The sequence below is a fragment of the Mesorhizobium sp. P2_C4 genome (genome assembly GCF_056404575.1).
Genome location: NZ_JBFUDT010000002.1, coordinates 222,303 through 278,775, shown reverse-complemented (window position 1 = coordinate 278,775; position 56,473 = coordinate 222,303). Strand labels below are relative to the sequence as shown.

Genomic DNA, 56,473 nt, shown 5'->3' with positions numbered 1-56,473 from the left:
AGGGCCAGGCCGGCCTTCAGGCCGTTGTCGATAAGCGGCGTGCCGTCGGGATTGGTGACGCCCCACTGCGCCCACTGCGACAGCGGCAGCTTGTTGGTGCGGCCGGTCTGGCCCCACGGCATGTCTTCGGGGACGCGCACCTCCTCGATCCAGGGCTGGTCACGTTTCCAGCCGCGCGACAGAATCTTGCTGGCGGTGGTCATGATGACATCGGGCGCGCTGCCGCGCAGGTCGACGATCCCGTCGCCGTCGCCGTCGACGCCGCGGGCCAGATAGTCGGACGGCAGCATCTGCGTCTGGCCGATTTCGCCGGCCCAGGCGCCCTTGACGTCGGCCGGCACGACGCCGTGGTCGATCAGCGTCAGCAGCGGCACGATCTGCGGCCGGAACAGTTCGGGGCGGCGGCAGTCATGCGACAGCGTGACCAGCGCATCCAGCGTGTGGAAGTCACCTTGCACGGTGCCGAAGTCGGTTTCCAACGCCCAGAAGGCGGCGATGATCGGCGCCTGGACGCCGAACTGCTGGTCGGCGCGGGCAAAGACATCGGCGTATTTCTTCAGCTTGGCCGCGCCCTGCTTCAGCCGGTAGGGCGCAATCATGCGGTTGGAGAATTCGATGAAGGTCTGGGAAAAGACGCCTTGGGCACGGTCGCGCGCCAGCACCTTGTCATCGATAACAGCGGCTTCCAGGGCGTCGAGACCGGCAGCACCGACGCCGGCCGCCTTGGCTTCCACCGCCACGCCTTGCTTCCACGCCTCGAAATCGCCGCCGCATTGCTGCGCCTGCGACGGCAGGGCCGAGGCCGTCAGCAACAGCGCCGAGAGAATTTCAAAGCGCAGTCGCATCGCCATCCTTTCGAGACAAGATCACCAGCGGTTGTAGACGTGGGTTGTTGGCTGTCGAAAAGCAGGCGGGAGCGCCGGTGTCAACGGTTGTTCTGCCGCAGCCACTTGTTTCGGGCGGCTTCGCTGCCGTTGCACCGGTGTCAACGGTTCTTCTGCCGCAGCCCCTTTTTGAAGGTGGTGCTGCCGTTGAACCCGGTGTCAACGGGTGTTCTGCCGCAGCCACTTGTTCCAGGCGGCTTCCGAGCCGTTGAAAACGTTGATGTCGGTCTTGCCGGTCATGCCCGGAACGATGCCGGTTCCGGTGTATTGCCAGAAAGTGAAGGGGTGGCTGCCGTATTTTTGGCGCGGATGGCCGGCGACGGAGCGCAGCCAGTAGGGATAGCCGCGAAAGGTCGACAGGTCGTTGTCGTCGAAGAAGTCGACCGAAGTGTAGATGATCGGCTTCTTGCCATAGTGCCTTTCGACGATTTCGAGGAAGGTGGTCATCTCAGCGCGCACCGTGGCCGAGTCCGGGCGCAACCGGCAGGTCGGCGATTTCGGGTTCCATTCCATGTCGAGAACCGGCGGCATCGCCGAACGGTCAACGGGCACGTTCTCGATGAACCAGCGCGCCTGCGTGGCGGCGGGCGTGCAGAAATAGAAGAAATGATAGGCCGCGCGCGGAATCCCGTTGGCTTTCGTGCGCGCCCAATGCTCGTTGAAATACTCGTCGAAGCGGTCGCCGCCTTCGGTCGCCTTGATGAAGGCGAAGGAAATGCCGCTGGCCTTGGCCGCCGGCCAGTCGACCGAGGTCTGGTATTTGGAAACGTCGGTGCCGTGAACGGCATAGTTCCACGGCGCGCCGCTGTCCCATTCATGCGGCTTGGAATCGTCGAAGCGCGGGGCTCTCACCGCAACCGTCGGGCTGCTGGACGAGGACATGACCGGCACGAGGTCGCCGACGGTCGAGCATGCAGCCAGCAGCGTCAACGTGATGAGGGCCGCGAAACGGCGCATCGCATCTTCCGAGCCGGAATCAGCCGGTCGCTGTTGGGTTGTTGTTGCGGTGGCCCCACGGTGCCTTGGTCGACACGGACCAGCCCTCAGACGATCGCCCCACAGCATCGCCCGATTCTCCAGTGATCGCCGATCATGGTTGATAACAGGTTGACGGCGCTCGACAAGAACCCCGATTTTGCCGAAGCAATGGCGGCAAATCGATGACATAAATCGAGCCGGAAACCATTGGGCAGCCGAAAAGCGGGGACGGAAAAGATGCGGATGGTCGTAAAAGTCGTCAAATGGCTGCTCGGTCTGGTCGTGCTGGCGATCGCTGCGCTGTTTGCCTGGCTCTATCTGGCGCCGCCGGAACTGATCCGCGTCGGCTCGGGCTATTCGGCCAAGATCGTCTGCTCGAACGTCTTTATCGCCGGACGCGATGCCAACGATGTGTTGGCCGTCGATGTCCAGGCGCCTGGTCACCCGTTGCTCAGGCTGATGCGGGTGTCTGTGGACAAGAATAGGGGGACGGTCTCGGCGGGCCTGTTCGGCGTGCTCGGCAAGGGCATTGCGGTTTCCCGCGATGGTCTCGGCTGTGCCTCGGTTCCCGACGGAAACGTTACCAAGGCGCGGCGGACATCGATCCATGTCGAACCGGCCGCCAAAAAGCAGGACGTCTTGTGGCCGGAGGGCGAGCGGGTCGACAGCTCACAGGATCCCGAGGTGGCCAAAATTCTCGACGATCCGGGCGAGACGGGCACCGGGATGCGGGCCGTGGTGGTGGTGAAAAACGGTCATATCGTTGCCGAGCGCTATGGCGACGGTTTTTCGCAAAAGACGCCGCTGCTCGGCTGGTCGATGACCAAGACGGTGAATGCGGCGATCGTCGGCACGCTGGTCAAGGACGGCAAGATGACTGTCACCGACAAGGGGCTGTTCGCGCCCTGGAAGGCAGATGGCCGCGCCGCTATCAGCCTTGCCGACATGATGGCGATGTCGAGCGGGCTGGAGTTCAACGAGGACTATGGCGACGTCGCCGACGTCACACGCATGCTCTATCTCGAACCTGACATGTCGGGGTTCGCCGAATCCAAGCCGCTCGCCGGCGAGGTCGGCAAGGTGTTCTCCTATTCCAGCGGTACGGCGGTGATGCTGTCGCGGCTGTGGCAGGACGCGATCGGCGACAAGGACAAGGCGCTGGCCTGGCCAGGAAAGGCGCTGTTCGAGCCGCTCGGCATGCACAGCGCCGTGCTGGAAACCGACGAGCAGGGCACATTCGTCGGCTCATCCTACTTCTACGCCACGGCGCATGACTGGGCGCGCTTCGGTCAGTTCCTGCTGCAGGGCGGGGTCTGGAACGGCAACGAAATCCTGCCGGCCGGCTTCGTCGACTGGATGCGGGAGCCGGCGCTGGCCTCTAAAGTCTACGGCAAGGGCCAGCTTTGGATCGAGGGCCCGGGCGATGAGGAAAGCCCCGGCGCCGGAATTGCCTCAGGCCTGCCCAAGGATACCTACTGGATGGAGGGCCATGATGGGCAGACGGTTGCCATCATCCCGTCCGAGCAGCTGGTGGTGGTGCGGCTGGGGCTGACGCCGGCCAAGCTCGGCTACCGGCCGCAGACGATGGTGGCGGCGCTGGTCAAAGCGCTACACTAGCACGCGATTTAGTGGGTCATGATCCTAGCAGGCGTTGACCTGTCTGCAGGACCAGCCTCCGCCATCGGTATCGTGGCAATCTTCATAGCTGCCGTAGCACGTGTTTGTTGAATTGCGATACCAGGGATAACCGCCAGGACAGCAGACATCCTGCTGTGCAGTCTGAAGAAATTGGTTTGTCTGCCGGCTTTGTTGTTCGGTATTGCTAGGGTATGAAATATTCAACCTGGTTGGCACATCCAGGCTCGAGTTGCTCATTGCAGACGAGCTCAAGAAAATCATGCAAGCAGCTAACGAAAAGAGTCCCCGCGCACTCATGTTCTCCTCCTTGAGGGAAATAGAGACGGGGCCGATGTACCACTTTTCAGGCGTTGCGTCGATTGTCCTGGACAGCCGCCCAGGCCTCAACCGGCGCTGCCCTGGTTGCTTGCGCGCCCAATGACAGCGAGCCACGTATAGCCACGATAAAGCTTTTGGAATCGGAGGCTTGCACCGATTCTTGCAGAGTCCGATTCGAGAACCTCGCGCAACGTTTCGCGCGGCGCGACATGGAACTTCCGGAGCCAGCCGCGCAGCAGTGAGCGGAACCAGCGTGGCAAGCCTTCCTGCTGGCCGAAGTCGACGACATGCAGCTCGCCGCCGGGCGCGAGCGCGGCGAGCGCTGCGGACACCGTCTTCTCCCAGCCGGGAATCATCGACAGCGAATACGAGACGAAAATGCGGTCGAAGCGCTCGAGGCCGAACAGAGCCTTCGCATTGAAATCGGTGGCGTCGCCGCGTGCCAGCACAACAGCACCGGACAGGCCTTCGCGGGCAATGGCAGCGCCGGCTGTCTCCAGCATCTCGGCCGAAATATCGAGGCCGAAGAAGCGGGCGTCGGGGTAGCGGCGGGCGGCGAGGATGATGTTGCGGCCCGTGCCGCAGCCGAGTTCCAGCACCGTGCCACCGGCAGGCACCTCCAGCCCTGATATCATCTGGTCACGGCCGAGCAGATAGTATTTGCGGGTCAGGTCGTAGATGTGGCGCTGCCAGCGGTAGACGCCGTCCATCAGCTCGGCATGGCTGGCCGGCAACTCGGTGGTACTCATGCCGTCTGCTTCACATAGAGATGGAAGCCGCCATAGATAGCTGAGCGGTCGCGCGCCGAAAACTCGCGTGAGGCCTCGTCCTCATAGCGCCACTGATCAAGCAGCGAATTCGAGACGCGGCCGGGCAACAGGCTGGGTTCGGCGGCGGTGCGGAAGATGACACGCGCTCCGGTGGACGCGGTGCGGGTGATTTCTGCCCACAGCGCATTGAGCTGGTCGTCTGTCATCCAGTCCTGCGCGTCGAGCAGGACGAAGCGGTCGACGGAACCGGCGTCCTTGCCGGCCAGGAACTCGATCAGATTGGCGTGGTGGATGGCAACGCCATCGATGTTGTTGCGGATCGTCTTGTAGTTGCGCTCTTCGAGGTAGGCGGGCAGGGCGGCTTCACCGGGGTTCGGGTAGCGGCGGGCAAAAGCCTGCCAGGCGAAATAGTTCTTCTCCAGCGGAAAGTCGCAAGCCAGCTTTTCGAGCCGGGCTTTCAGCACGCTGGCCATGCTGCCGTCGCCCGAGGTGATCAGTGAATCATATTGCGCCGGCGGAATGCCGAGGCCGAACAGCGAGGCTTTGCGCGACGTCGCCCATTTCAGCAGCTTCTTTTCGAAGACCGGGGCCAGTTCCTCGTTGAAGAAGCGGCGCTGGTCGGCGATGCTTTTGGCTTCCATGATGCCGGCAGGGTTGACGCCGAAGAATTTGGCCGTGCGGTGGCCCATGGCGATGAACAGGCCGAGCAGGCCGGTCTGGTAGAAATTCCGGTCGAAGACGGCGATGCGGCGACGGCCGCGCCAGCTGCGGCGCTCCCAATAGTGACGGCTGACCGGGTCGAGATGCGGGGCGATGAAGCGGTCGTAGGCTTCCGAATTGTGACGGGTGTCAGCGGCGCCGAAGAAGCGGAACAGGTCGCCCTGTGAGGGCAGATGGCGCACCGCCTCGAGCTTCATGCGGTTCAACGCGATGTGGGCGGCGTTGAGATCGACGGCGTCGACCCGCTCCGGTGACCGCGTGAGATAGGCGAGGATGTTGCAGCCGCCGGAAGCGATGGTGACGACGCGGTGGCCCTTGCCAAGCTGCATCGCGTCCATGTCGACATCGGGGTCTTCCCAGATCTGCGGATAGACGAGGCCGGAGAACAGCAAGGCAAAAAGCCGTTCGGAGAGGCCGGCCTTCGACAGTGGGCGGTTCTGGTAGACGGCTTTTCCAACTTCCTTGCCGCGGCGAAAAACCAGTTCTCCGGAAACGTCCGTCATGCCGCTGATTCCCCATTTGCTTTGGCGCAAGCGGGTAGCGCCGGCTGATGACAGGTGCATGACAGTGGCAGCGGGCAATGCAAATGCCAGGGTTGGAGCTATCGCACCTGGAATCGCCGTTCGGCCGCGGCTACACCGATGACGAGCGCGGTGGCCATGGCCAGAAAGACCATTGGCGGCCATGCCGAGCCGATCAGGCCAAGCGCCAGCGCAAGCACCGCGGCGACAAGCTTGTTCAGCAAGGGACGAATGCCCAGCATTGCCCGAAAGAGCATCTCGCCAACCATGAACACCGAGATGCCGGCACTGAGCAGCCACGGCGCATGCGACGAGGCGTCATGGCCTGTATCGAGCAATTCCCGGATGCCGGCCGAAACCAGGATGATGCCGAACAGCAAGACGAGGTGGCCGCCCCAGTAGCCGAGAAGAGCCATGCGGGTGCGCATGTCGGGCGCGGCATTGACGAAATGGTCTTCGGCGCGCTGGTCTTCGCGGTCGAAATAGCTCCACCACAGTGCCGCGACCAGCGCCAGAGCCAGCGCCAAACCTGCAAGCCCGCCGATTTCGGTTAGGTGGGCGTTGCCGCCAGTACCCACCGCGACAGCTACGATCGACTCACCAAGCGCGATGATGACGATCAGCCGGTGCCGCTCGGCGAAGTGGCCGGCACTCAGAGCGAAACGCTGCTCGTGCGTGGTGATCATGCGGAAGATCTGGAAAACAAAGATGAGGGTCGTGGCGACAAGCAGCGGCCACTTCCATGGCTTGTCCACCAGGGCAACGCCGATCAACAGCGCGGATGCGCCGAGATTGATCGGCATGGTGGCCAGGATGGCGCGCGCCGCGCCATGGCGACCGCGCCAGGCAAAGCCGAACAGATGCAGGATGACGACAAAGAGATAGGAGAAGCCGAAGACGAGCGCGCCGTCGCCGAAGACATCGGGAATGGCGATTGCCATCACCAGAAACCCTGCCATCGCGGCGATCAGGATCAGACGCAGCAGCGTACTCTCACCGGCATTGTTGGTCAGCCAGCTGAAAGCTGCGTACATCCACCAGACCGGCACCAACACCAGCAAAACCAAAAGAATGTCGCCCAACGAGTGGGCTTCTTCGATAAGCTGCGTGAACTGGGTGATGACGAACACGAAGACAAGGTCAAAGAACAGTTCGATCGACGCGACATCCGTCGCCTCTTCGTGTTCGCTTTGGCTCATCTACCCGCCTCCTGACTTGCCGCACCATTGCCCGCCAAAAGGCGTCTAGCAAGCACCCGTCATCGCCGACCAAACCCGCCTGGCGTCGGTGTCGTCAGGATGACGGCGTCACCGGCGTCGAGCACGGTCTGGTCACAGGCCTTCAGCATGTCGACCTGGCCGTTCTTGCGGCGGACCTTGGTCGAGCCGACCTCGCCATCTCCGCCGCCGTCGAGGCCTTGCGGCGGGCGGTTGCGATGCGAGGACAGGATGGCGCATTCCATCTTTTCGAGGAAGCGGATGGTGCGTTTGGTGCCATCGCCGGCGCTCCATTTGCCCTTGCCGCCAGAACCCTCGCGGATGTGGAAATCCTCGAGCAGGACGGGAAAACGCAATTCCAGCACTTCCGGATCGGTGAGGCGCGAATTGGTCATGTGGGTGTGGACGCCGGAAGTGCCAGCAAAACCACGGCCGGAGTTCATCTGTCCGGCCGGCGAGCCCGAGCAGATCGTCTCGTAATACTGGTACTGCTCGTTGCCGAAGGTGAGGTTGTTCATCGTGCCTTGCGCGTTGGCCATCGCGCCCATGGCGCCGAACAGCGCGTTGGTGACATGCTGTGAGGTCTCGACATTGCCGGCGACGACGGCGGCCGGGTAGGCCGGCTTCAGCATGCAGCCGTCAGGGATGATGATGTTGATCGGCCTCAGGCACCCGGCATTCATCGGGATCATGTCCTCGACCATGACGCGGAAGACATAGAGCACGGCGGCGCGGGCGACCGGCTCCGGCGCGTTGAAATTGTTCTTCATCACCGGTGATGTGCCGGTGAAGTCGACCGTTGCCTCGCGCTTTTGCCGGTCGACCGATATCTTCACCTTGATGACCTGGCCGGTGTCGGTCGGGTACTCATATTGCGACGAGTCCGGCAGCCGCTCCAGCACGCGGCGCACGCTTTCGGCGGCATTGTCCTGGACATGGCCCATATAGGCCTCGACCACGCCGAGACCGAAATGCGCGACCATCTTGCGCAATTCGGCGACGCCCTTTTCGTTGGCGGCGATCTGCGCCTTGAGGTCGGCGATGTTCTGGTGCGGGTTGCGGGCCGGCCAGCGGTGGTCGGTGAGCAGCGTGTGCAGTTCCGTCTCGCGGAATTTTCCACGATCGACGATGCGGAAATTGTCGAACAGAACGCCTTCCTCGTCGACCGTGGTGGCCAGCGGCGTCATCGAGCCGGGTGCTGTGCCGCCGATATCGGCGTGGTGGCCGCGCGACGCCGCCCAGAAGAGGATTTCCTTTTGGACGTCATCGAAGACCGGCGTCACCACGGTAATGTCGGGCAGGTGCGTGCCGCCATTGTAGGGGGCGTTCAGGGCAAAGACGTCGCCGGGATGGATGTCGCCGGAGTTCAGACGGATGATGGTTTCCACCGAGCGGTCCATGGAGCCGAGATGGACCGGCATGTGCGGCGCATTGGCGACCAGCGCACCGGTGCGGTCGAAGACAGCGCAGGAGAAATCCAGCCGTTCCTTGATGTTCACCGAATAGGCGGTGTTCTGCAGCGTCACGCCCATCTGTTCGGCGATCGACATGAAGAGGTTGTTGAAGACTTCCAGCATCACCGGATCTGCCTTGGTGCCGAGCGCTGCCTGCCGCTGCTTCTCTTCGATGCGGCGCAGGAGCACATGGTTCCTGGCGGTGATCTCGGCCTGCCAGCCCGGCTCGACGACGATGGTCTGGTTCGGCTCGATGATCAGGGCAGGGCCGGCGACCTTGTGCCCGGGCTTGAGCACTTCGCGGGGGAAGATGCCGGCATCGTGCCAGATACCGTCGGCAAAGATTTTCCGAGTCTGGGAAGGACTTGCGACGATGTCCTCAACAACTGAATCGCTTTCGTCACGGCCGGTGCCGCCGGTGTCGGTACCTTCGACGCCGATGGTCTCGATGATCATCGGCTTGTCGTCATAGACGAAGCCGAACTGCGCCTTGTGGGCGGCTTCGAAATCGCGCTTGGCCTGGAAAATCGAGTCTCCCTCGAAATTCACCGGCAGTGTCGTGTCGGTGCCGTCATAGCGAATGTGCAGCACCGGTCTCGCGGCAACCGTGTTCTCGGCGATGCCTTGCGCGGCGAGCTCGGCGATGACCGCTTTCCTCAAGGCGGCAATGAGGCTGCCGATCTCGGTTCTGGACTCTTCGGCAAGTGGCTTCAGCAGCGCCTGCTGGCGCGAGGCGAACACCGAGGACAGGCCGATGCCATAGGCAGAGAGCAGGCCGGAGAAGGGGTGGATCAGCACCGCTTCCATGCCGAGCGCGTCGGCAACCAGGCAGGCATGCTGGCCACCGGCGCCGCCAAAGCAGTTGAGAAGATACTCGGTGACGTCATAGCCGCGCTGCACGGAAATCTTCTTGATGGCGTTGGCCATGTTTTCGACGGCGATGGTGACGAAGCCTTCGGCGACGGCCTCGGGCGTCCGGCCATCACCGATCTCGCCGGCGAGCGCCGTGAACTTTGTGCGCACCGTCTCGACGTCGAGAACTTCGTTCTGGCCGGGTCCGAAAATGGCCGGGAAGAAATCCGGCTGCAGCTTGCCGAGCATGACGTTGGCGTCGGTAACGGCCAGCGGGCCGCCGCGGCGGTAGGCGGCTGGACCAGGATTCGCCCCGGCGGAGTCCGGCCCTGCGCGAAAACGGCCGGCCTCGTAGTGCAGGATCGAACCGCCGCCGGCGGCGACAGTGTGGATGCGCATCATCGGCGCGCGGATGCGCACGCCGGCGACTTCGGTGTCGAAGGCGCGCTCATACTCGCCGTCATAGTGCGCGACATCGGTCGAGGTGCCGCCCATGTCGAAGCCGATGACTTTTTCGAAGCCGGCGAGTCTTGCCGTTTCGACCATGCCGACGACGCCACCGGCGGGTCCCGACAACAGCGCGTCCTTGCCCTGGAACATGTCGGCGGCGGTGAGGCCGCCCGACGACATCATGAACATCAGGTGAGGGGACGGACCAATTTCCCCCGCCACCCTTTGCACATACCTCGACAGGATCGGCGACAGATAGGCGTCGACCACCGTGGTGTCGCCACGGCCGACCAGCTTGATCAATGGCGAGACCTCATGGCTGACCGAGACCTGGCCGAACCCGAGCTTTCGGCAGACCTTTGCCACCGCCTTCTCGTGGTCGGGATATTTCCACGCATGCATGAAGACGATCGCTACCGCATCGATGCCGTCGGTCTTCGCCTGCTCGATCGCCGGGCGGCAGGCGGCGATGTCGAGCAGTCGTTCGACACTGCCGTCGGCCTGCACCCGCTCGTCGATCTCGATGACGCGCTCATAGAGCTGCTCGGGAAGGATGATTTCCTTGGCAAAGATATCGGGCCGCGCCTGATAGGCGATCTTCAGCGCGTCGCGAAATCCTTTGGTGATGAGCAGCAGCACGCGGTCGCCCTTGCGCTCCAGCAGCGCATTGGTGGCCACCGTGGTGCCCATCTTGACGTCGCCGATCAGGCCCGGGGGGATGGGAGCGCCGGATTGAAGGCCGAGCAGGTCACGAATGCCCTGGATGGCGGCGTCGGTATAGGCCTCGGGATTTTCCGACAAGAGTTTTCTGGGATGCAGGCCGCCTTGCGGATCGCGGCCGATGACATCGGTGAAGGTGCCGCCGCGATCAATCCAGAAATCCCATTGTGCGTTCATACGGCATGTCCCCGGCATTTTCATCGATGCCATCTGTTAGTTCGCAATGGCTTGGGCGGCAACGGTCAAGCGCTTGATGTTACATGCGGAAACGCAACGTTACGAAACTCATGGCCTGCTGGCGCATTTTCCCCTCGACCGCTCACGGCAATGTGAGCGTGTACTGAAGGAGAGATTTTATGAAAAAGCTCATTCTCGCGTCGATTTCCGCCCTGGCCCTGCTCGGCGTTGCCGCGTGCAGCGACAACGGCACGGACACCACCACCACCCAGAGCACCAACCCGCCGGCCGCAGACCAGCCGCTGCAGCCAGCTGCTCCGGATGCAACGAAGCCTGCTGAACCGGCTCCGGCAACACCGGCTCCTGCTGCCCCTGCGCAGTAGCAGTGTGACGAACTAAGTTCGTCTGACGAGTAGGGAGGAGGCCGGCTTATGCCGGCCTTTTCCTTGTGATACCTGGCGGTCCAGCGCGGTTGCGGTCGAGCTGGTGACCTCTTCGTGAGCCGGCTGGCGCGGCCTGCGGCACTGTCTTCGCTTGATAGCAGTGGCCGGCGGCCCTAATAAGCCATCATGTCGATTTGGGATCGCCTCGGCGAGTTCATCACCCGTGTTTCCTCTTCGGCCACTTCGGGCGTCGCCGAAGTGGTGGAGGCCGTGCGCACGGTTTTCTCCGGCGATGCGGATCTGCGCCGCCGCGTTGCCTTCTCGGTGGCGATGATCGCGCTGTCGGCCAAGATGGCCAAGGCCGATGGTATCGTCACCCAGGACGAGGTGCGCGCCTTCCAGGAAATATTCGAGGTGCCGAGGGAGCAGACGCGCAATGTGGCGCGGCTCTACGACCTGGCCAAGCGCGATGTCGCCGGATTCGAGACCTATGCCGAGCGCATGGCGCAGCTGTGCGGTTCGGGCCATGCGAACTGCATGATGCTGGAGGACATACTCGACGGGCTGTTCCACATCGCCAAGGCCGACGGCCTGATCCACGAGCACGAAGGCCTGTTCCTCCACCGGATCGCAGAGATCTTCAAGATCGACGAGACGCATTACGAAAGCATCCTGGCGCGGCACGTCAATCTTGGCGCCGCCGATCCCTATGTGGTGCTCGGCATCGAGCGGGGAAAGACGTTCGAGGAAGTCAGGAAGCGCTATCGCAAGCTGGTTTCGGACAATCATCCGGACCGGCTGATCGCGCGCGGCCTGCCACAGGAGTTCATCAAGATCGCAACGACGAGGCTTGCGGCCATCAATACGGCCTATGAGATGATCGAGCGGGGCCTCAGGCACGCATGAGCGGCTTCCTGCCCGACGAGCCAAGCGCCGAGGTAAGAGTATCGCCGAATTTCGGCCCGCGGCGCGAGACGCTCAGACCCGACATGATCGTGCTGCACTATACCGGCATGGCGACAGGCGCTGGTGCCGAAGCATGGCTATGCGATCCGGCCAGTGAGGTCTCCTCGCACTATCTCGTTCACGAGGATGGCCGCCTTGTACAGATGGTGCGCGAGAGCGATCGCGCATGGCACGCCGGCAAGGGTTCGTGGTTCGGACGCGCCGACATCAACTCGTGTTCGGTCGGCATCGAGATCGTCAATCCGGGACATACGCTCGGCTATCCCGGTTTTCCCCGACGCCAGATCGATGCGGTGATCGGCCTGTGCAAGGGGATCATCCGGCGCCATGCCATCCCGGCCCAGCGGATACTCGCCCATTCCGACGTGGCGCCGGGCCGCAAGGTCGATCCGGGCGAGAAATTCCCGTGGCAGGTCCTTTTTGCCGCCGGTGTCGGCCATATCGTCAAGGCGGCGCCGATCAGGCGTGGTGCTGTGCTGAAGGCCGGCGATGCGGGCGCCGAGGTCGAGGCGCTGCAATCTATGCTGGCGCTCTACGGTTATGGCGTGGACATATCAGGCGTTTTCGACCGGCAGACCGAAATCGTGGTCGAGGCTTTTCAACGCCATTTCCGGCCACGCATGGTCGATGGCGTGGCCGACGGCTCGACAATCCGCACGCTGCAAAAACTGCTGGCTTCGGCCAGGACCGTTTTGTTCAAGTAGGCTTTTTCCAGACCATTAAATTACAACCTGTCACTCAAAGTGACTTGCCCTGCCTTGTTTGACGCCAATTCGGCCGTCAAAGGCAGCTCGTGCAAGTTATCGGGCATCTATCCTCCCGGATGTTCCGATATTGATTAGGTGTTGCTGCGTGAAGATCTTCGCGCGGTTCAGACAGAACAGGACCACATGCAGAAATTGACCGTTGTAACGGCAGCTGTTGCTGCCGGCGTAATGACTTTTGCCATCGGTGCGGCCAATGGCGCGCCGTTGAGCCAGAGGGCAGACCAGGGTTTCATTGCAGCATCCGGCAAGACCGCCACGCCGAAAGCGAGCCATGCTGTAAAGCTGAAAAGAACCAACATCGCCAAGGTGGAAAAGGCGGCTGCAGTAAAAACCAAGAAGTCGGGCTCCAGGCGGCATACCAAGCACAACCGGAAGGCGGTCGATCGGATGACAACGGCGTCGATCGGCGTGAAGAACGCAGCGATGTCGATGTCGGTATCGCAGATGGCCGGCGGTGGGCAATACGCGGCGATCGTCGCGCGCTATGCCGCAAGCTACGGTGTGCCGGTGTCGCTCGCCAAGGCGGTCATCACCGTCGAAAGCAACTATCGGCCGAATCTGGTCGGCAGCGCCGGCGAGATCGGCCTGATGCAGATCAAGCCGGCAACGGCGCGGATGATGGGCTATAGCGGCTCGGTCAAGGGCCTGTTCGATCCGGACACAAACATCAAATACGGCATGAAATACCTCGCCATGGCGCAGGATCTTGGCGGCGGCACGACCTGCGGCACCATCCTGAAATACAATGCCGGCCACGCCGCCAAGCGGATGAACCCGGTGTCGGCCGCCTATTGCGGCAAGGTCAAGGTGCAGATGGCTGCGCTCTGATTGCGAGGGAAATGAGAGCCGGCGTTGATTGCCGGCTTTTTCGTTTGCGTTTTCGAGCCTGAACCTCTTTATACGCCTTGCCAGCTGGCCAGGCGGCCGCACCCGCAAAGTCGAAAGGCTGCGGGTGAGGAAAGTCCGGGCTCCATGGAGACACGGTGCCGGTTAATGGCCGGCGGGGGCGACCCCAGGGAAAGTGCCACAGAAAGCAAACCGCCACGGCCATCCGGCGTCCGCAAGGCCGCCGGGATCCGCGGCAAGGGTGAAAGGGTGGGGTAAGAGCCCACCGCGCGACTGGCAACAGGAGCGGCACGGTAAACCCCACCGGGAGCAAGACCGAATAGGGACGGTGCGAGGGGAAACCCTCGAGGGCTGTTTCCGGCTCACCGTTCGGGTAGGTTGCGTGAGGCGCATGGCAACATGCGCCCAAGATGAATGGCCGCCACGTTCTCGCGCCGCAAGGGGCGAGGGCCATACAGAACCCGGCTTACAGGCCAGCTGGCAATTTTTTCCACGATATTGCAGTGAAATCGGCTGATATCAGCAGGTTGCGTCTTCGGGCGCGACTGTTGATTCAGCCGCTTCAGAAACTGAAGCAACTTGGCCTGGAGATGACGGGTTTTGTTGAAATTGGTGCGATTAAATCGTACCATGCTCGAATAGATAGCGTCAGGAGGCCATCATGGGCCATGTCGACAAGCGCAGTATCACGTTGTCACCGGAACTGGCGGCGGCGGTCGACGACGTGGTCGCCGCCGGGGAATATGCCTCTGCCAGCGAGGTGATCCGCGACGCTTTGCGGCAATGGAAAGACCGGCGCGATCTGCTCGGCTACACGGTCGAGGAGCTGCGCAAATTGGTGCAGGAGGGGATCGACAGCGGGCCGGGACGGTTTGCGTCGATGGATGAGATCAAGGCCGAAGCACGCAGACGGTTGAGAGGCGACGACGCAGCATGAGTTTGCTGCCTATCGTCCGCAATACGCGCACTGAAGATGACCTGATCGCGATCTGGCTGCATGTTGCGCGCGACAGCGAGGCTGCAGCCGATCGGTTGCTCGACCGGATTGAAGCCCGCTGGCAGCAACTGGCAACTTATCCACATTCAGGCGCTGCGCGTGACGATATCGCACCCGGTATCCGCCATCTGATCGTCGGCGAATATCTCATTCTGTACCGTGTCCGCGAAGACGCGATTGAGATTGTTCGTGTCTTGCACGGCAGGCGAAAGATCGACGCCGACGAAATCACCTAAGCGGTCGGCTTAGCCGCCGATCGTCTCCAGCGACGCCTCGATCGCCTGCCAAAGCTCTTCCACCGGCTCGCATCCGACCGACAGGCGAACGAAGCCGGGCGCGACGGCGTCGCCTCTTTTCGATCGCCGTTCAGCCGAGGTGTGGACGCCGCCGAAGGATGTAGCTGCCTGCATCAGCACGCAATTGTTGATGAAATCCTCTGCCTTGTCCTCAGAAGCCAGCACGAAGGAGATGAGGAAGCCGAAGCGCTCCATCTGGGCGCGGGCGAGATTGTGCGATGGATCGCCTTCCAGGCCGGGGTAGCGCAGGCCGCTGACCGCGCCGTGGTCTTTCAGCCGCCGCGCTATCACTTCGGCGGAAGAACACATGCGGTCGAAACGCACATCCAGCGTTTCGAGGCCGCGATGCACCAGCCACGCTTCGAACGGTCCGGGAATGGCGCCGGAAGTCTCACGCCAGTCGGTCACGGCGGCGATGATGTCGGCATTGCGGCTGGCGACATGGCCGAACAGCACGTCGGAATGGCCGTTGGGCGCCTTGGTGTCGGCGGCAATGACGATATCGGCGCCGAGATCGAGCGGGCGCTGGCCGAACGGCGTCATCGTCGTGTTGTCGACGACGAGGAGCGCGCCTGCGCTGTGAGCGGCTTCGGCGACAGCCGCAATGTCGCAGATGTCCAACCCGGGATTGGCGGGGGTTTCGACGAAGGCGAGGCGATAGCCGTCGAAACCACCATCGAGGAAGGTCGATGTCGGCCGGACGTCGTAGCTGATGCCGAACGATTTGAGGTAGCGCTCCGCCAGCGCCCTGGTGGTGTGATAACCATCCGAAGGCAGAAGGATCCGGTCGCCGGCCTTGAGCAGGCCAAAAAACACCGCCGAGATCGCGGCCATTCCGGAGGGGAAGGCGACGCATGGCGCATCTTCCAGATGCGCCAGCATATGCTCGACCGCATCCCAGGTCGGGTTCGAGAAGCGGCCGTACTGATCAAAGCCGGTGGCGTCGCCGGGCGCGTGAAAAATCGCGGCCATGGTCAAGGGCAGCGGAATCGGGTCGCCCATGGCAAGTCTGTCGCGACGCAGATGGGGAAGGGCCGCAGCGCGTGACCTGGCGGTTTCGGACATCGATTTTCAAACCTTGTTTCTTGGCCGGGGAATGCGGCCGACCCTAGCGTCTGGCTACGGCTTGCAGCAAGCGCCGTCCGCTTGGGCCAGGCGGCTCTAAACGCTTCGTTAGGCTTAATGGAGGATAAAGACGGGAGTGCCGTCAAAGCTGCTCTCAGCGGTTGTGGCGCGTGCGTTTGTGAAGCTTGTTCCCGTTGACGCCCATAGTGCCCCATGATATCCCATTTCGATACCAAAGCCTTCGTTCCGCGTCAGGGTGAAGCGTACGCCAATCGGGCAGCCGAGGCGGCTGTGCGTTTGCGGGGTTTCGCCTTTGGAAATGAAGCAAAGTTTCGGCAGGGGACGCGCAGCGGCGGCGCGGACGACAAGATGGAAAGGGGTGCGGCGGCGGAAGCGGCTGTAACGCGTAATGGACCGGTTTCTGTCAAGCGCGGTGAACAGGATCGATGCGAAGGGACGGGTCTCCGTTCCGGCGCATTTCCGCGCGGTCGTGCAGAAGCGCGGCTATTCGGAACTCTATGCGCTGCGCTGCCTGGATGTCCCGGCGATGGATGTCGGCGGGCTCGACCTGCTCGATCGCTACGAACAGCGCATTGCGCTGGAAGACCCTTTTTTGCAGACGGCGGACGACATGTCGTTCTTCTGCCATGGCGACGGAACGTTCCTGAAGCTCGACCAGGACGGTCGCATCACGATGAGCGACTTCATCCGCGAGCACACCGGCATTTCGGCGGAAGTGGCCTTTGTCGGCCGCGGCAATTTCTTTCAGATCTGGGAGCCGGGACAGCTTGCCGCCTATGGGGCGCAGGCGCGCGCCCGGCTTTTGCAGCTTCGGCAGGGGACGAAGCCTGGGGAGCGGCCGGAATGATGGCGGGTCACGGCGATGATACCAGCGCCGTTGGCGGACCGACCCGTCACATTCCGGTCCTCCTTGCCGAAGTGCTGGAGGCGCTTGCGCCAAAACCCGGCGATGTGATCGTCGACGGCACGTTCGGCGCCGGTGGCTACACCAAGGCGATCCTGGCAACCGGCGCGTCGGTCGTGGCCATCGACCGCGATCCGGATGCCATTGCGGCAGGACGCGCCCTCGAACAGCAGTCGGGCGGCAGGCTCAAGCTTGTCCAGGCTCCGTTCTCGACGTTGGACGAGCAGGTTAAAAGCGCCGACGGGGTGGTGCTCGATATCGGCGTCTCCTCAATGCAGATCGACCAGGCGGAGCGCGGCTTTTCGTTCCGCTCTGACGGGCCACTCGACATGCGCATGGCCCAGGCGGGCCTCAGCGCCGCCGACGTCGTCAACTCCTTCAAGATGGGCGACCTTGCCCGCATCTTCGGCTTCCTCGGCGAAGAGCGCCATGCCGGCCGCATTGCGCGCATGATCGAGAGCCGTCGCGAAAAACATCCGTTCGAGCGCACGCTGGACCTCGCCGACGCCATCGAAACGCATATCGGCCGTGCGCCCAAGGACAAGATCCATCCGGCAACCCGCGTCTTCCAGGCGCTGCGCATTTTCGTCAATGATGAACTGGGCGAACTGGCCAAGGCGCTGTTTGCGGCCGAACGCGCGCTGAAGCCGGGCGGGCGGCTTGTGGTGGTGACGTTCCATTCGCTGGAAGATCGCATCGTCAAGCGTTTCATCGCCGACCGCGCCGATGCCGCGACCGGCTCGCGGCACCTGCCCGAAGCGCATACGCGCCTGGCGACGTTCGGCAAGGCCGGTGGCGGCGTGACGCCTGGCGACGCCGAGACATCAGCCAATCCGCGGGCGCGCTCGGCAAGGCTGCGGGCTGCGATCCGCACCGAGGCGCCGGCGCGCGCCGGTGATTTTTCCATTTTCGGCCTTCCAAAGCTTCCCGGCATCGATCGGCCGAGAGAGAGGTGAGCACGTGTTTCGTACCAGCGACATAGTCCTGATCGCCGTCATGGTTTCGGCCGCGGCTCTGACCTACAAGACCAAGCGCGAGGCCGAGGAACAATTGGCGTCGGTGCAGAAGATCGAGGCGCAGATTCGCTACGAGGAGGATACGATCGACCTGCTCAAGGCCGACTGGAGCCTGCTCACCCAGCCTTCGCGCCTGCAGAAGCTCGCTGAACTCTACAAATCGCAGCTCGCGCTCGAGCCGGTCAATGCACGCCAGATCGTTGGGCTCGATGAGTTGCCGGCAAAGCCGGTCAACATCGAGGACCTTTCGTCACAGCGGCTGGGCGGCATGGCCGATAATTCCGGCAAGGGGCCCTCTGGTGGCAAGGACCCGGTGGTGACCGGAGGCATCGTTCAATGATCGCCAAATTGCCAACGATGGGCAGGCTGCTGAAGCGTCGCGCAAAATCGGGCGAAGACGGCTCGATCGTCGTCGACGGCGCCCGCAAGGCGACCGGCGGCAAGGCCAAGACCCGCATCGTGATGACGATGGCGGTGTTCTTCGGCATCTATTCGACCATCGCCGGGCGGCTTGTCTATCTCGGCTTCCAGAACCCCGACCTGTCGGGTGGTCCGCAGAGCCGGGTGACGGCGTCGCGGCCCGATATCGTCGACCGCAATGGCGAAGTGCTGGCCACGGACATCAAGACCGCGTCGCTGTTTGCCGAACCGCGCCGCATCGTCGACGCCGATGAGGCGATCGAAAAGCTGTCGACGGTGCTTCCCGAGATCGACTACGAGCAGACTTACCACAAACTGAAGAGCGGCGCCGGCTTCGTCTGGCTGCAGCGGCAGCTGACGCCCAAGCAGCAGGCCGACATTATGCAGCTTGGCATTCCCGGTTTTGGCTTTCGCACCGAAAAGCGCCGGTTCTATCCGGCCGGCGAAACCTCGTCCTACATTGTCGGCCTCACCAACATCGACAATCAGGGCATCTCCGGCATGGAGAAGTATATTGACGAGCAGGGGCTGAGCGACCTTCAGGCCTCGGGCCTGGCGATAGCCAAGGATTTGAAGCCGGTGCAGCTTTCGGTCGATCTGCGCGTCCAGCACATCGTGCGCGACGAGATTGCCAACGGCATGGAAAAATATCATGCCATCGCCGCCGGCGCCGTGGTGCTCAACGTCAAGACCGGCGAAGTGGTGGCGATGGCCTCGGTGCCGGATTTCGACCCCAACAATCCCTACAATGCGCAGGACAAGGACCGGCTGAACCGCATGTCGGCCGGCCTCTACGAAATGGGGTCGACCTTCAAGAGCTTCACCACCGCCATGGCGCTCGATTCCGGCAAGGTGACGATGGAAAGCCGGTTCGATGCCTCGCATCCGATCCAGATCGGCCACCAGACCATTCATGACTTCCACGGCAAGAACCGGGTGCTGAGCGTGCCGGAGGTGTTCATCTATTCCTCCAACATCGGCTCGGCCAGGGAAGCCGATGTGGTGGGCATCGAGGGCCACCGCGAATTCCTGCATCGCATGGGCATTCTCGAGAAGATGCAGACCGAACTGCCGGAAGTCGCGCGCCCGACCGAGCCCAAGGTGTGGAAGAAGGTGAACTCGATCACCATCGCCTTTGGTCATGGCGTGTCGACGACGCCGCTGCAGACGGCGGTCGGTTGCGCCGCGCTGATGAATGGCGGCTATCTGATCGAGCCGACTTTCCTGCCACGCACGCAAGAGCAGGCGATGACGGTGGCCAAGAAAGTGGTCAACGAAAAGACCGTCGAAGGCATGCGCTATCTCTATTCGCTCAACGCCGAGAAGGGTTCTGGCAAAAACGCCAGGGTTCCTGGCTATCGCGTCGGCGGCAAGACCGGAACGGCCGAGAAGGTCATCAACGGCCGCTACTCGTCGACGGTGCGTTTCAACGCCTTCGTCGCTTCCTTCCCGATGGACGATCCGCAATACATCGTTTTGTCGATTATCGACGAGCCGAAGCCGGAAAAACCCGGCATGGGTGCCACCGCAGGCTCGAATGCGGCGCCAATTGTTGCGAACATCATCCGCCGTTCGGCTTCGATGCTTGGCGTGAAGCCAGATTTCAGCCATGAAAATGGTGCAACGCTGGTGTCCTATCAGTGATTCTTGGGGCGCGCCGGCAACTGCGCGCTATTTTGTTGCAATGAACGGAACTCGATGCAGCTGAAAGATCTAGCCGGTATCCTGCCTATCGAGGGAACAGCTTCCCCCGACATGGAGGTTACCGAGATTACGTCGGATTCGCGCCAGGCAAGACCGGGCGTGGTCTTTTTCGCGCTCGCGGGAACCAAGGCGGATGGCGCGGTCTACGCCGCCGACGCCGCCAGCCGGGGCGCGGCGGCGATCGTGGCGGGCAAGGGCAGTGCCGTTGCCGGCCTGCCGATCCCGGTTCTTTCCGTCGATGATCCCCGCCTTGCGCTGGCGCTGAGTGCCGCTCGCTTCTTTGGCGGGCAACCGCAAACCATGGTCGCAGTGACCGGCACCAGCGGCAAGACCTCGGTCGCCGCCTTCACCAGGCAGATCTGGGAGCAGGCGGGCTTTGCCGCCGCTTCCATCGGCACCACCGGCGTGGTGGCGCCGGGCCGCAACGAATATGGCTCGTTGACCACGCCCGATCCGGTGGCGCTGCACCAGTTGCTCAGGGAATTGGCCGATGCCGGCGTCACCCACGCGTCGATGGAAGCCTCCAGCCACGGTCTCGACCAGCGCCGCCTCGACGGTGTGAAGCTCGCCGCCGGCGGTTTCACCAATCTCGGCCGCGACCACATGGACTATCATCCGACGGTCGAGGACTATCATCGCGCCAAACTGCGCCTGTTCGATACGCTGCTGCCCAAGGGGGCGCCGGCGGTGATCTTCGCCGACGACCCGTGGTCGGAGCCGACGGTTCGCGCGGCACAGGCGGCAGGACTGACCGTGCTGACGGTCGGCCGGCACGGCGATTTCCTGCGGCTGAAGCGGGTCGAGCACGAGCGCCATCGCCAGCGTGCCGAGGTCGAAGCCGATGGCATTTTGTATGAGGTCGACCTGCCGCTGGCCGGCGATTTCCAGATTTCCAATGCGCTGGTTTCGGCCGGTCTCGCCATTTCGACTGGAACACCTGCCGCCAAAGCCTTGATGGCATTGGAAAAACTGAAGGGTGCGCCGGGCCGGCTCGACCTTGTCGGCACCACCGCCCATGGCGCGCCGGTCTATGTTGATTATGCGCACAAGCCGGATGCGCTGGAAAATGTGCTGGCCTCGGTGCGGCCGTTCACCACCGGCCGCGTCATCGTCGTGTTCGGCTGCGGCGGCGACCGCGACCGCGGCAAAAGGCCGATCATGGGCGAGATCGCCACCCGGCTTGCCGATGTCGTCATCGTCACCGACGACAATCCGCGCTCGGAAGTGCCGGAAACGATCCGCGCCGCGATCCTTGCTGCCGCGCCCGGCGCCATCGAGATCGGCGACCGGCGCCAGGCGATCCACGAAGCGGTGGCCATGCTGCACGCCGGCGACACGCTGATCGTGGCCGGAAAGGGCCACGAGGAAGGCCAGACCATCGGTGCTGAGACGTTGCACTTCTCCGATCATGAGGAAGTGCGCGCGGCGCTGCGGGAGCGCGCCGCATGAGTTTCCTGTGGACCGCCGACGCGCTGGTCGCCGCCATGGACGGACGGCCGCTTGGCCCGATGCCGGAAGGCATTTCCGGCATTTCGATCGACAGCCGCAGCCTGCAGCCGGGCGATGCCTTCTTCGCCATCAAGGGCGAGGCGATGGATGGTCATGATTTCGCGACCGCGGCGATCAAGGCCGGCGCTGGCGTGCTGGTCGTGGCCGAAGGCAAATTGCCGTCGCTCGGGCGGCTGACGGCGCCGATGATCGTCGTCGAGGATGTGCTGGCGGCGCTGGAAAAGCTCGGCGTCGCGGCGCGCGCGCGTTCGAACGCCAAAATCATCGCCGTGACTGGCTCCGCCGGCAAGACCACCACCAAGGAAGCGTTGCGCCATGTGCTGTCCGCCGTCGGCAAGGTGCATGCATCGGCGCAGTCGTTCAACAATCACTGGGGCGTGCCGCTGACGCTGGCGCGGATGCCCGAGGATTGCGACTATGCCGTGTTCGAGATCGGCATGAACCATCCCGGCGAAATCCGGCCGCTGGTCAAGATGGTACGGCCACATGTCGCCATCGTCACGCTGATCGCGGCAGCCCATCTTGGTTTCTTCAAAAATCTGGACGAGATCGCCAGGGCCAAGGCCGAGATATTCGAAGGGATCGAGCCCGACGGCGCGGCCGTGCTCAACCGCGACGATCCACGCTGGAAGCTGTTGGACAAAATGGCGCGCTCTGCCGGCGTCGAGCACGTCTTCGGCTTTGGCGAAAACGCACGCTCGACCTTCAAGCTGGCCAAATGCGTGCTGCATGCCGATCATTCCGACATCATCGCCAGGGTCGATGGCCACGAGGTTGCCGCCAGCATCGGCGCGCCAGGCCGCCACATGGTGCAGAATGTGCTGGCGGTGCTGGGTGCGGCGCATCTGGTTGGCGCCGACCTTGCCAAGGTGGCCTCGGCGCTGGCCGATCTTTCGGCGGAACGCGGCCGTGGCAAGCGCCATGTGCTGCGCCACCCCAAGGGGCCGATCACGCTGATCGACGAGAGCTACAACGCCAATCCGGCGTCGATGGACGCGGCGATGGCGCTGCTCAATGCGACGCCTGTCACGGGCGAAGGCCGGCGCATCGCCGTGCTCGGCGACATGCTGGAACTCGGCGGCCATTCGGCAAAGCTGCATGCAGCGCTGGCCGACCTCATCGTCGGCACCGAGACGCGCACGGTCTTTCTCGGCGGCCCGGAAATGCAGGCGCTGGCCGACATCTTGCCCGACGACATCAAGACGGAATATCGCGCCGGCGCCGAAGATTTGAAGCCGGTGCTGTTGTCGGCATTGAAGGCCGGCGACGTGGTCATGATCAAATCGTCGAAGGGCATCGGTTTTTCAAAGCTGGTCGACGCGCTGCTCGGCAAATTTCCGGCGGAAGCCACAACCAGCAAACAGACCTAGGGGTCGGGTCCGGGGGACGGAATCGCATGTTTACATTGCTCGTTGATTTTGCGGACAAAGTCTCTGTCTTCAACGTCTTCCGCTACATCACTTTTCGTACCGGCGGGGCGCTGATCACCTCGGCGCTGATCGTTTTCATTTTTGGACCGACCATCATCAATTCGCTCAGGTTGCGGCAAGGCAAGGGCCAGCCGATCCGTGCCGACGGGCCGCAAACCCACTTCAAGAAGGCCGGTACGCCGACCATGGGCGGGCTGATGATCCTGTGCGGCATCGTCGGCTCGTCGCTGTTGTGGGCGAACCTTTCCAGCATCTATGTCTGGGTGGTGCTGCTGGTGACGCTGGGCTTCGGCTCCATCGGTTTCTACGACGACTATCTCAAGGTGACCAAGCAGTCGCATCTCGGCTTTTCCGGCAAGGCGCGGCTGGCGCTGGAATTTGTCATCGCCGGCATTGCCGCCTGGGTGATCATGCACAACGGCCAGGCGCCGTTCTCGTCGTCGCTGACCTTTCCCTTCGCCAAGGAATTCATCGTCAATCTCGGCTGGTTCTTCGTTCCGTTCTCCTGTTTCGTCATCGTCGGCGCCGGCAATGCGGTGAACCTGACCGACGGCCTCGACGGGTTGGCGATCGTGCCGATCATGATTGCGGCGGCATCCTTCGGCGTCATCGCCTATCTCTCCGGCAATGCCGTGTTCGCCGAATATCTGCAGATCCATTTCGTCCCCGGTACCGGCGAGCTGGCGGTGGTTCTCGGCTCGGTGATCGGCGCCGGCCTCGGCTTCCTGTGGTTCAATGCACCGCCTGCCGCGATCTTCATGGGCGACACCGGTTCGCTGGCGATGGGCGGGCTGATCGGCACGGTTGCGGTGGCGACCAAGCATGAGATCGTGCTGGTCATCGTCGGCGGCCTGTTTGTCGTCGAAATCCTGTCGGTCATCATCCAGGTCGGCTACTTCAAGATGACCGGCAAGCGCGTGTTCCTGATGGCGCCGATCCACCATCATTTCGAAAAGCTCGGATGGACCGAAAGCCAGGTGGTGATCCGCTTCTGGATTATCGCCGTGATCCTGGCACTGGTCGGCCTGTCGACCCTCAAGCTGAGATAGGAGATCGCTTGATCCCCGCCGCATCCTTCGCAGGCAAGCGTGTTTCGCTCTTCGGGCTCGGCGGCTCGGGGATCGCCACAGCGCGCGCGCTGATCGAGGGTGGGGCGGATGTTCTTGCCTGGGACGACAATCCCGACAGCGTCGGCAAGGCAGCAGCGCTCGGCATTGCGACCGCCGACCTGCGCGGCGCCGATTGGGCGGGGTTTTCGGCCTTCGTGCTGTCGCCCGGCGTGCCGCTGACGCATCCGAAGCCGCACTGGACGGTCGAGTTGGCGCGTGGCGCCGGCGTCGAGGTGATCGGCGACATCGAGCTATTCTGCCGCGAACGCATCGCCCGTGCGCCGACAGCACCGTTCATTGCCATCACCGGCACCAACGGCAAGTCGACGACGACGGCGCTGACCGCGCATATTCTCAAATCGGCCGGGCGCGATACGCAGATGGGCGGCAATATCGGTCGCGCGATCATGACGCTCGATCCGCCGCAGCCTGACCGGCACTATGTGGTCGAGTGCTCGTCCTACCAGATTGATCTCGCGCCCTCGATCAACCCGACGGCCGGCATCCTGCTCAACCTGACGCCCGACCATCTCGACCGGCACGGCACCATGCAGCACTACGCTTCGATCAAGGAGCGGCTGGTGGCCGGCAGCGAGACGGCCGTCGTCGGCATCGACGATTCCTGGTGCGCCCAGATCGCCGACAGGCTGGAGCGGGCGGGCAAGCAGGTGATCCGCATTTCCAAGCGCCTGCCGCTGACCGACGGCTACTTCGCCGACGGCTCCAATCTGATGGAAGCCGTGCACGGCCGCTACAGCCGCGTTGCCTTTCTCGAAGGCATCGGCTCGCTGCGCGGCCAGCACAATGCGCAAAACGCGCTGGCCGCTGTCGCTGCCTGCCTCAAGGTCGGGCTGGACCTCGGCGAGATCCAGTCGGGATTGGAGAGCTTTCCCGGACTGGCGCACCGCATGGAGCAGGTCGGCCGCAAGGACCATGTCCTGTTCGTCAACGATTCCAAGGCGACCAACGCCGACGCGGCGGCACCGGCCCTGTCGAGCTTTCCGCGCATCTACTGGATCGCCGGCGGCCTGCCCAAGGAGGGCGGCATCGAACCCTTGCGCGGCTTCTTCCCGCGCATCGCCAGGGCCTATCTGATCGGCGAGGCGGCCCCCGCCTTCTCGGCGACGCTGGGCGAAGCTGTGCCTTACGAAATATCGGGCACGCTTGCCGCCGCGGTCGAGCACGCGGCGCGCGATGCGGTAAATGACGACAGCGGCGAGGTGGTGGTGCTGCTCTCGCCCGCCTGCGCCAGTTTCGACCAGTTCAAGAATTTCGAAGTGCGCGGCGAAGCCTTCAGGCAAGCTGCGAATGCTATCGAGGGCGTGAAACCCATCGGAGGGGCACGATAATGCAAAGCCGTCTCGACAAAAGTCCGGTAGCGACCTGGTGGTGGACCATCGATCGCTGGTTCCTGGCGGCGTTCCTGTCGCTGATGGGGCTCGGCATCGTGCTCTCCTTCGCGGCGAGCCCGGCGGTGGCCGAACGCATCGGCCTCGACAGTTTCCACTTCGCGACCAGGCAGATCATCTTCACCGTGCCGGCACTCGGCGTGATGCTGGCCGTCTCCTTCCTCGAATCCCGGCAGATCCGGCGCATGGCGCTGGTCATGCTGTGCATCATGCTGGTGCTGATGGTGGTGGTTCTCTATGTCGGCGTCGAGGTGAAAGGCGCGCGGCGCTGGGTGTCGTTTGCCGGCCTGTCGATCCAGCCCTCCGAATTCCTGAAACCCGCCTTCGTCATCATGTGCGCCTGGCTGTTTGCCGAACACAAGCGCCAGCCCGATATTCCGGGCAATCTGTTCGCCATGCTGCTTTTGGCGCTGGTCATTTCGCTTTTGGTGGCGCAGCCCGATCTCGGCCAGACCATGCTTGTGCTCGGCACCTGGGGCGTGATGTTCTTCATGGCCGGTCTGCCGTGGATGTGGATCATCGCACTCGGCGCCGCCGGCCTCGGCGGCGTGTTCGCCGCCTATTCGGTGTTTCCGCACGTCGCCGCTCGCATCGACAAGTTCGTCACTGGCGAGGGTGACACGTTCCAGGTCGACATGGGCCGCGAAGCGCTGATCAATGGCGGCTGGTTCGGCGTCGGACCGGGCGAGGGCACTGTCAAGCGGGTGATCCCGGACAGCCACGCCGACTTCGTCTTTTCGGTCGCCGGCGAGGAATTCGGACTGATCATGTGCTTCTTCATCATGTCGATCTTCGCCTTTATCGTGCTGCGCGGCCTGAGTACCGCACTGAAGGAGCACGACGATTTCACCCGCTATGCCGTTGGCGGCCTGGTCACCGTCTTTGGCCTGCAGTCGGTCATCAACATGGCTGTCAATTTGCAGCTGATGCCGGCCAAGGGCATGACGCTGCCGTTCATCTCCTATGGCGGCTCCTCGCAGATCGCCATTGCCATCTCGATGGGTATGGTGCTGGCGCTGACGCGCAGGCGGCCGGAAAAGCGCAAGCAGATGGGCTTTGCCCTGTCGCAACGCGCCATGCCGGCGGAGTGAGATGTCGAAGGGCGTGATCCTTCTGGCGGCTGGCGGCACGGGCGGGCATCTGTTCCCGGCCGAGGCACTGGCGCACGAGCTGAACGAGCGCGGCTGGAAGGTGCATCTGGCCACCGACGACCGCGCCGAGCGCTTTGCCGGCCATTTCCCGGCGGCAGCCGTCCATCCGATCCAGTCGGCGACCATGGGTTCGAAGAACCCGGTGGCGGTGCTCGCCGCCTTCTGGAAGATCTGGCGCGGGGTGCGGCAGGCCTCAGCCATTATCGGCAGGATCAAGCCCGACGCCGTCGTCGGTTTCGGCGGCTACCCGACGCTGCCGCCGCTCTATGCGGCGACAAGGCGCAAGGTGCCGACGCTGATCCATGAGCAGAACGCGGTGATGGGTCGGGCCAACCGGGCGCTGGCTGCCCGTGTCGACGCCATCGCCGGCGGCTTTTTGCCCGAAGATGCAAGTGCGGCAGGCGCCAAGACGGTGACGACCGGCAATCCGGTCCGGCCGCAAGTTCTGGAAGCCGCAAAGATGCCCTACGCCGCATCGGTCGGGGAAGAACCATTCCGACTGCTGGTGTTCGGCGGCAGCCAGGGCGCGCAGTTCTTTTCTGATGCGGTGCCGGCGGCTATCGCGTTGCTGCCGGAAGGGCTGCGCAAGCGGCTGGTGATTACCCAACAGGCGCGTGCCGACGACGTGGCGCGGGTGAAGACGGCCTATGCGGCGCTTGGCGTCGACGTGCAAGTGTCGCCGTTCTTCACCGATATGGCGGCGCGCATGGCGGCAGCACAGCTGGTGATGTCGCGCTCCGGTGCGTCCACTGTGTCGGAAATCGCCGTGATCGGCCGGCCGGCGCTGCTGGTACCGTATCCGCATGCGCTCGATCATGACCAGGCGGCCAATGCTGCGGCCCTTGCTGCGGCAGGCGGGGCGGAAGTGCATCAGCAGTCCACACTGTCGCCCGAGCGCATCGCTAGCTTGATCGGCGGGTTGATGCAGGATCCGGCCCGGCTGGCTGCCATGGCGGCGGCCGCCAGATCGGCTGGAAAACCGGACGCGGCGCGGTTGCTCGCCGATCTGACAGAGGCTATTGCGTCCAGGAAAACCGTTTCGGAATTCAGGAAGGGGACGCACGCATGAAGATGCCGGAGACGATCGGCCTTGTGCATTTCATCGGCATTGGCGGCATCGGCATGAGCGGCATCGCCGAGGTGCTGCACAATCTTGGCTACAAGGTGCAAGGCTCCGACCAGGCCGACAGCGCCAATGTGCAGCGGCTGCGCGACAAGGGCATCGAGTGCTTCGTCGGTCACAAGGCCGAGAACATCGGCGACGCCGAAGTGGTGGTCGTGTCGACCGCGATCAAGAAATCCAATCCGGAACTGAAGGCCGCGCGTGAAAAGCTGCTGCCGATTGTGCGTCGCGCCGAAATGCTGGCCGAATTGATGCGCTTCCGGCAGGCTGTCGCCATCGGCGGCACGCATGGCAAGACGACGACGACCTCGATGGTGGCGACGCTGCTGGAAGCCGGCGGGCTCGACCCGACGGTGATCAATGGCGGCATCATCAATGCCTATGGCACCAACGCCCGCATGGGCGACGGCGAATGGATGGTGGTCGAGGCCGACGAGAGCGACGGCACTTTCCTGAAGCTGCCGGCCGAGATTGCCGTCGTCACCAACATCGATCCCGAACATCTCGATCACTACGGTAGTTTCGACAAGGTGCGCGAGGCCTTTCGCCAGTTCGTCGAGAACGTGCCGTTCTACGGCTTTGGCGTCATGTGCACCGACCACCCGGAAGTGCAGGCGCTGGTCAGCCGTATCGAGGACCGCCGCGTCATCACCTATGGTGAGAACGCTCAGGCCGATGTGCGCTTCACCAACCACCGCATGGCGGGTGCGATCTCGGAGTTCGACGTGGTGATCCGCGACCGCAAGGGCCGTGGCCCGATTACGATCGCCGGCCTGCGCTTGCCGATGCCCGGTCGCCACAATGTCTCCAACGCGACGGCGGCGATCGCGGTCGCGCATGAGCTCGGCCTTTCCTCGGAGGCGATCAAGAAAGGCCTGTCGTCCTTCGCCGGCGTCAAGCGACGCTTCACCCATACCGGTTCGTGGAATGGCGTCGAGGTGTTCGACGATTATGGCCATCATCCAGTGGAGATCACCGCAGTGCTGAAGGCGGCGCGCAGCGCCACTGACGGCCGCGTCATCGCCATTGCCCAGCCGCACCGCTTCACCCGGCTGCATGATCTGTTCGACGAGTTCTCCGTCTGCTTCAACGATGCCGACACGGTGATGGTGGCGCCGGTCTATGCGGCCGGCGAGGAGCCGATCGACGGGGTGACCTCCGAGGCGCTGGTGTCGCGCATCCGCTCCGGCGGCCATCGCGACGCGCGCTACATCGAAGGTCCTGCCACGATTGCGCCCGTCATACGCGATCTGGCCAAGCCCGGCGATTTCGTCGTCTTCCTCGGCGCCGGCAACATCACCCAATGGGCCTATGCGCTGCCCAAGGATCTTGGCGGAACGGTCTCATGATGCGCGGCCAGGCCTTGATCGACGGACTTGGCGATCGGCTTGCCGGCCTGCGCGGCCGCATCACGCCCAATGCCGAGATGGACAAGATCACCTGGTTTCGCGCCGGCGGGCTCGCCGAGGCTCTGTTCCAGCCGGCCGACGAGGACGATCTCGCCGCGTTCCTGAAGGCGGTTCCCGAAGACATTCCGCTGACCGTCGTCGGCGTCGGCTCGAACCTTCTGGTGCGCGACGGCGGCATTCCGGGTTTTGTCATCCGGCTTTCGGCCAAGGGCTTTGGCGAAGCCGAGATTATCGGCCCGACGACGATCAGGGCCGGCGCTGCTACGCCCGACAAGCGCGTGGCGGCACTTGCCTATGAGGCGGGCATTGGCGGCTTTCATTTCTACCATGGCATTCCGGGCGCCGTCGGTGGCGCGCTGCGGATGAACGCCGGCGCCAATGGCGTTGAGACGCGCGAGCGCGTCGTCGAGGTGCGGGCGCTCGACCGCAAGGGCAGCGTTCATACGCTGAGCAATGCCGATATGGGCTACGCCTATCGTCACTCGGCGGCACCGTCCGGGCTGATCTTCACGTCGGCCGTGTTCGAAGGGGCCCTGGAAGACAAGGCAGCGATCAAGGCGGCGATGGATGCCGTGCAGAACCATCGCGAAACGGTGCAGCCGATCCGCGAGAAGACCGGTGGCTCGACCTTCAAGAATCCGGACGGCACGTCGGCATGGAAAGAGATCGACAAGGCCGGCTGCCGCGGGCTGATGATCGGCGGCGCGCAGATGTCGCCGATGCATTGCAACTTCATGATCAACACTGGAACCGCGACCGGCTACGACCTCGAATATCTGGGCGAGACGGTGCGCGCCCGGGTGCTCGAAAAATCCGGCATCCGGCTGCAGTGGGAGATCAAGCGCATCGGCAACTTCCGGCCTGGCCATGAGGTGCAGGAATTCCTCGGGCTACTGCTTTAGCGCAACCTGAAGTTCGCGTGATACTTTAACTTCAAACGGCCTGAAATAGCCGCACGACCGTTGCTGCAAAGACTCAACAACGCGCTTTTTACGGTCGTTTTCACGGAAAGTGAATCTCTCGGAATCGTAAGCACTTGCCAGCGAATCAACTCTCTGATTCTCTGCCCTCAAGCGTTTCCTGATTTGAGTCGTTGCGACGCGTCACTCGCGTTTTCCGTCTGGGGGGCAACCTGCCGGAAGACTCGGACTCAATGTCGCGAAAACAGTGTTGCGGGCCCGCCGTATTAGGGGATGACGGGAAATGAAAAGTAAGCATGTGGCTGTTCTGCTGGGAGGATTCTCGTCCGAGCGGCCCGTGTCTCTGTCCTCGGGGAAGGCGTGTGCCGATGCGCTCGAGACTGAAGGCTACCAGGTCACCCGCGTCGATGTTTCGCGCGACGTCGGATCTGTGCTTGCCGAGCTCAGGCCTGATGCTGTCTTCAACGCACTGCACGGCCCTTTCGGCGAGGACGGCACCATTCAGGGCATCCTCGAATATCTCGCCATTCCCTACACCCATTCCGGCGTGCTCGCTTCGGCGCTTGCCATGAACAAGGAGCAGGCCAAGAAGATCGCCAAGGCCGCCGGCGTTCCGATCGCGGAATCGAAGGTGACCAATCGCTTCGCCATCCAGAACAAGCATCCGATGAAGCCGCCCTATGTGGTCAAGCCGGTTAATGAGGGGTCGAGCTTTGGCGTCGTCATCGTGCATGAGGGTCAGTCGCATCCGCCGCAGGTCATCGGCTCGTCCGAATGGAAGTATGGCGACACCGTCATGGTCGAGCGCTACGTCCATGGACGCGAGCTGACTTGCGCTGTGATGGGCGACGTAGCGCTTGGCGTCTGCGAAATCATTCCGACCGGCCATTCCTTCTACGACTATGATTCAAAATACGTCGCGGGCGGATCAAAACACGAATGCCCTGCAAAAATTTCACCGAATATTTACCAAAAAATACAGACACTGGCGCTCAAGGCTCACCTAGCTATCGGCTGCCGGGGCGTTTCCCGGTCGGACTTCCGTTACGATGACCGTCACTCCGAAAACGGCGAGGTTGTCTGGCTCGAGGTCAATACCCAGCCAGGTATGACGCCGACGTCTTTGGTGCCGGAAATCGCCGCGCAAGCGGGACACTCGTTCGGCGATTTGTTGAGTTGGATGGTGGAGGACGCTTCGTGTCTGCGTTGAAATGGGGACAGGGCAAGACAGGCGCGGCCGGGCCGGCGCTGTTCGGCGTGCCGTTGTCGTTCGACCATTTCGTGCTGCCGCGCCTGCTTCGTCGGCCGGTGCGCGTGCTGGCGCGCCTTGGCGGCGGTGAAGTTCAGGCGCCGCGTTTTTGCGCCACCATCATGTCGGCCGTGCTGATCGCCTCCAGTTGCGCCTACGGCGCCTATCTCTCGGGCGACTCCGATGAGATCGTCCAGAGCATCACCGCCCGCACCGGTTTTGCCGTCGACCAGATCAAGGTGGTCGGCAACCGCGAAACATCCGAGATCGACATTCTGGACAGGCTAGAGCTTGACGGCTGGACGTCGCTGATCGGTTTTGACGCAGAGGCCGCGCGCGAGCGCATTGGTACGTTGCCCTGGGTCGAAGTCGCCGCGGTGCGCAAGGTCTATCCGCATACGCTGGAGGTGCGCGTCGAGGAGCGCCAGCCGTTCGCGCTCTGGCAGCAAGGCAGCGAGCTTTCCGTCATCGAGCGGTCCGGCGCCGTGATCGCGCCATTCTCGGGCGGCAAGCAGGCATTGCTGCCGCTGATCATCGGCACCGGCGCACCGGCGAAGGCGCCTGACTTTCTGGTCAAGATCAAGAAATATCCCGAGCTTGCGGCGCGGGTCAAAGGCTACATCCGCATCGGCGAACGGCGTTGGGACCTGAAGCTGGAAAACGGCATCACGGTCAAGCTTCCCGAAGATGACGAAGACCAGGCGATCGCCGATCTCGTCAGGATGGACCACAACAACGGGCTTCTGACGCGCGACATCGCCGCCGTCGACATGCGCCTGTCCGACCGCCTGGTCGTCGAGTTGACGCCGGAAGCGGCGACGCAGCGCGAAGCCGCGCTCAACGAAAAGCCGCAAAGCCTGAAGCGCAAGCCGGAGACGAAGATATGAGCTGGCTTGGCGGCAACAGCGATGCCTCCTCGCGCCGGTCCGGCACGCTGACCGTGCTGGATGTCGGCTCGAGCAAGGTCTGCTGCATGGTGGCGAAGCTCAAGCCACGCGATGACGGCAATCTGTTGCGCGGGCGTTCGCACCGCGTTCAGGTGATCGGCATCGGCCACCAGAAGTCGCAAGGCGTGAAATCCGGGGTCGTCGTCGATCTGGATCGCGCCGAGCACGCCATCCGCCTTGCCGTCGATGCCGCCGAACGTATGGCGGGGCTGACAGTCGATTCCCTCATCGTCAACATGACGGCCGGCCGGCTGAAGAGCGAAACTTTCTCGGCCACCATCAACCTTGGCGGCCACGAGGCCGACGAGGCCGACATCAAGCGCGTGCTCGCCGCCGGTGCCAAGCAGGCGCTGAGGACAGAGCGCGAGGTGATCCATTCGCTTCCCGTCGGCTTTTCGCTGGATGCCGAGCGCGGTGTGCGCGATCCGCGCGGCATGGTCGGCGATCAGCTTGGCGTCGACATGCATGTACTGACCGGCGACGCAGCCCCCTTGCGCAACCTGGAGCTCTGCATCAACCGCTCGCATCTGTCGGTCGAGCGCATGGTGGCGACACCCTATGCCAGCGGGCTTGCCGCGCTGGTCGATGACGAACTCGAAATGGGCGCGGCCTGCATCGACATGGGCGGCGGCACCACGACCATCTCGGTGTTTTCGGAAGGCAAGTTCGTTCATGCCGACGCCATCGCCATCGGCGGGAATCACGTCACGCTGGACATGGCCAAGGGCCTGTCGACCTCGCTCGACGCCGCCGAGCGGCTGAAAGTCATGCATGGCTCGGCGCTGCCCGGCAGTGCCGACGACCGCGACCTGGTTTCGATCCAGCCGATCGGCGAGGATGGCGACGTGCCGTTGCAGATACCGCGTTCGGTGATGACGCGCATCATCCGCGCCCGTATCGACGAAACGCTGGAACTGTTGCGCGACCGGCTGAACAAATCGAGCTACGGCAATGCGGTGGGCAAGCGCGTCGTGCTCACCGGCGGCGCCAGCCAGCTTGCCGGCTTGCCGGAGGCGGCGCGCCGCATTCTGGGGCGCAATGTACGCATCGGCCGTCCGCTCGGCGTGGCAGGCCTGCCCGAAGCTGCCAAGGGGCCGGCTTTCTCGACCCCGGTCGGGCTTCTGATCTATCCGCAGATGGCGAGCTTCGAGAGCCGTCCCGCGAAAGGTATTTCCGGCCTCAGGATGACTGGAACGGGCGGAAAACTGCACCGAATGAGTCAGTGGTTGAGAGACAGTTTCTAAAATTGACGGGGACAGCCCCATAGGCGGCCGCGGCGGCGAAGCGGCGGGAAAGGCAAAGGACGGAGACAATGACCATCAATCTGCAAAAGCCGGACATCACCGAGCTCAAGCCGCGCATCACCGTGTTCGGTGTCGGCGGCGGTGGCGGCAACGCCGTCAACAACATGATCACCGCCGGTTTGCGCGGTGTCGAGTTCGTCGTCGCCAACACCGACGCGCAGGCACTGACCATGTCGAAGGCCGATCGGCTGATTCAGCTCGGCGCGCATGTCACCGAGGGTCTCGGCGCCGGGTCGCAGCCCGAAGTCGGGCGCGCGGCGGCCGAGGAGTGCATTGATGAGATCATCGATCATCTCTCCAACACGCATATGTGCTTCGTCACCGCCGGCATGGGCGGCGGCACCGGCACGGGTGCGGCTCCGGTCGTTGCCCGCGCTGCCCGCGAAAAGGGCATCCTCACCGTCGGCGTCGTCACCAAGCCGTTCCATTTCGAAGGCCAGCGCCGCATGAAGACGGCAGACCTCGGCATCGAGGAGCTGCAGAAATGCGTCGATACGCTGATCGTCATCCCCAACCAGAACCTGTTCCGGCTGGCCAACGACAAGACCACCTTCGCCGACGCCTTCGCCATGGCCGACCAGGTGCTCTATTCCGGTGTTGCCTGCATCACCGACCTGATGGTCAAGGAAGGCCTGATCAACCTCGACTTCGCCGACGTCCGTTCGGTCATGCGCGAGATGGGCAAGGCGATGATGGGCACCGGCGAAGCTTCGGGCGAGGGCCGTGCGATGGCCGCCGCCGAGGCCGCGATCGCCAACCCGCTGCTCGACGAAACCTCGATGAAGGGCGCCAAGGGCCTGCTGATCTCGATCACCGGTGGCCGCGACCTGACCCTGTTCGAGGTCGACGAAGCCGCAACCCGCATCCGCGAAGAAGTCGACCAGGACGCCAACATCATTCTCGGCGCCACCTTCGACGAGGAACTCGAAGGCGTGATCCGGGTTTCGGTGGTCGCCACCGGCATCGACAAATCGGCGGCTGAAATCGCTTCTGCGCCGATCTCCATCCGCGCGGCGCCGCAGAAGCCGGTCAGCCGCCCGGCCGTGCCGGTCACCGACAGCCGTCCGCCCGTCCAGCAGGCGATCTATGAGCCACGCGCGGCCGACCCGGTTGCCGAGGCCATCCAGCTTGCCGAGGCCAATGCCGCGGCGATGGCGCAGGCTCGCCCAGTGCCGGTTGCCCAGGCCGACGACTTCCGGCCGCAGAGCAAGATCTTCCAGGCGCCGCCGGCCCAGCCGCAGCCAATGGTCCAGCAGGTGATGCAGCCTGCGCCGCAGCGTGAAATGCCGCAGCCGGTTGCCGCGGCACCCCAGCGCATGCCGCGCGTCGAGGATTTTCCGCCGGTGGTCAAGGCCGAAGTGGAAGCCAAGAGCCGTCCGGCCGACCACGAGAACAGCGGACCGATGGGGCTGCTCAAGCGGCTGACCAACGGCCTGACGCGACGCGAAGAGGAGCCTGCCCGGTTGCAGCCGGCGCAGCCGCGCGAACCGAAACTGCGCCAGGCGGCACCCGAAATGCGCCGCCTTGCCAGCCAGGACCCGCAGCTCTACGCACCGCGCCGCGGCCAGTTGGACGATCAGGGCCGGCTGTCGCCGCAGACCAGGACAATGCAGGAAGACGATCAGCTGGAGATTCCGGCATTCTTGCGCCGCCAGGCCAATTGACCGTTAACGGTCCGTAACAATTGTTAACAGGCAAGCAGGAGACTGTTTGCCTGTTAACCTTTAAAACGATTGCAAAACAACGGTTTAGAGAACCGTTGGCATTGCTGGTCGCGGTTACAGAGAGTAAGAAACCGTGATTTGGAGACTTTCTGCCGGACCACTATCTTCCCGAGACTAAGGTCGGTGTGCCGGGATTCGGGGAGTTGGCCCAGCCTGCCGTTCAAATCAAGAGCCGCGAGCCCTTGGGGCTGAGGAAGCGGACGTAGGCAGTTTGGGCTATGGGGTTTGTCTTGCACGACTATCAGACGACACTTAAATCGCGTGCGACGCTGACGGGTACCGGCGTTCACAGCGGCAAGCCCGTCACCGTCAATTTTCTGCCGGCGGACCCCGATACGGGTGTCGTCTTCCAGCTTTTGAATGGCGGCGAGGGCCGTGAGTTTCGCGCACTCGTTTCCGAAGTCGGCGCCACCGACCTGTGCACCATGCTGGGTGATCCCTCGGGCGAGCATATCGCCACCGTCGAACATCTGATGGCGACGCTGTTCGGACTCGGCATCGACAATATCGTCATCGAGATCGACGGCCACGAGGTTCCGATCCTCGACGGCAGTGCCGTGGCGTTCGTGGAGGCCATAGACCAGGCAGGCATCGAGACGCTGCCGGTCAAGCGCCGCTATATCAGGGTGGTCAAGCCGGTTCGCATCGAGAACGGTGCCTCCTGGGCTGAATTCAGGCCCTATAGCGGCACGCGCTTCGAGGTCGAGATCGATTTCGAAAGCCCGGCGATCGGCCGTCAGCTCTTTGCATCCGACATCAACCCCGACATTTTCCGCCGCGATATCGCGCGGGCCCGCACCTTCGGTTTCATGAAGGATGTCGAGCGCCTGTGGGCGGCTGGCTATGCGCTCGGCTCGTCGCTGGAGAACTCGCTGGTGATCGGCGACGACAACCGCGTCATCAACGTCGGCGGCCTGCGCTATCCCAATGAGTTCGCCCGCCATAAGACGATGGATGCCATGGGCGATCTGGCGCTGGCCGGCGCCCGCTTCATCGGCTGCTTCCGTTCCTATCGCGGCGGCCACAGGATGAACGCGGCAGCGTTGCGGCGCCTGTTGTCCGACCGTTCGGCCTTCGAGGTCGTCGAAACCACGCGCCGCGAGCGCGGCCGCACCGCCGAGATGAGCGCCGTCACCGGGCCTGTCTTTGCGCCCTGGGTGATCTGATTCTTAACGATTTTCAGGCTCATATTGCGGCCGATTGGTGTTGCATGAATGCATCACCGATGGGCGAAATCACATTGCTTTTGGGGTAACGTCAAACCGCCACAAAAATGTGCGATTGGCCGGAGATAGCGTTGCCGGGCAAGGCGATTATGGTTTATGGCTGCTGCCGTCGACTGAAAAATGACGCCGAAAGGGCGGAATCCAATCATGTTCTTTAAGCGAGTTGGTCAATCGAAAGCGCCGTATCGGGCTGTTTTCCTGGCGCTTTCGGTGGTTGTTCCATCGCTCTTCCTGTCGGCCTGCATGTCGTCCGAGAAAGATGTCGATCTGTCGACCTATGTCGACCAGACAGAGCCGGCTGACGTTCTCTACAATCAGGGTCTCGCCAATCTGAATGCCGGCCGTCTGGATGAGGCGAGCAAGAAGTTCGATGCCGTCGACCGCCAGCACCCCTATTCGGAATTCGCCCGCAAATCGATGGTGATGGGCGCTTTCGCCGATTACCGGGCAGGCCATTATGACGAGGCGATCGGCTCGGCCAAGCGCTATCTGACGCTCTACCCGTCGACCGACGATGCCGCTTACGCTCAGTACATTATCGGCCTGAGCTACTACCGGCAGATCAAGGACGTTACCCAGGATCAGAAGGAAGCGCGCCAGACCGTGCAGACGATGCAGGATCTGGTGACACGCTGGCCGACGTCGGAATATGTCGACGACGCCAAGGAAAAGATCCGTTTTGCCACCGACCAGCTGGCCGGCAAGGAAATGCAGATCGGCCGCTACTATCTCGAGCGCCGCGAGTACATCGCCGCCGTCAAGCGGTTCCGCAATGTGGTGGAAAACTATTCCAACACCCGCCATGTCGAGGAGGCGCTCGCGCGTCTTACCGAAAGCTACTATGCGATGGGCCTGACCTCTGAAGCCCAGACGGCCGCCGCCGTGCTTGGCACCAACTATCCCGACAGCCCATGGTACAAGGATTCCTACAAGCTCCTGCAGAGCAATGGGCTTGCGCCGCGCGAGAATGCCGGATCGTGGATATCCAAGGCCGGCAAGCTGATCACCGGCGCCTGACCGGAGAAGATTGGTCCGAAGCGCGTTCGGCGCTTTTTCGGATTGATCCGATGCTAAAACAAAAAGATAGTGCGGCGCTGCGATTCCAACGGATCGCGTGCCGCATTTTGTTTTCGTGCATGTCGTTGTCCCAACACCGGGTCCACTCTTGGGCGACAGGCAATAGGTCCGGGTTCTGATGCTTTCCAGACTGTCGATCCGCGATATCGTCCTGATCGAGAAGCTGGATATCGACTTCCAGCCCGGCCTTTCGGTGCTGACCGGCGAAACCGGCGCCGGCAAATCCATCCTGCTTGATGCGTTGTCATTGGCGCTTGGTGCGCGGGGCGATGCCTCGCTGGTGCGCCATGGCGCGGTGCAGGGTCAGGTCATCGCTGTGTTCGACGTACCGCGCAACCATGCCGCCCGCATGCTGCTGGTCGACAACGCCATCGAGGACGACGGCGACATCATTTTGCGCCGCGTGCAGACGGCGGACGGCCGCACGCGTGTCTTCGTCAACGATCAACCGTCCAGCGTCACATTGATGCGCGATGTCGGCCGTGCGCTGGTCGAGATCCACGGCCAGCATGACGAGCGCGCACTGGTCGATCCCGGCGCGCATCGCGAACTGCTCGATAGTTTTGGCGGTCATCTCGGCGCGGTGCGCGCGACAGCCGAAGCGTGGCGCTACTGGCGCAATTGCGAGCAGGAATTTACGCGTCACCGCGCCAAGGTCGAGGCGGCGGCGCGCGAGGCGGACTATCTTCGCGCCGCGGTCGCCGAATTGACCAAGCTCGATCCGCAGCCCGGCGAAGAGAGCGACCTTGCCGAACTGCGCGCCTCGATGATGCGGGCGGAAAAGATCGCCTCCGAAATCCACGATGCGCAGGACGTGCTTTCGGGGCCGTCTTCGCCTTTGCCGCAACTGGCCAGCCTGTTGCGGCGGCTGCAGCGCAAGGTGACCGAGGCGCCCGGCCTGCTCGACGACGTCGTCAAATCGCTCGACGAGGCGATGTTGTCGCTCGACGCGGCGCAGTCGGGCGTTGAAGCGGCACTTCGCGCCACCGAATATGATCCGCAACGGCTGGAGAAGGCCGAAGAGCGGCTGTTTTCGTTGCGCGCTGCCTCGCGCAAGCACGCAGTGGCGGTCGACGACCTGGCGCAGCTGCGCGACACGATGGTCGCCGATCTTGCCGATCTCGACGCCGGCGAGGAGCGCCTGCACGCGCTGGAAAAGCAGGCCGCTGCTGCGCGCGAGGCCTTCGATATTTCCGCGGCACAATTGTCGTCGCTTCGCCATGCGGCGGCGGTCGGACTGACCAAGGCCGTCATGGCCGAACTGCCGGCGCTGAAGCTCGAACGGGCCGAGTTCATCGTCGAGATGGCAAGCGATGCCGACAACCGCATGGAAGAAGGTATCGACCAGGTCGAGTTCTGGGTGCGCACCAATCCCGGCACCAGACCGGGGCCGATGATGAGGGTGGCATCCGGCGGCGAGCTTTCGCGCTTCCTCTTGGCGCTGAAGGTGGCGCTGGCCGACCGCGGCTCGGCGCCGACCTTGGTCTTCGATGAGATCGACACCGGCGTGGGCGGCGCGGTTGCCGACGCCATCGGCCAGCGACTGGCGCGGCTGTCGAAGCGCGTGCAGGTGCTTTCCGTGACGCATGCGCCGCAAGTCGCGGCGCGCGCGGCAACGCATTTCCTGATTTCCAAATCCGGCGGCAGCGACCGGGTCGCTACCGGCATTGCCGAGATGGACCGGGCGGCGCGGCAGGAAGAGATCGCCCGCATGCTTGCCGGCGCCACCATCACCGACGAAGCCCGCGCGGCGGCCGAGCGGCTCCTGCGCGAGAACATTGCTGCCGCCTAGGAAGCAGAAAAGCCGATGGTGCGCGGGCCTTACAAAGTGAGCGCGCGGTAAGCTCTCGCTGTTGGAGACATCGTAATGATTTCGACGGGTACCATGGTGATCGTAGAGGGTGTCCCCGATCATCTTCAGGACGATGAGGAGATGCGAACCAAGGAGCTCTTCCTTGGGTGTGTCGGAAGAAAGTTCGAGGTTGTAAGCATCACGAATGTTTCAGGGACAAACCTGCTGGAGTAGAAGTCGGCGAGGTCTTTGGAGAACCAGCCTACATGCATTCGATATGGATCGAGGAAAGATATGTCTCAGCTATCAACCCGTCAGGGCACAAGCGCTGAGATGGATCGGGCGGCCTGAATTTCAACCTGACCCATTACCCGTAGGCCATCCTTCTCGACTTGGCCCGACCTGAATCTCGACACATCCTAGGGTGTCTAATTCCCCATGTTTCAATCTGAGTCAGCAGATGGCTGTATCCTACTGTTCAGGAATGATTTCTCCACAGGCTATCTCCCTCCCGGCAAATCCTGATTTATAGTGGCCAGCCAATTCGAGGACCGCAGCGCATGTCTGAAAAACCAATCGAATCGTTGAGCGAAAGCGATGCCGCGGATGAGCTTGCGCGGCTGGCGGAGGAGATCGCCGGCCACGACCGCCGCTATCATGCCGAGGACGCGCCGACGATCACGGACGCGGAATACGATGCGCTGCGGCGGCGCAACCTTGCCATCGAGGAACGTTTTCCCGATCTGGTGCGCGAGGATTCGCCGTCGCGCCGGGTAGGTGCTGCGCCGGCGGAAGGCTTTGCCAAGGTGCGCCATGCGGTGCCGATGCTCAGCCTCGCCAAGGCCTATACCGACGAGGACGTCACCGATTTCCTCGAGCGTGGCCGGCGGTTTTTCGACCGCGACAAGGATCTCGACATCGCCTTCACGGCCGAGCCGAAGATCGACGGGCTGTCGGCCTCGCTGCGCTATGAAGGCGGCGTGTTCGTGCAGGGCGCAACGCGCGGCGACGGCGCTGTCGGCGAGGACATCACCGCCAATCTCAGGACAATTGCCGACATCCCGAAGACCCTGAAAGGATCTGGCTGGCCCGACACGATCGAGATACGCGGCGAGGTCTACATGACCTATGCGGAGTTTGAGGCGCTGAAGGCGCGGTCGGCAGCGGTTGGCGGCCAGGATTACGTCAATCCGCGGAATACGGCTGCCGGCTCGCTGCGCCAGAAGGATGCCTCGGTCACCGCCAGCCGCAACCTCAGGTTCTTCGCCTATGCCTGGGGCTACACGACGGAAGATCCGGCGCCCACACAGTACGAGTCCGTACAGAAATTCAGGGATTGGGGATTCCAGATCAGCCCGCTGATGGTGCGAGCGAAGTCGGTCGAGGATCTGGTCGCGCAGTATCGCCTCATCGAGGCTCAGCGCTCATCGCTTGGCTACGATATAGACGGCGTCGTCTACAAGGTCGACCAACTGGAATTGCAGCGCCGATGGGGGTTCGTCACCGGCGAACCGCGCTGGGCCATCGCCCACAAATTTCCGGCCGAACAGGCGACGACGACGGTGCAGAAGATCGACATCCAGGTCGGTCGTACCGGCACGCTGGCGCCGGTTGCGCGGCTGGCGCCGGTCACGGTCGGCGGCGTCGTGGTCGAAAACGTCACGCTTCACAACGAGGACTACATCAAGGGCCTCGACAGCACCGGCCAACCGATCCGCGACGGCATCGACGTGCGCATCGGCGACACCGTGGTGATCCAGCGGGCAGGCGACGTCATTCCGCAGATCGTCAGCGTCGTCATCGACAAGCGTCCGGCCGATGCCGTGCCTTATGAATTCCCGCACATTTGTCCGGTCTGCGGCTCGCCGGCGACGCGCGAGATCAACGAGAAGACCGGCAAGGAAGATTCGCGCCGGCGCTGCACGGGCGAGTTGATCTGCGCCGCGCAGGCGGTGGAAAAGTTGCGCCACTTCGTGTCACGCGGCGCCATGGACATCGAAGGCCTTGGTGCGGAGAACATAGACACTTTCTTCAATGCCGGATTGATCAAGACAGCCGCCGATATCTTTACGCTCAGGGACCGCCGTCCGGCTGTCACCAAGGCGCTGGCCGAGCGGCGCGAGGAGCAGGCGAGGCAGCGCGAGGCCGCGTCTGGCAAGACACGCAAGAATGTGCGCAGTGTCGAGGACCGCAACTACGAAGGCCTAGACAAGCTTTTCGCCGCCATCGATTCGCGCCGCGAACCGGAACTCGACCGCTTCATCTTCGCGCTCGGCATTCGCCATATCGGCGAAACGACGGCGGCCGTGCTTGCCCGGACGTTCTCGAACATCGAGGAGTTGATCCGCGTCGGCAAGGAGACGGCTGTGGCCGCCGATCCGCACAGCGTTTTCCCGTCGGTCAACGGCATTGGCGACACCGTGATAGACGCGCTGCGCGATTTCTTCGGCAATGAGCGCAATGACGACGTGCTTGACGCGCTGCTCGCGCAGGTCAAGCCGAAGCCCTACATCGTCACCGTCTCGGCCGACAGCGAGGTTGCCGGCAAGACCATCGTTTTCACCGGCTCCCTGGAAAAGATGACACGCTCCGAAGCCAAGGCGATGGCGGAACGGCTCGGCGCCAAGGTGGCAGGTTCGGTGTCGGCGAAGACCGATCTGCTGGTGGCCGGGCCTGGTGCCGGCTCCAAATTGAAGCTTGCCGGTGAACTCGGCGTCGAAGTCATCGACGAGGACACCTGGTTGCAACGGGTCGGCAAGGCGTGATGGCCAACGCGTTCAAAGGGTTTGGGCAAAAAGCCCTTCCGTTTCTGAAGGCGCTCGACTTCCACCAGAGCCGCGAATGGTTCCAGGAGAACCGCGCGCTTTACGACAGCGAGCTGCATGAGCCGCTCTGCGATCTGGTGGAGACGCTGACGGAGCGCTTCGCAGCAGTGGGGCTCGGCTTGCGCGGCGATCGCAAGAAATCGCTGTTCCGCATCAACCGCGATGTGCGCTTCGCCAAGGACAAGCGGCCCTACAATCGGCATCTGTCGGCCATCCTGTCGCCCGACGGCACCAAGATGGAGCAGGGCGTTTTCTTCGTCTACTTCGGCCTCGATCGCTGCTTTGCCGGCATTGCCTGGTGGAACCCGGATCCGGTGCTGCTGCTGGCGATGCGCAAGGCCATTGCGACAAAGCCTGCCGAATTCCGCGGTTTGATCGCGTCGCTGAAGAAAAACGGCCTCGAACTCGATACGGAAGACCGCATGAAGCGCACGCCACGTGGTTTCGAGCATGTCACCGAGGCCGATCTTGTGGCTGCTCTTCGCAACCGCTATTTCGCCGTCCGGCATGCGATCGATCCGGCCGGTATCCATGCGCCGGCCCTGGTCGACGAACTCGTCGATTTCACCTTGCGCGCCAGGCCGCTGCTCGACTGGGGCAGGGCGATCCAGGGCAAGGTTTCGGGGAGTTAAAGCGCGTCGCGTCAAGGCGGATTCAGGCAACGCGCTTTAAGTCTTTGTTTTGATGCATGTCGTTGTCCCAAAACCGCAGCGCACTTTGGGCGACATGCATTAGTCTACATCCGCATCAAAAGCCCGCCATCGACGGCGAGTTCAATTCCGGTGATGTAGCTCGCCGCGTCGGAGAGCAGGAACAGCGCGGCATTGGCCATGTCCTGCGGCGTGCCGATGCGGCCGAGCGGCGTGTAGTCGGCAACCGCCGCACGCTTCTCCTCGGTATCCCAGCGCGCCTGCAAGGGGGTAAGCGCCATACCCGGACAGATGGCGTTGGAGCGGATGCCCTCGCTCGCAAGCTGCATGGCCAGCGATTTCGAAAGGGCGCAGACGCCGGCCTTCGATGCCTGGTAGGCATCCTGCGGCTTCGGGTCGCCGCGATACCACTGGATGGTCGAGAAATGCACCATGGCGCCGCCGCGTCCGCCCGAGCGCATATGGGGAACCACCGACCGCGCCGTGTGCACGAAGGATTTCAGGTTGATGGCGAAGACCTGGTCCCAGACGTCGAGATCCATCTCCAGTGCCGATCTGTCGCGGCCGAACCACAGCACACCGGCGACATTGGCGAGATAGTCGATGCCGCCGCGCTGACGGCCGGCCGCGCCGATGGTCTGCTCGACAAAGCCAGCGTCGGTGAGATCGCCCTGAGAGAAGGTGAGCCGGTCGTCGTAGGAGGCAAATGCTGCCGGACGCGGCTTGATGTCGATGGCGGTGACCGAGGCGCCTGCTTCGAGCAGCGCCAGCGCAATCGCTTCGCCCATCCCGCCGCCGGCCCCGGTGACGACCGCGTGCCTGCCGGTGAAATCATAAACGATCATCCCACAACCCCTTGCTTTTGCGACCCGTGACATCAGTTTCGCTGATCTGTTGGCTCAAATGAATTCGTCTGACTTTTCAGCCGCTGGAACCTACATATCAGCGCAATCTAGGAATGTGACATGTCAGTAGAGACCCTGAGCGATAATTCTGCAGCCAGCGAGTTCTGGGGCGGCGTGCGGCTGTCGATGCCGGTTGTCGTCGCCGCGGCGCCGTTTGCGCTGCTGTTCGGCGCCATTGCCGTCGACAATGGCCTTTCCGTTCTCGAAGCTACTTTGATGAGCGCGCTGATCTTCGGCGGTGCCAGCCAGATGGTCGGTATCGAACTGTTCGGCCAGCATGTCGCGCCATGGCTGATCGTGCTGTCAATCTTCGCGGTGAACTTTCGCCATGTGCTCTACTCCGCAGGCATCGGCCGCCGCATCGCGCATTGGCCTGTCATTCAGCAGGCGCTCGGCTATTTCGTGCTCACCGATCCGCAGTTCGCGGTGGCCGAGCGCAAGGCCGAAACCGGCGAGACCGTTGGCTTCGCCTGGTATATGGGGCTTGGCCTGCCGGTCTATGTGTTGTGGGTGATCGAGAGCGCGCTGGGTGCGGTGTTTGGCAAGCTCATTCCCGACACGCACGCGCTCGGCATCGATTTCCTGCTGCCGATCTACTTCCTCGGCCTGGTCATGGGTTTTCGCAAGCGGCCTCTGTGGCTGCCGGTGGTCATCGCGAGTGCCGCTGCCTCGATCATCGCCTACAAGACGGTGGGGTCGCCATGGCACGTTTCCATTGGTGCGATTGCCGGCGTGCTGCTCGCCGTCATCCTGCCGCCCCATCACAGCGGCGTCGAGGCACGGCCATGAGCGCGACCTTCTGGATCATCATCGCCGGCGCGGTCGCCACCTATCTCACCCGCATTGGCGGCCATCTGGTCATCTCGCGCTTCGACAATATCCATCCGCGCGTCGAGGCCGGGCTAAACGCCGTGCCGGCGGCGGTGCTGACGACGCTGGTGGCACCGGCGGCGCTCGGCGCCGGACCGGCGGAATGGGCAGCGCTGATCGTTGCCGCGATTGTGTCGTTGCGCGGCGGGCTGATGGTGATGTTCTTGGCCGGGGCGGCGGTGCTGATCCTGGCGCGGCAGTTCGTCGGATAGGAATTCTGCCGGCGCGATTGGTTTTGGACCGCTGGCGCTGCCCCTCATTGCCCTGCCGGGCATTTCTCCCCGTAGAACGGGGAGAAAGAGGCTCACCTCAGATCTTCTGATCGTGCGGCAGCGGTGCGGTTGCCTTTTCCAGCCAGGCCAGCGTCTCGCCGTCGAGCATCGGCCCGATCTCGGCCAGTACCCGCGCATGGTATTCATCGAGCCAATGCAGTTCGTCGCGCGTCAACAGGTCGGTGCGTATCAGCCTGACGTCAATCGGCGCCAGCGTTAGCGTCTCGAAGCCGTGCATGGCGATGTCGCCGCCTTCAACCGCCTCGGCCGGCGTCACCAGGACAAGGTTCTCGATGCGGATGCCGTAGGAACCTTCCTTGTAGTAGCCGGGCTCGTTGGACAGCATCATGCCGGCGAGCAGCTTTTCAGTGCCGGTCCGGGCGATACGCTGCGGCCCCTCGTGCACGGCGAGATAGGAACCGACGCCATGGCCGGTGCCGTGGGCGAAGTCGCAACCGTGCTTCCACAACGCCATGCGCGCCACAGCGTCGATCTCGGAGCCGCGCGTGCCCGGGGGAAAGCGCAGCATGGAAATGCCGATCATGCCCTTCAGCACCAGCGTGAAGCGCTCGCGCATCTCGTAGGTCGGCTTGCCGATCGGTACGGTGCGGGTGATGTCGGTGGTGCCGTCCTGGTATTGGCCGCCGGAATCGAGCAGGAACAGCTCGCCATTCGCCAGTTTGCGGCTGGTGGCGCGGGACACGCGGTAGTGCATGATAGCGCCGTTCGGGCCAGCGCCGGAAATGGTATCGAAGGAGATGTCGCGCAGCGGCATCTGGGTTTCCTCGCCGGTGGCGCGGCGCGTTTCCTCAAGCCTCGTGACGACGGCGATCTCGTCGAGCTTGCCGGGCTTTTGCCGTTCCAGCCAGCACAGAAGCTTGGCAATAGCCGCACCATCGCGGCGGTGCGCAGCGCGGCTGCCGGCGATTTCGGCCTGGTTCTTGGTGGCGCGCGGAATGCGGGCGGGGTCGGCTGCCGCAATGACGGTGCCGCCATTGTCCTCGATCAGCATTTTCAGTCTTTCCGCCGCCAGCACCGGGTCGAGCGCGATCCTGGCGCCGCTATTGGCAAGGGCCACGACCGCCGCCTCGAATTCGCCGGGCTCATGCAGATCGGCGAGCTGGGTGAGATAGGCGGCGACGGTGCGCGAGAACTTGCGCCGGTCCATGAAAATCTGGTGCGAGCCATCGGCGGCGAGCATGGCGAAGCCGAGCGCCAGCGGCGTGTGCGGCACGTCGCCGCCGCGGATATTGAACGCCCAGGCGATGGAAGAGGGATCGGTCAGCACGGCATGGGTGGCGCCATCCTTGGCGATTGCTGTGGCCAGCCGCGCCAGCTTGTCCTTCGCGAACTCGCCGGCAAAGCCGATCGGGTGAATCTCGACCGGCGCCAGCGGCGGCTCGGGCTGATCCTTCCAGACGATGTCGATCGGGTTCCTGTCGAGCGGCACCAAGGTTGCGCCCGATTGTTCGGCCGCGGCGTTCAGCCCCTTGACCTCGCCCAGCGTGTGCAGCCACGGGTCGAACCCGAGCCGCGCGCCCTTGCCGAGATTGTCCTTGATCCAGACGGCAGGCGGGTTGTCGACCAGGCTTTCGATCGAAAAGATGTCGAGATCAACCTCGTGGCGCACCTGCAGCGTGTAGCGCCCGTCGACAAACATGAAGGCGCGGTCGGCAAGCACGATGGCGACGCCGGCCGAGCCGCTGAAGCCGGTCAGCCATTTCAGCCGCGCCGAGCGGTCGGCAACGTATTCGCCCTGGTGTTCATCGGCGCGCGGCACGATGAAGCCATCCAGCCCGTTGGCCGCCAGCCATTGGCGCAGCAGCGCCACGTGCGGCTTGCCCACTGCGGGGTCGCCAGCGGAATCGAAGGTCTGGAACATGATGGCCTCCTCGGGTGCTTGGCGGCGAGCGTAACGCATGAGCCCGAAAACCGGAATCGATTTCCGGACGCTCCAGACCGGCAATCCATAGGTCTGATTTGGTCCAGATCAGCGCTTGAGGTGGATCGTCACCCAGCCCTCGCGGTGCGAGGTCCTGACATGGCGAAACTGCTGGCCGACATAGGCCGAAACCACGGCGTCGCGCTGGCGGTCGAGGATGCCCGACAACACGATCGAGCCGCCGAGGTTGATATGCCTGGCCATCTCAGGCGCCAGCCGCATCAGCGGCCGCGCCAGTATGTTGGCGACGATGAGATCGAAGGGCGCGCGCGCGGCAAAGATCGGGTGGTGGAAGCCCGGCGCCGTCACCGTTTCCACCAGCGATTTGACGTGGTTGAGGCGGGCGTTGGCGGCGGCGACCTTGACAGCGATCGGGTCGATGTCGGTCGCCAGCACCGGAATATGCGCCAGCTTGGCAACGGCGATGGCCAGCACCGCGCTGCCCGTGCCAAGGTCGAGTGCGTTGCGCGGGTGTTCGCGCCGCACGACCTGTTCAAGCATTTCGAGGCAGCCGGCGGTGGTGCCGTGATGGCCGGTGCCGAAGGCCAGCCCCGCCTCGATCTCGATGGCGAGTTCACCGCTGTGGCGCTTCCGGCGGTCGTGCCCGCCATGGACGAAGAAGCGGCCGGCGCGTACCGGCTTCAGTCCTTCGAGCGAGTGCGCCACCCAGTCGATGTCGGGCAGGGATTCGCGCTCGATCGGCTTCGACAGAGCGAGGCCGGCGAGAATGTCGTTGACGCGCGCCGCGACGGCATCGACGTCATCGTTGGTGGCGTAGAGCGACACTTCGTGGATGTCGAGGTCCTCGTCGACCTCCAACACGGCGATCGGCAGGCCGTCATCCTCGAAGGCCGCCTCAAGCGCCGCAAAGATGCGGTCAGCGTCGATCTTGCCGGCGGTGAAGTGAAGCCGCGTCTGGGTCATGGTTTTGGTCAGCCTTCCGCCGCCAGCCGCTTCAGCTTGGCAATGGCGGTCTCCGGGCTTTCGCCATAGGCGATGGTGCCGGAGAACTCACCCTTGGCGTTGAGCAGCAACACCGAGGCGGTGTGATCCATCGTGTAATCGCCGTCGCCCGTATCAACCTTTTTCCAATAGATGCCGAAAGACTTGGCCATGGCGTGGACCTTGTCGGGATCGCCTGAGATGCCGACAATGCGGTCGGAGAAATTGCTGACATAGGTGTTCATGAGTTCGGGCGTGTCGCGCTCCGGATCGACGGAGACGAAATAGGCATGCAGGGTCTTGCCGTCGTCGCCCATCGTCTTCAGCCAGCCGGCCAGTTCGAACAGCGTGGTCGGACAGACTTCCGGGCAATGGGTGAAGCCGAAGAAGACAACGCTGGGATGGCCTCTGAAGGCGGCTTCGGTGATCGGCGCGCCCTTCTGGTCGACCAGCGTGAAGGCGGCGCCGAACGGCTCGCCGCCATAGTGCCCGCGGTACCAGTCGAAGGTGAGCCAGCCGATGCCCGCCGCCATCAGGACGAGAATGCCGACCAGAATTGAACGCATCATCAGGGATTGTCCGTCGTGATTTTCATTGGGTGCTGGATCAGCACCATTCGGCGAACACTCTTAGCGGGTTGCCAGCGCGCACGCAAAGATGTCGCGTTGCCGCAACCGGTCGTCGATACCGGCTTACCAAATCGTAATTTGAACGGTTTGGGCCCCTGCCTATTTTGATAGTCTGCGCTTTTGCAGTGGAACCAGCCAATGCCGGATACGCCTGTTGCCTTCTATTCCAAGACCCAGATCTGGCTGCACTGCAGCATCGCCGTGCTGATCCTGGTGCAGTTCCTCGCCCATGACGGCATGGAGCATGTCTGGCGCGCCTTGCGCCGGGGCCAGGAGGCGTCACCCGGCGATGTGCCGCTGGCCTATATGCATGTCGTGCTCGGCCTCGCTGTGCTGGGTCTGGCCAGCTGGCGGTTCTGGCTGAGGACGACACGCGGCGTTCCGCCGGTTTCGGGGATGGAGCACCCGGCGCTGCGGCTGCTGGCCAAGGCGACGCATTTTGTCATCTATGGGCTGATCTTCATCGTGCCGCTTTCGGGCGGCGCCGCTTGGTTCCTTGACGTGCCGGGGGCAGGGCTGGTGCATGTGCTGGGCAAGAACATCCTGCTCTATATCGTGCTGTTGCACACAGCAGGCGCGCTGGTTCAGCATTTTGTCCTCAGGAGCGATGTGCTGCGGCGGATGCTCGCGTTCGGCCGGGCCTAGCTTGCAAAGCCGGATTGTCCGCCCCACCTGAGGTCGGCGAAACTCGAACCGCAGGAGGCTGTCTTGCAAGGACTGATTGGGCGAAAACTGATCGGCGGCGCGTTGGCCGCATGCCTTGTCGTTGGCTCTGGTGCGGCGGTCGCCGAGGAAGTCGGCAAGGTCGGCGTCGACTGGGTCGGCAACGACATCATCGTCGAGGCGATCAAGGACCCGAAGGTCGAGGGCGTCACCTGCCATGTCTCCTACTTCGATCGCGGCGTCATCGACCGCTTGCAGAAGGGCAACTGGTTCGAAGACCCTTCGGATTCCTCGATCTCTTGCCGCCAGACCGGCCCGATCACCATCGGCGATATCGACATGAGCGAGGCCGGCGAGGAAGTGTTCAAGCAAGGCATCAGCCTGATCTGGAAGAAGCAGGTGGTGAACCGCATCTACGACAAGGCCAATGAGACGCTGATCTATTTGTCGCATTCACGCCAGGTGCAGGATGGGTCGGCCAAAATGTCGGTCACCACCGTGCCGCTCTACGGCCAGAATGTGGTGTGGACCAGCGGCAAGCCGAAATAAGACCTGGCAAAAGCCGACGGACGATTGGTCCCGCTTGCGGGACCAATCGGTCGGGCGTAAATCGCCCGCATGGACCGTCCGGAAAATCTTGTCCTGAAAGACCCCGAACCGCGCATTCATCCGACCGCGGAACTGAAGGCGTGCAAGCTCGGGCGCTACGCCTCGATCGGCGAGCGCGTCGTCCTGCGCGAAGTGACGGTCGGTGATTTCTCCTATTTCGAGCGTCATTCGGAAGCGATCTATACGACGATCGGCAAATTCTGTTCGATTGCCGCCAACAGCCGCATCAATGCGCTGGAGCATCCGATCGAACGGGTGACCCAGCACAAGGTCAGCTATCGGCCCAACGAATATTTCCGCTGGCTGGGCGTCGACACGGCGTTCAAGGAGCGGCGGCAGGCAAAGGCGGTCAGCATCGGCCACGATGTCTGGATCGGCCATGGCGCGGTGATCATGCCCGGTGTGAGCATCGGCAATGGCGCGATCGTCGGTGCCAATGCGGTGGTGACACATGATGTGGCGGCCTATGCGATTGTCGCTGGCGTTCCGGCCGCGCCATTGCGCCAGCGTTTTGCAACCGACATTGCGGCGCGGATCGAAACCCTCGCCTGGTGGGACTGGGCGCCGGAAAAACTGGCCAAGGCCGTCCCTGATATGCAGGCGATGCCGATCAAGGCTTTCCTCGACCGCTGGGAAAACGACGCCTCCTGAGTTCGTCAGGCGTGCATAGGATTGTTCACGAAATCCCTTCTGGAAGGGAACCCGGAGCGGCCGCCGGTTGTTTCTCCCCGGCGCGAGATGATCCCGGTCCGGGGTCACCTCGTTGCCGCCAGCCAGGGATTTCCGATGTTCGAGAAGCTTTTCACCCAGGTCGCCAACAAGGTCGCCCATCTTGCCGGCCTGCCGCTGACCTTTGCCGCCTGCTGCCTGATTGTCGTGGTCTGGGCAGCCAGCGGGCCGCTGTTCGGCTTTTCCGACACCTGGCAGCTGGTCATCAACACCGGCACGACGATCATCACCTTCCTGATGGTGTTCTTGATCCAGAACACGCAGAACCGCGATGGTGCGGCGATTCAGGCCAAGCTCGACGAACTGATCCGGGTCGGCGAAGGCCACAATCATTTCATCGGCATCGAGCACCTGACCGAATCCGAGGTCGAGGAGATTCGCGACCGCTGCGAACGCGCGGCCAAGCGGCATGACCGGGAGATTGCCGACATGGCCGCCAAGAAGGCCGTGGCGCAGAAGCGCGGCGCGAAAAAGCAGGCGGCTTGATCGTCAGCCTTTCATGAAGGCCGCGAAAGCATCCTTGTAATCAGGGTGCCAGCGCGACAGAGCAGGGCGGTTTTCGATGATGTCGCCGATCGCCCAGGCCATGCGTTTCTCGTCCATCGGCCGCACTGCCTCGTTGTCTGGGCACAGAATGTAGAAGTCGCCGCGCGGCAGCGAGGCCAGCATGAAGTCGATGACCTGTTCGCCGGTCCAGGCGCCGGCCGGCTTTTCCGTGGCACCTTCGGTCAGGCCGGTGAAGGTGAAGCCCGGGATCAGCAGATGCGCACTGATTTTGGCGCCGGGTTCGTTGCGCAACGCGTGCGCCAGACCTTCGGTGAAGGTTTTCACGCCTGATTTGGAGACGTTGTAGGCGAGGTTGCCGGGCGGCGTGGTGATGCCCTGCTTGGAGCCGGTGTTGACGATCAGGCCAGGTTTTCCCGATGCCAGCATGCGCGGTGCAAAGGCCTCGACGCCATGAACGACGCCCCAGAAATTGATGTCCAGCAACTGCTTCCAGGCGCCGCGGTTTTCCCAGGGTTTGCCGGGATTGTTGCCGACGCCGGCATTGTTCATCAGCAGCGACACATCGCCGAAGGCGGCGAATGTCTTTTCGGCCAGCCGGTCGAGGTCGTCGGCCTTCGCAACGTCGGTGGCAATGGCAAGTACTGCATCGTTGCCGGCAATCGCGGCGACGGCACGGCCAGCCTCGTCGAGGCGTGCGCCGGCGATATCGGCGAGCACGATCTTCATGCCCATCGCCGCCAGCCGCTTGGCGGCTGCAAGGCCGATGCCGCTGGCGCCGCCGGTGATGACGGCGACGTTGCCTGGGCTAAGGGCGGGCAGAGCGGTCTGGATCTCGGCATCGGCGGTCATGATTTTTTCCTTGGTTTGGGTCGCGCCGAACTTAGCGCGGGATGCGCTTCATGCAAGGCCGTCCAGCGTGTTCGGGTTGACCGCGTCCGCGACGGCTGCGCATGTTGCGGCTGAATAGGGAGCCTGCCGATTGACCGACTGGGTCGCGATCTTGAAGGAGCAGACCGCCACCGGCGACCAGATGGGTCGCGAGGTGCCGCAAATGCTTGCCAATCCCGAAATCAGCGAGGCGCAGGTGAAGACGCTGTTTTCGGCGCTCGAAAAGCAGGCCGAGTTCGTCGAGAAACTGCGCATGGCGCTGGAGAAATTCGGCCATGATTTTTCGATCATCAAGGCGGCCGAGCGGCTGGAGGAGCGCTATGCCGACCTTGCCGCGTCGGTCGCCGAAAAGCTAAAGGCGATGCGCAAGTAGCGCCCGCTACTTTTCGATCACTCGCGAAAACCGCGTATCCGGCACGAACCAGACGGCAGCCACCAGAAAGTAGATCGCGACGCCGATCCACTGGTTGACGAAGGTCAGCAGCACCGCAGCTATGTATAGCGCTACCGAAATCTTGCCCTTGCGGTCACTGCCCAACGCCTTGGCGAAGGCTGTTTCGTTGCCATGCAGATGGTGCAGCTTGGTCACAAGAACCCTGTAGGCGACCCCACAGAGCACGAGGTCGACGCCATAGACGGCGACAGGTACCGGCGCGAAATGATTCTCGCCCATGAAGGCCGTCGTTGCCGGAATCAGCGACAGCCAGAACAGGAGGTTAAGATTTGCCCACAGCACGCGGCCGTCAACGCGCTGCACGGTGTGGAACATGTTGTGCAGATTGTTCCAGTAAATGCCGACATTGATGAAGGACAAGACATAGCTGAAGAAGATCGGCCACAGCGGCGCCAGCGCGGAAAGATCCTCGCCATGCGGCACTTTCAGTTCCAGCACCATGATGGTGATGATGATGGCGACGACGCCATCGGTGAATGCCTCGACCCGGCCTTTGCCCATGATTCCTCCCCCGGTTGTCGGGTGATATCTATGCGATGGCGGGACGTGCGGCTACCCGCCATATGGCTGGGCGAACAGGCGGGCGCGCCAAAACCTTCAGCCGTTCGGTGTCTCCGGCGTCATGTTGGCGCGCTGGCGCGGCACGCCAAGGCCGGTGTCCGGCGGCTCGCCTGCTGCCGGCCTGTCCTCGATCATGTGCATGATGCGCCAGCGGCCGAAGCGGTAGTAGCCGGCGGCCAAAAGCAGCGAGGTGATCGATCCCGCCGGAAAGCTCCACCACAGCGCTTCCTCGCCGATCACGCCGCGCATGAAATAGGCAAAGCCGGTGCGCACGATAAGCACCGAAATCACCAGGATAATCAGCGGTGGCATCACAGCGCCGGTGGCGCGCACGGTGGCGAACAGCACGATGGTGATGCCGAACAGGATGAACGACCAGGAGGCAATCTTGTTGATGTGGGCGGCGATGTCGACTGCGGTGCTGTCGCTGGAGAGGAACAGGCTGAGCACGGAGCGGTCGAAGACGAACAGCACCGCGACCAGGGCGCCGGTCAGCACGAGATTGAAGCCGACGCCGGAAGCGGCGATGCGGCCGATCCGGTCCCAGCGTCCGGCGCCGACATTTTGCGCCGCCATCGAGGACACCGCCGCACCAATGGCCAGCGCCGGCATCTGGATATAGGTCCACAGCTGCGCGGCGATGCCGTAGGCGGCCGCCACCTGCGAGCCGTAGGAGTTGACCATGCCCATCACGGTCAGCGCTGCCGCCGAGATGACGATCATCTGCAGGCCCATCGGCACGCCCTTGAAGACGACGATGCGCAGCAGCGTCGGATCCGGCCGCAGCAAAGCCAGGTTGGCGCCGGCCAACCGCAGCGGGTGCTTGCGCGCATAGAGCACGACGAGGATGGCGATCACGCTCACCGTCTGGCCGATCAGCGTCGAGGTGGCCGAGCCGGCAATGCCGAGTTCGGGGAAGGGGCCGATGCCGCGGATGAGCAGCGGGTTCAAGACGATGTCGAGCACGACGGCGAGCGCCATGAAGAAAAACGGGGTGCGCGAATCGCCGGCGCCGCGCAGCACCGTCATGACGAAGGACAAAAGGTTCATCATCGGCACGGCGACGAAGATGATGCGCAGATAGGAGCGGGCGAGCGGCAGCGCGTCGGCCGGCGTGCCGAGCGTGTTGAGGATGGCGTCGACCCAGATCCAACCGCAGACCGCGAAGATCACTGAAACAGCGAAGAAGAAGGTGGCGCTGGTGCCGACAATGCGGCGGGCCTCCGGCAGGTCGCGGGCGCCGACCGACTGCGCCACCAGGATGGTCGCCGCCATGCCGATGCCGAACACCGTGCCGAGGATCAGGAACAGCACAAGATTGGCGTTGGACGTCGCGGTCAGCGCGGATTCACCGAGGAAGCGGCCGACCCAGACGGCGTTGATCGAACCGTTCAGCGATTGCAGCACGTTGGAGCCGAGCACCGGCAAGGCGAACAGAAGCAGCGTGCGCGGGATCGGGCCGCTGGTCAGGTCGCCGGTGCGCCGGCGCGTGGGCATTTTTTCGTCCATGGTGGGCTGCTCGGCGAAGGCTTGTCTCAAGTCCGACGGGCGATGATTGCCGATTTAACGAGACAGGTCGATCCGGTGCCGGAAAATCCCGCTTGGCGTGCTGTGAGCTAATCATGTTCTCAAAGCCTGCGGAATGGGATATTGGTCGTCGCGGCGTGGGGCCGCATTCTTGCGATATCCAATGGACAAGCCGGGGGGATAATGTCTGACAATCCGCTGCTTTTTGAGCGCCTGAACCGGCGCGCGTTTCTCGGTGCATCCGCTATCGGCGCAGTCTCTGTGGCGCTTTCGGCGTGCACCACCACCGAGGTGGTGACGCCGCCAACACCCGCTCCGGCGCCCGAACCGGCTCTGGGCGATGCCGCGAGCATGTATGCGGCGCGCACAGACGAGGGTTTTGCGCTGCCGGCCATCCCGATATCCAAGCTCGATCCGAAGTTCGTGCGCCAGATCGTGGACGATCCGACCGGAGAAAAGCCGGGCACCATCGTCGTCGATACGTCGGAGCATTTCCTCTACCTGGTGCGCGACGGCGGCAAGGCGATGCGCTATGGCGTCAGCCTCGGCAAGGCCGGTTTTGGATGGACCGGCAACGCTGTCGTTCAGGCGCGCAAGAAGTGGCCGGTGTGGACGCCGCCGCCGGAAATGATCCAGCGCCGGCCGGAACTGGCGAAGTACAAGGATGGCATGCCGCCGGGACCGCAGAGCCCGCTGGGCGCTCGGGCGCTCTATCTGTTTCGCGACGGCAAGGACACGATGTACCGGCTGCACGGCACGCCGGAGTGGGATTCCATCGGCAAGAACGCGTCGTCCGGCTGCGTGCGCTTCATGAACCAGGACATCATCGACCTCTACAGCCGCGTCAACGGCGTCACGCAGGTCTTCGTGCGGCCGAACCTGTCGGCGGCCGGCAAGATCACCGCTGTGTCGAACAAGACCGCCGAGCCGATCGATGCAGGCGTGCCAAGGGATGCGGAGATCTTGAAGTAGGGCGACGGCGGTCCGCTGGTCGCCGACAAAAAAAGCGGACGCGCCGGGCGCGTCCGCTTTTTTGTCTATTGTATGCGACTACTTCTTGGCGAGGCCGGGCAGCGTGACCTGATAGACCAGGAACATGGTGTCGACATCGGCGCCGTCCTCGGCCTTGTAAGGCGCCCCGACCTGGAAACCGTCCTGGGTGAGGAAGTCGTTGTCATTGGCGACGAAGAGGAAGTAGTCGTCGGGAAGTTTTGGGTCGAGCACGCTGACCACCGACATCGCCTCCCACTTCTCCGAGAGGTTGTTCTTGTCGTTGGGCGCGCCATTGTGCAGGCCGAAGCGACCGAGCTCGCCCTTGTCGTTGATGTCGATGAACGGCGTCAGCTTGGCTGGCGTCACCGAGGGATCAAGCACGCCCTTGGGCGCCACCGGTTTGTCGGCGGCGTCAAAAGCGCTGCCAGCAATGTCGGTTGCCGCGGACAGATCGACGATGTTGATCAGGCGCAGAAGCGAGGTGTCGCCCTTCACCCCCTGGCCGTTGTTGCTGTCGCGCGTGATCATCAAGAACGTCTGGTCGGACAGCGCCACGATCTCGCTTTGCGCGGCGATCTTGGTCTTGCCCTTGGCGTCGGTGAATACCGGCAGCGGCACGATATACTCATGCGCCAGTTTCAGATGGGCGAGGTCGGAGGCGTCATAGACCAGGGCGCGGGTGTTCTGGCGCGTCGAGCCGGAATCGCCGCCATCCTGCCGCGGCGCCGATTGCAGCACGGCGATCAGGAACTTGCCGTCCGACGTCAGCGCCATGCCTTCGAGACCCTGGTTGTTCTGGCGGCCGGTCTCGGGATCTTTTGGATCGGGCTCGGCGGCACCCGGGCCTGGATTGTCGGAAGCGAAATTGGGCGTGCCATGGCGCATCGGCACGAGGGCCGCCGGCGGCTGCGTGGCCGACAAAAGGTGTCCGTCGGCGGCGAAGCGGTAGATATTGGGGCCGTATTCGTCGGAGATGAACATGGTGCCGTCGGGCAGCCGCGCGATCGCCTCGTTGTCGAGCGCCAGCTTACCATTGGCTTCGGG

At 63.3% G+C, this 56,473-nt stretch carries 51 protein-coding genes and 1 other RNA gene (2 of these 52 only partly in view); 37 read left to right on the top strand and 15 right to left on the bottom strand.

Annotation, left to right across the window (positions count from 1 at the left end):
• Window positions 1-845, bottom strand: partial view of a lytic murein transglycosylase gene (locus tag AC1DX6_RS07760; protein WP_477312155.1) — the 5' portion only. It extends 334 nt beyond the left edge of the window; 845 of the gene's 1,179 nt are visible here — the first part of the coding sequence; its start codon is at window positions 843-845; its stop codon lies off the left edge, out of view.
• A gap of 198 nt (window positions 846-1,043) precedes the next feature.
• The gene (locus tag AC1DX6_RS07755; protein WP_477312154.1) at window positions 1,044-1,841 is read right to left on the bottom strand and encodes a glycoside hydrolase family 25 protein; all 798 of its coding nucleotides are present in this window, start codon (window positions 1,839-1,841) and stop codon (window positions 1,044-1,046) included.
• Window positions 1,842-2,099: 258 nt separating this feature from the next.
• On the opposite strand from AC1DX6_RS07755, the gene AC1DX6_RS07750 reads away from it, so the two are divergent.
• Window positions 2,100-3,479: a serine hydrolase domain-containing protein gene (locus AC1DX6_RS07750; protein WP_477312153.1), complete on the top strand. Its 1,380-nt coding sequence runs from the start codon at window positions 2,100-2,102 to the stop codon at window positions 3,477-3,479.
• A 404-nt stretch (window positions 3,480-3,883) separates the two neighbouring features.
• Here the strand turns inward: AC1DX6_RS07750 and AC1DX6_RS07745 are convergent, their stop codons facing one another.
• From AC1DX6_RS07745 to AC1DX6_RS07730, 4 genes are all read right to left on the bottom strand, one after another.
• Window positions 3,884-4,567: a class I SAM-dependent methyltransferase gene (locus AC1DX6_RS07745; RefSeq protein ID WP_477312152.1), complete on the bottom strand. Its 684-nt coding sequence runs from the start codon at window positions 4,565-4,567 to the stop codon at window positions 3,884-3,886.
• The gene (locus AC1DX6_RS07740; RefSeq protein ID WP_477312151.1) at window positions 4,564-5,811 is read right to left on the bottom strand and encodes a BtaA family protein; all 1,248 of its coding nucleotides are present in this window, start codon (window positions 5,809-5,811) and stop codon (window positions 4,564-4,566) included. The genes AC1DX6_RS07745 and AC1DX6_RS07740 overlap by 4 nt, the downstream gene beginning before the upstream one ends.
• Window positions 5,812-5,909: 98 nt before the next feature.
• Window positions 5,910-7,028 (bottom strand): low temperature requirement protein A, encoded by a 1,119-nt coding sequence (locus AC1DX6_RS07735; RefSeq protein ID WP_477312150.1) that lies wholly within the window; start codon window positions 7,026-7,028, stop codon window positions 5,910-5,912.
• A 59-nt stretch (window positions 7,029-7,087) separates the two neighbouring features.
• Complete coding sequence (locus AC1DX6_RS07730; protein WP_477312149.1) at window positions 7,088-10,699, bottom strand: hydantoinase B/oxoprolinase family protein; 3,612 nt, start codon at window positions 10,697-10,699, stop codon at window positions 7,088-7,090.
• A gap of 179 nt (window positions 10,700-10,878) precedes the next feature.
• Between AC1DX6_RS07730 and AC1DX6_RS07725 the strand changes: the two genes are divergently transcribed.
• From AC1DX6_RS07725 to AC1DX6_RS07695, 7 genes are all read left to right on the top strand, one after another.
• Window positions 10,879-11,082, top strand: a complete 204-nt coding sequence (locus AC1DX6_RS07725) for a hypothetical protein (RefSeq protein WP_477312148.1) — start codon at window positions 10,879-10,881, stop codon at window positions 11,080-11,082.
• Window positions 11,083-11,268: 186 nt separating this feature from the next.
• Window positions 11,269-11,988, top strand: coding sequence for a TerB family tellurite resistance protein (locus AC1DX6_RS07720; RefSeq protein WP_477312147.1), 720 nt, complete (start codon window positions 11,269-11,271; stop codon window positions 11,986-11,988).
• Window positions 11,985-12,752, top strand: a complete 768-nt coding sequence (locus AC1DX6_RS07715; RefSeq protein WP_477312146.1) for an N-acetylmuramoyl-L-alanine amidase — start codon at window positions 11,985-11,987, stop codon at window positions 12,750-12,752. Before AC1DX6_RS07720 ends, AC1DX6_RS07715 begins: the two co-directional genes overlap by 4 nt.
• Before the next feature lie 186 nt (window positions 12,753-12,938).
• Complete coding sequence (locus tag AC1DX6_RS07710) at window positions 12,939-13,643, top strand: lytic transglycosylase domain-containing protein (protein ID WP_477312145.1); 705 nt, start codon at window positions 12,939-12,941, stop codon at window positions 13,641-13,643.
• Window positions 13,644-13,723: 80 nt separating this feature from the next.
• Window positions 13,724-14,146, top strand: an RNA gene (gene rnpB, locus AC1DX6_RS07705) — RNase P RNA component class A.
• A gap of 176 nt (window positions 14,147-14,322) precedes the next feature.
• Window positions 14,323-14,598: a type II toxin-antitoxin system ParD family antitoxin gene (locus AC1DX6_RS07700; protein WP_477231952.1), complete on the top strand. Its 276-nt coding sequence runs from the start codon at window positions 14,323-14,325 to the stop codon at window positions 14,596-14,598.
• A complete protein-coding gene (locus AC1DX6_RS07695) occupies window positions 14,595-14,894 on the top strand; it encodes a type II toxin-antitoxin system RelE/ParE family toxin (RefSeq protein WP_477312144.1) in 300 nt (99 codons plus the stop codon). The genes AC1DX6_RS07700 and AC1DX6_RS07695 overlap by 4 nt, the downstream gene beginning before the upstream one ends.
• A 9-nt stretch (window positions 14,895-14,903) precedes the next feature.
• Here AC1DX6_RS07695 and AC1DX6_RS07690 read toward each other — a convergent pair whose 3' ends face one another.
• A complete protein-coding gene (locus tag AC1DX6_RS07690; protein ID WP_477312143.1) occupies window positions 14,904-16,019 on the bottom strand; it encodes a cystathionine gamma-lyase in 1,116 nt (371 codons plus the stop codon).
• Between the two features lie 409 nt (window positions 16,020-16,428).
• Here AC1DX6_RS07690 and mraZ point away from each other — a divergent pair, with 409 nt between their 5' ends.
• From mraZ to AC1DX6_RS07585, 21 genes are all read left to right on the top strand, one after another.
• Entirely contained in the window at window positions 16,429-16,887 is a 459-nt protein-coding gene (gene mraZ, locus AC1DX6_RS07685) for a division/cell wall cluster transcriptional repressor MraZ (protein ID WP_477312142.1), read from the top strand.
• Entirely contained in the window at window positions 16,884-17,900 is a 1,017-nt protein-coding gene (gene rsmH, locus AC1DX6_RS07680; protein ID WP_477312141.1) for a 16S rRNA (cytosine(1402)-N(4))-methyltransferase RsmH, read from the top strand. The genes mraZ and rsmH overlap by 4 nt, the downstream gene beginning before the upstream one ends.
• Window positions 17,901-17,904: 4 nt before the next feature.
• Window positions 17,905-18,300: a cell division protein FtsL gene (ftsL, locus tag AC1DX6_RS07675; RefSeq protein WP_477312140.1), complete on the top strand. Its 396-nt coding sequence runs from the start codon at window positions 17,905-17,907 to the stop codon at window positions 18,298-18,300.
• Window positions 18,297-20,024: a peptidoglycan D,D-transpeptidase FtsI family protein gene (locus tag AC1DX6_RS07670; RefSeq protein WP_477312139.1), complete on the top strand. Its 1,728-nt coding sequence runs from the start codon at window positions 18,297-18,299 to the stop codon at window positions 20,022-20,024. The genes ftsL and AC1DX6_RS07670 overlap by 4 nt, the downstream gene beginning before the upstream one ends.
• A 54-nt stretch (window positions 20,025-20,078) precedes the next feature.
• Entirely contained in the window at window positions 20,079-21,533 is a 1,455-nt protein-coding gene (locus tag AC1DX6_RS07665) for a UDP-N-acetylmuramoyl-L-alanyl-D-glutamate--2,6-diaminopimelate ligase (protein WP_477312138.1), read from the top strand.
• Window positions 21,530-22,963: a UDP-N-acetylmuramoylalanyl-D-glutamyl-2,6-diaminopimelate--D-alanyl-D-alanine ligase gene (locus AC1DX6_RS07660; RefSeq protein WP_477312137.1), complete on the top strand. Its 1,434-nt coding sequence runs from the start codon at window positions 21,530-21,532 to the stop codon at window positions 22,961-22,963. The genes AC1DX6_RS07665 and AC1DX6_RS07660 overlap by 4 nt, the downstream gene beginning before the upstream one ends.
• A 26-nt stretch (window positions 22,964-22,989) precedes the next feature.
• Complete coding sequence (gene mraY, locus AC1DX6_RS07655; RefSeq protein ID WP_477312136.1) at window positions 22,990-24,072, top strand: phospho-N-acetylmuramoyl-pentapeptide-transferase; 1,083 nt, start codon at window positions 22,990-22,992, stop codon at window positions 24,070-24,072.
• An 8-nt stretch (window positions 24,073-24,080) separates the two neighbouring features.
• Complete coding sequence (gene murD, locus AC1DX6_RS07650; protein WP_477312135.1) at window positions 24,081-25,481, top strand: UDP-N-acetylmuramoyl-L-alanine--D-glutamate ligase; 1,401 nt, start codon at window positions 24,081-24,083, stop codon at window positions 25,479-25,481.
• The gene (gene ftsW, locus AC1DX6_RS07645) at window positions 25,481-26,632 is read left to right on the top strand and encodes a putative lipid II flippase FtsW (protein WP_477312134.1); all 1,152 of its coding nucleotides are present in this window, start codon (window positions 25,481-25,483) and stop codon (window positions 26,630-26,632) included. Before murD ends, ftsW begins: the two co-directional genes overlap by 1 nt.
• A gap of 1 nt (window position 26,633) precedes the next feature.
• A complete protein-coding gene (gene murG / locus AC1DX6_RS07640; protein WP_477312133.1) occupies window positions 26,634-27,761 on the top strand; it encodes an undecaprenyldiphospho-muramoylpentapeptide beta-N-acetylglucosaminyltransferase in 1,128 nt (375 codons plus the stop codon).
• Window positions 27,758-29,164 (top strand): UDP-N-acetylmuramate--L-alanine ligase, encoded by a 1,407-nt coding sequence (gene murC / locus AC1DX6_RS07635; RefSeq protein ID WP_477312132.1) that lies wholly within the window; start codon window positions 27,758-27,760, stop codon window positions 29,162-29,164. The genes murG and murC overlap by 4 nt, the downstream gene beginning before the upstream one ends.
• On the top strand, window positions 29,161-30,126 hold the full coding sequence (gene murB, locus AC1DX6_RS07630; protein WP_477312131.1) for a UDP-N-acetylmuramate dehydrogenase: 966 nt from the start codon (window positions 29,161-29,163) through the stop codon (window positions 30,124-30,126). The genes murC and murB overlap by 4 nt, the downstream gene beginning before the upstream one ends.
• Before the next feature lie 301 nt (window positions 30,127-30,427).
• Entirely contained in the window at window positions 30,428-31,354 is a 927-nt protein-coding gene (locus AC1DX6_RS07625; protein WP_477312130.1) for a D-alanine--D-alanine ligase, read from the top strand.
• Entirely contained in the window at window positions 31,342-32,280 is a 939-nt protein-coding gene (locus AC1DX6_RS07620) for a cell division protein FtsQ/DivIB (RefSeq protein WP_477312129.1), read from the top strand. The genes AC1DX6_RS07625 and AC1DX6_RS07620 overlap by 13 nt, the downstream gene beginning before the upstream one ends.
• Entirely contained in the window at window positions 32,277-33,584 is a 1,308-nt protein-coding gene (ftsA, locus tag AC1DX6_RS07615; protein WP_477312128.1) for a cell division protein FtsA, read from the top strand. The genes AC1DX6_RS07620 and ftsA overlap by 4 nt, the downstream gene beginning before the upstream one ends.
• A 68-nt stretch (window positions 33,585-33,652) precedes the next feature.
• Window positions 33,653-35,308 carry a cell division protein FtsZ gene (ftsZ, locus tag AC1DX6_RS07610; RefSeq protein ID WP_477312127.1) on the top strand — a complete coding sequence of 552 codons (1,656 nt, stop codon included), beginning with the start codon at window positions 33,653-33,655 and terminating at the stop codon, window positions 35,306-35,308.
• 278 nt (window positions 35,309-35,586) lie between these two features.
• Complete coding sequence (gene lpxC, locus AC1DX6_RS07605; RefSeq protein ID WP_477312126.1) at window positions 35,587-36,534, top strand: UDP-3-O-acyl-N-acetylglucosamine deacetylase; 948 nt, start codon at window positions 35,587-35,589, stop codon at window positions 36,532-36,534.
• Window positions 36,535-36,741: 207 nt separating this feature from the next.
• Window positions 36,742-37,611, top strand: coding sequence for an outer membrane protein assembly factor BamD (locus tag AC1DX6_RS07600; RefSeq protein ID WP_477312125.1), 870 nt, complete (start codon window positions 36,742-36,744; stop codon window positions 37,609-37,611).
• A 178-nt stretch (window positions 37,612-37,789) separates the two neighbouring features.
• Window positions 37,790-39,463, top strand: coding sequence for a DNA repair protein RecN (gene recN, locus AC1DX6_RS07595; RefSeq protein WP_477312124.1), 1,674 nt, complete (start codon window positions 37,790-37,792; stop codon window positions 39,461-39,463).
• Between the two features lie 560 nt (window positions 39,464-40,023).
• Complete coding sequence (gene ligA / locus AC1DX6_RS07590) at window positions 40,024-42,228, top strand: NAD-dependent DNA ligase LigA (RefSeq protein ID WP_477312123.1); 2,205 nt, start codon at window positions 40,024-40,026, stop codon at window positions 42,226-42,228.
• The gene (locus AC1DX6_RS07585; RefSeq protein ID WP_477312122.1) at window positions 42,228-42,920 is read left to right on the top strand and encodes a DUF2461 domain-containing protein; all 693 of its coding nucleotides are present in this window, start codon (window positions 42,228-42,230) and stop codon (window positions 42,918-42,920) included. The genes ligA and AC1DX6_RS07585 overlap by 1 nt, the downstream gene beginning before the upstream one ends.
• A 104-nt stretch (window positions 42,921-43,024) precedes the next feature.
• On the opposite strand, the gene AC1DX6_RS07580 is transcribed toward AC1DX6_RS07585, so the two are convergent.
• Window positions 43,025-43,783 carry an SDR family NAD(P)-dependent oxidoreductase gene (locus AC1DX6_RS07580; protein ID WP_477312121.1) on the bottom strand — a complete coding sequence of 253 codons (759 nt, stop codon included), beginning with the start codon at window positions 43,781-43,783 and terminating at the stop codon, window positions 43,025-43,027.
• Window positions 43,784-43,903: 120 nt separating this feature from the next.
• On the opposite strand from AC1DX6_RS07580, the gene AC1DX6_RS07575 reads away from it, so the two are divergent.
• Window positions 43,904-44,632 (top strand): AzlC family ABC transporter permease, encoded by a 729-nt coding sequence (locus tag AC1DX6_RS07575; RefSeq protein ID WP_477312120.1) that lies wholly within the window; start codon window positions 43,904-43,906, stop codon window positions 44,630-44,632.
• The gene (locus AC1DX6_RS07570) at window positions 44,629-44,925 is read left to right on the top strand and encodes an AzlD family protein (protein ID WP_477312119.1); all 297 of its coding nucleotides are present in this window, start codon (window positions 44,629-44,631) and stop codon (window positions 44,923-44,925) included. The genes AC1DX6_RS07575 and AC1DX6_RS07570 overlap by 4 nt, the downstream gene beginning before the upstream one ends.
• A 97-nt stretch (window positions 44,926-45,022) precedes the next feature.
• Here the strand turns inward: AC1DX6_RS07570 and AC1DX6_RS07565 are convergent, their stop codons facing one another.
• From AC1DX6_RS07565 to AC1DX6_RS07555, 3 genes are all read right to left on the bottom strand, one after another.
• Entirely contained in the window at window positions 45,023-46,867 is a 1,845-nt protein-coding gene (locus tag AC1DX6_RS07565) for an aminopeptidase P family protein (RefSeq protein WP_477312118.1), read from the bottom strand.
• A gap of 108 nt (window positions 46,868-46,975) precedes the next feature.
• The gene (locus AC1DX6_RS07560) at window positions 46,976-47,851 is read right to left on the bottom strand and encodes a 50S ribosomal protein L11 methyltransferase (protein WP_477312117.1); all 876 of its coding nucleotides are present in this window, start codon (window positions 47,849-47,851) and stop codon (window positions 46,976-46,978) included.
• A gap of 8 nt (window positions 47,852-47,859) precedes the next feature.
• Window positions 47,860-48,438 (bottom strand): SCO family protein, encoded by a 579-nt coding sequence (locus AC1DX6_RS07555; protein ID WP_477312116.1) that lies wholly within the window; start codon window positions 48,436-48,438, stop codon window positions 47,860-47,862.
• 198 nt (window positions 48,439-48,636) lie between these two features.
• Between AC1DX6_RS07555 and AC1DX6_RS07550 the strand changes: the two genes are divergently transcribed.
• The 4 genes from AC1DX6_RS07550 to AC1DX6_RS07535 all read left to right on the top strand — a co-directional run bounded on the left by AC1DX6_RS07550 (window position 48,637) and on the right by AC1DX6_RS07535 (window position 50,985).
• Complete coding sequence (locus AC1DX6_RS07550; RefSeq protein WP_477312115.1) at window positions 48,637-49,143, top strand: cytochrome b; 507 nt, start codon at window positions 48,637-48,639, stop codon at window positions 49,141-49,143.
• Window positions 49,144-49,206: 63 nt separating this feature from the next.
• Window positions 49,207-49,710, top strand: coding sequence for a CreA family protein (locus AC1DX6_RS07545; RefSeq protein WP_477312114.1), 504 nt, complete (start codon window positions 49,207-49,209; stop codon window positions 49,708-49,710).
• 69 nt (window positions 49,711-49,779) lie between these two features.
• Entirely contained in the window at window positions 49,780-50,421 is a 642-nt protein-coding gene (locus AC1DX6_RS07540) for a DapH/DapD/GlmU-related protein (RefSeq protein WP_477312113.1), read from the top strand.
• 135 nt (window positions 50,422-50,556) lie between these two features.
• On the top strand, window positions 50,557-50,985 hold the full coding sequence (locus tag AC1DX6_RS07535) for a low affinity iron permease family protein (RefSeq protein ID WP_477312112.1): 429 nt from the start codon (window positions 50,557-50,559) through the stop codon (window positions 50,983-50,985).
• 3 nt (window positions 50,986-50,988) lie between these two features.
• Here AC1DX6_RS07535 and AC1DX6_RS07530 read toward each other — a convergent pair whose 3' ends face one another.
• On the bottom strand, window positions 50,989-51,855 hold the full coding sequence (locus tag AC1DX6_RS07530; RefSeq protein WP_477312111.1) for an SDR family NAD(P)-dependent oxidoreductase: 867 nt from the start codon (window positions 51,853-51,855) through the stop codon (window positions 50,989-50,991).
• Window positions 51,856-51,985: 130 nt separating this feature from the next.
• Between AC1DX6_RS07530 and AC1DX6_RS07525 the strand changes: the two genes are divergently transcribed.
• The gene (locus AC1DX6_RS07525) at window positions 51,986-52,267 is read left to right on the top strand and encodes a hypothetical protein (RefSeq protein WP_477312110.1); all 282 of its coding nucleotides are present in this window, start codon (window positions 51,986-51,988) and stop codon (window positions 52,265-52,267) included.
• A gap of 6 nt (window positions 52,268-52,273) precedes the next feature.
• On the opposite strand, the gene AC1DX6_RS07520 is transcribed toward AC1DX6_RS07525, so the two are convergent.
• Both AC1DX6_RS07520 and AC1DX6_RS07515 read right to left on the bottom strand, forming a co-directional pair.
• A complete protein-coding gene (locus AC1DX6_RS07520) occupies window positions 52,274-52,849 on the bottom strand; it encodes a TMEM175 family protein (RefSeq protein WP_477312109.1) in 576 nt (191 codons plus the stop codon).
• A gap of 96 nt (window positions 52,850-52,945) precedes the next feature.
• Window positions 52,946-54,418: an MATE family efflux transporter gene (locus AC1DX6_RS07515; RefSeq protein WP_477312108.1), complete on the bottom strand. Its 1,473-nt coding sequence runs from the start codon at window positions 54,416-54,418 to the stop codon at window positions 52,946-52,948.
• Between the two features lie 201 nt (window positions 54,419-54,619).
• Here AC1DX6_RS07515 and AC1DX6_RS07510 point away from each other — a divergent pair, with 201 nt between their 5' ends.
• A complete protein-coding gene (locus tag AC1DX6_RS07510; RefSeq protein ID WP_477312107.1) occupies window positions 54,620-55,408 on the top strand; it encodes a L,D-transpeptidase in 789 nt (262 codons plus the stop codon).
• A gap of 78 nt (window positions 55,409-55,486) precedes the next feature.
• Here the strand turns inward: AC1DX6_RS07510 and AC1DX6_RS07505 are convergent, their stop codons facing one another.
• Window positions 55,487-56,473, bottom strand: the 3' portion of a protein-coding gene (locus AC1DX6_RS07505; RefSeq protein ID WP_477312106.1) for an esterase-like activity of phytase family protein. Its footprint extends 495 nt past the window's final position; the window shows 987 of its 1,482 coding nt (coding positions 496-1,482); the start codon falls outside the window, past its right edge — the gene reads right to left on this strand; the stop codon is at window positions 55,487-55,489.

Bases quoted from the DNA above. Each gene is read 5' to 3' on its own strand.
- AC1DX6_RS07755 (WP_477312154.1), bottom strand. From the start codon at position 1,841: ATGCGCCGTTTCGCGGCCCTCATCACGTTGACGCTGCTGGCTGCATGC.
- AC1DX6_RS07750 (WP_477312153.1), top strand. From the start codon at position 2,100: ATGCGGATGGTCGTAAAAGTCGTCAAATGGCTGCTCGGTCTGGTCGTG.
- AC1DX6_RS07745 (WP_477312152.1), bottom strand. From the start codon at position 4,567: ATGAGTACCACCGAGTTGCCGGCCAGCCATGCCGAGCTGATGGACGGC.
- AC1DX6_RS07740 (WP_477312151.1), bottom strand. From the start codon at position 5,811: ATGACGGACGTTTCCGGAGAACTGGTTTTTCGCCGCGGCAAGGAAGTT.
- AC1DX6_RS07735 (WP_477312150.1), bottom strand. From the start codon at position 7,028: ATGAGCCAAAGCGAACACGAAGAGGCGACGGATGTCGCGTCGATCGAA.
- AC1DX6_RS07730 (WP_477312149.1), bottom strand. From the start codon at position 10,699: ATGAACGCACAATGGGATTTCTGGATTGATCGCGGCGGCACCTTCACC.
- AC1DX6_RS07725 (WP_477312148.1), top strand. From the start codon at position 10,879: ATGAAAAAGCTCATTCTCGCGTCGATTTCCGCCCTGGCCCTGCTCGGC.
- AC1DX6_RS07720 (WP_477312147.1), top strand. From the start codon at position 11,269: ATGTCGATTTGGGATCGCCTCGGCGAGTTCATCACCCGTGTTTCCTCT.
- AC1DX6_RS07715 (WP_477312146.1), top strand. From the start codon at position 11,985: ATGAGCGGCTTCCTGCCCGACGAGCCAAGCGCCGAGGTAAGAGTATCG.
- AC1DX6_RS07710 (WP_477312145.1), top strand. From the start codon at position 12,939: ATGCAGAAATTGACCGTTGTAACGGCAGCTGTTGCTGCCGGCGTAATG.
- AC1DX6_RS07700 (WP_477231952.1), top strand. From the start codon at position 14,323: ATGGGCCATGTCGACAAGCGCAGTATCACGTTGTCACCGGAACTGGCG.
- AC1DX6_RS07695 (WP_477312144.1), top strand. From the start codon at position 14,595: ATGAGTTTGCTGCCTATCGTCCGCAATACGCGCACTGAAGATGACCTG.
- AC1DX6_RS07690 (WP_477312143.1), bottom strand. From the start codon at position 16,019: ATGTCCGAAACCGCCAGGTCACGCGCTGCGGCCCTTCCCCATCTGCGT.
- mraZ (WP_477312142.1), top strand. From the start codon at position 16,429: ATGGACCGGTTTCTGTCAAGCGCGGTGAACAGGATCGATGCGAAGGGA.
- rsmH (WP_477312141.1), top strand. From the start codon at position 16,884: ATGATGGCGGGTCACGGCGATGATACCAGCGCCGTTGGCGGACCGACC.
- AC1DX6_RS07670 (WP_477312139.1), top strand. From the start codon at position 18,297: ATGATCGCCAAATTGCCAACGATGGGCAGGCTGCTGAAGCGTCGCGCA.
- AC1DX6_RS07665 (WP_477312138.1), top strand. From the start codon at position 20,079: ATGCAGCTGAAAGATCTAGCCGGTATCCTGCCTATCGAGGGAACAGCT.
- AC1DX6_RS07660 (WP_477312137.1), top strand. From the start codon at position 21,530: ATGAGTTTCCTGTGGACCGCCGACGCGCTGGTCGCCGCCATGGACGGA.
- mraY (WP_477312136.1), top strand. From the start codon at position 22,990: ATGTTTACATTGCTCGTTGATTTTGCGGACAAAGTCTCTGTCTTCAAC.
- ftsW (WP_477312134.1), top strand. From the start codon at position 25,481: ATGCAAAGCCGTCTCGACAAAAGTCCGGTAGCGACCTGGTGGTGGACC.
- murG (WP_477312133.1), top strand. From the start codon at position 26,634: ATGTCGAAGGGCGTGATCCTTCTGGCGGCTGGCGGCACGGGCGGGCAT.
- murC (WP_477312132.1), top strand. From the start codon at position 27,758: ATGAAGATGCCGGAGACGATCGGCCTTGTGCATTTCATCGGCATTGGC.
- murB (WP_477312131.1), top strand. From the start codon at position 29,161: ATGATGCGCGGCCAGGCCTTGATCGACGGACTTGGCGATCGGCTTGCC.
- AC1DX6_RS07625 (WP_477312130.1), top strand. From the start codon at position 30,428: ATGAAAAGTAAGCATGTGGCTGTTCTGCTGGGAGGATTCTCGTCCGAG.
- ftsA (WP_477312128.1), top strand. From the start codon at position 32,277: ATGAGCTGGCTTGGCGGCAACAGCGATGCCTCCTCGCGCCGGTCCGGC.
- ftsZ (WP_477312127.1), top strand. From the start codon at position 33,653: ATGACCATCAATCTGCAAAAGCCGGACATCACCGAGCTCAAGCCGCGC.
- lpxC (WP_477312126.1), top strand. From the start codon at position 35,587: ATGGGGTTTGTCTTGCACGACTATCAGACGACACTTAAATCGCGTGCG.
- AC1DX6_RS07600 (WP_477312125.1), top strand. From the start codon at position 36,742: ATGTTCTTTAAGCGAGTTGGTCAATCGAAAGCGCCGTATCGGGCTGTT.
- recN (WP_477312124.1), top strand. From the start codon at position 37,790: ATGCTTTCCAGACTGTCGATCCGCGATATCGTCCTGATCGAGAAGCTG.
- ligA (WP_477312123.1), top strand. From the start codon at position 40,024: ATGTCTGAAAAACCAATCGAATCGTTGAGCGAAAGCGATGCCGCGGAT.
- AC1DX6_RS07585 (WP_477312122.1), top strand. From the start codon at position 42,228: ATGGCCAACGCGTTCAAAGGGTTTGGGCAAAAAGCCCTTCCGTTTCTG.
- AC1DX6_RS07580 (WP_477312121.1), bottom strand. From the start codon at position 43,783: ATGATCGTTTATGATTTCACCGGCAGGCACGCGGTCGTCACCGGGGCC.
- AC1DX6_RS07575 (WP_477312120.1), top strand. From the start codon at position 43,904: ATGTCAGTAGAGACCCTGAGCGATAATTCTGCAGCCAGCGAGTTCTGG.
- AC1DX6_RS07570 (WP_477312119.1), top strand. From the start codon at position 44,629: ATGAGCGCGACCTTCTGGATCATCATCGCCGGCGCGGTCGCCACCTAT.
- AC1DX6_RS07565 (WP_477312118.1), bottom strand. From the start codon at position 46,867: ATGTTCCAGACCTTCGATTCCGCTGGCGACCCCGCAGTGGGCAAGCCG.
- AC1DX6_RS07560 (WP_477312117.1), bottom strand. From the start codon at position 47,851: ATGACCCAGACGCGGCTTCACTTCACCGCCGGCAAGATCGACGCTGAC.
- AC1DX6_RS07555 (WP_477312116.1), bottom strand. From the start codon at position 48,438: ATGATGCGTTCAATTCTGGTCGGCATTCTCGTCCTGATGGCGGCGGGC.
- AC1DX6_RS07550 (WP_477312115.1), top strand. From the start codon at position 48,637: ATGCCGGATACGCCTGTTGCCTTCTATTCCAAGACCCAGATCTGGCTG.
- AC1DX6_RS07540 (WP_477312113.1), top strand. From the start codon at position 49,780: ATGGACCGTCCGGAAAATCTTGTCCTGAAAGACCCCGAACCGCGCATT.
- AC1DX6_RS07535 (WP_477312112.1), top strand. From the start codon at position 50,557: ATGTTCGAGAAGCTTTTCACCCAGGTCGCCAACAAGGTCGCCCATCTT.
- AC1DX6_RS07530 (WP_477312111.1), bottom strand. From the start codon at position 51,855: ATGACCGCCGATGCCGAGATCCAGACCGCTCTGCCCGCCCTTAGCCCA.
- AC1DX6_RS07520 (WP_477312109.1), bottom strand. From the start codon at position 52,849: ATGGGCAAAGGCCGGGTCGAGGCATTCACCGATGGCGTCGTCGCCATC.
- AC1DX6_RS07515 (WP_477312108.1), bottom strand. From the start codon at position 54,418: ATGGACGAAAAAATGCCCACGCGCCGGCGCACCGGCGACCTGACCAGC.
- AC1DX6_RS07510 (WP_477312107.1), top strand. From the start codon at position 54,620: ATGTCTGACAATCCGCTGCTTTTTGAGCGCCTGAACCGGCGCGCGTTT.